This window comes from Microbacterium paludicola (genome assembly GCF_015235415.1).
GTDB classification, from domain to species: Bacteria; Actinomycetota; Actinomycetes; order Actinomycetales; family Microbacteriaceae; genus Microbacterium; species Microbacterium paludicola.
The window spans coordinates 1-54,863 of the sequence record NZ_JADGLL010000007.1; the positions used below are offsets into that span (position 1 = coordinate 1).

The window sequence follows — 54,863 nt, forward strand, 5'->3', positions numbered from 1 at the left end:
CCACTCCGCGATCGGCAACATCAGCCCGAACGCCTACGAGACCGCCTACGCGGTGACCACGTCCGCTACCCTCGCGGAAGCGGCATAACCGAACCGAAACCGTGTCCACGATCAAGGGTCAAGGCCCTTCAATGCACTACCCGCGAAGCGGCAGCAAAAACACGTCGGCCGAGCGATCGATCCGCGCGCGGCCAAACAAGAACTGCGATCGATCAGCGCGCGGCCACGAGAATCAAGCAAACGCCTCGATCGGCGGGCAGGCGCAGACGAGGTTGCGGTCGCCGTAGGCCTGGTCGACGCGGCGCACCGGCGGCCAGTACTTTCCGGCGACTGAGCCGGTCGGGTAGACGGCGAGCTCGCGCGGGTACGGGTGCGCCCAGTCGGTGGCGATCGCGGCCGCCGCGGTGTGCGGGGCGTTGACGAGCGGGTTGTCGTCCGCGGGCCACTCCCCCGCCGCCACGCGCTCGGCCTCGTCGTGGATCGCGATCATCGCGTCGACGAACCGGTCGAGCTCGGCGAGATCCTCCGACTCGGTGGGCTCGACCATGAGCGTTCCCGCGACGGGGAACGACATGGTCGGCGCGTGGAAGCCGTAGTCGATCAGGCGCTTGGCGACGTCGTCGACCGTGATTCCCGTGCGCTCGCGCAGCGGACGCAGATCCAGGATGCACTCGTGCGCGACGAGACCGTCCTCTCCCGCGTACAGCACCGGGTAGTGGTCCTTCAGCCGCGCGGCGACGTAGTTGGCGGCGAGCACGGCGGCGCTCGTCGCCTCGGTGAGCCCTTCGCGCCCCATCATCCGGATGTACGACCACGTGATGGGCAGGATGCCGGCCGATCCGTAGGGCGCGGCCGCCACCGGGCCGATGCCGGTCCTGTGGCGCTCATCCTGCGCGAACGCGTGCGACGGCAGGAACGGCGCGAGGTGCGCCTTCGCCGCGACCGGGCCGACGCCGGGGCCGCCGCCGCCGTGCGGGATCGCGAACGTCTTGTGCAGGTTGAGGTGCGAGACGTCGCCGCCGAGGTCGCCGAAGCGCGCGTGACCGACGAGGGCGTTGAGGTTCGCGCCGTCGATGTACACCTGCCCGCCCGCCTCGTGGACGGCCGCCGTGATGTCCCTCACGTCGTGCTCGTAGACGCCGTGCGTGGACGGGTACGTGATCATCAGCGCCGCGAGGGTGTCGGCATGCGCCGCGATCTTCGCTCGCAGGTCGGCGAGGTCGACGTCGCCGCCCTCGCCGGTCGCGACGACGACGACCTTCATCCCTGCGAGCACCGCGGAGGCGGCGTTCGTGCCGTGCGCGGACGACGGGATGAGGCACACATCGCGCTGGACGTCGCCGCGCGAGCGGTGGTATCCGCGGATCGCAAGGAGCCCGGCGAGTTCACCCTGCGACCCGGCGTTCGGCTGCAGCGAGACGGCGTCGTACCCGGTGACGTCGGCGAGCCACTGCTCGAGCTGACCGATCATCTCGAGGTAGCCAGGCACGTCCTCGCGCGGCGCGAACGGGTGGATCCGTCCGAACTCCGGCCACGTGATCGAGGCCATCGCGGTCGCCGCGTTGAGCTTCATCGTGCACGAGCCGAGCGGGATCATCCCGCGGTCGAGCGCGTAGTCCTTGTCGGCGAGCGACTTCAGGTAGCGCATCATCGCGGTCTCGCTGCGGTGAGTGTGGAAGACGGGGTGCGTGAGGTACTCGTCGTCGCGGACGAGGCCCTCCGGCAGCCCGCGGACGTCGAGCGCGGCGTCGAACTGCTCGGGGGCGGTGCCGCCGAATGCCGCGATGACGAGCTTCAGGTCGTCCGTCGTCGTCGCCTCGGCGATCGAGACGCCGACGGTGTCGGCATCCGCGCGGTGGAGCAGCACGCCGAGTTCGTGTGCCTTCGCCACCACGGCGTCGGCGCGACCCGCGACGCGCACCGAGAGGGTGTCGAAGAAGGCGTCGTGCCGGATCTCCGCGTCCGTCTCGGCGAGCGCGTCGCGCAGCAGTGCCGTCTTGGTGGCGATCTCGGTGGCGATCGTCCGCAGCCCCTCGGGCCCGTGGTAGACCGCGTACATCGAGGCCATGACGGCAAGCAGCACCTGGGCGGTGCAGATGTTGGACGTCGCCTTCTCGCGGCGGATGTGCTGCTCGCGGGTCTGCAGAGCGAGGCGGTAGGCGGGCTTGCCCTCGGCGTCGACCGAGACGCCCACGAGGCGTCCGGGCAGCTGGCGCTCGAGGCCCGTGCGCACGGCCATGTAGCCGGCGTGCGGGCCGCCGAAGCCGAGCGGCACGCCGAAGCGCTGCGTCGATCCGACGACGACATCCGCGCCGAGCGATCCGGGCGACGCGATGAGCGTCAGCGCCATGAGGTCGGCCGCGACGACGACCTGGCCGCCGGCGACGTGGACGGCGTCGACGACACCGGACGGATCCCAGATGCGCCCGGATGCCCCGGGGTACTGGATGAGCGCGCCGAAGATCCCCTCGGGCAGTGCCGCGCCCCCGGCGAGGTCGAGTTCGACGAGCTCGATCCCGAGCGCCTCGGCCCGCACGGCGAGCACTGCCTTCGTCTGCGGCAGCGTGTCGGCGTCGACGACGAACACGTCGCCGCCCCCGCGCACGGCGCGGCGCGCGACGAGCATCCCCTCGACCGCCGCGGTCGCCTCGTCGAGCATGGAGGCGTTCGCGACGGGCAGGCCCGTGAGGTCGCCCACCATCGTCTGGAAGTTCAGGAGGGCCTCGAGGCGGCCCTGCGAGATCTCGGGCTGGTAGGGCGTGTACGCCGTGTACCAGGACGGGTTCTCCAGCACGTTCCGCTGGATCACCGAGGGTGTCAGCGTGTCGCTGTAGCCGAGGCCGATCATCGGCGACAGCACGCGGTTCTTCGCCGCGAGCACGCGCAGCTCGGCGAGGGCCTCGGCCTCGGACACGCCCTCCTGCGGCAGCAGCCCCGCGCCCTTCGGCGATCCGGTGCGGATGACGGCGGGCACCGCGACATCCATGAACCGCTCGACGGCGCGGCGACCGTCGGCGGGCACGCCGATGGCCGCGACCATCGTGTCGTGATCGGCGGCGGAGGTCCCGATGTGCCGGGCGGCGTAGTCGAGGCTCACGCGTCGCCGCCCGTCAGGCCGACGTACGCGTCGCGGTCGAGCAGGCCCGCGGGCTCGCCCGTGATGCGGACGCGGATCAGCCAGGCGGCGAACGCGTCGGAGTTCACGACGGCCGGGTCCGCATCCACGTCGCCGTTGACCTCGATCACCTCGCCGTCGACGGGCGCGTAGAGCTCGGAGACCGACTTGGTCGACTCGATCTCGCCGAACACCTGACCGGCGGTGATGGCCGTGCCGACAGCCGGGAGGTCGACGTACACGACGTCGCCGAGCTGGTCGGCGGCGTAGTCGGTGACGCCCACGGTGGCGACGTCGCCGTCCAGCGCGATCCACTCGTGCTCGGGGGTGTACTTGAGGGCGGTGAGATCGGTCATGAGTTCCTCCGGTAGAAGGGCAGGGCGGTGACGGACGCCGGGATGCGCGTGCCGCGGATGTCGATTGTCAGCTCGGGGGCGTCCTTCGCGGACGGATCCACGAAGGCCATGGCGATGGGGTGCCCGAGGGTCGGGCTGAGCGCGCCGCTCGTGATCTCGCCGACGAGCTCGTCGCCGCTGTAGACGCCGTAGCCGGCGCGTCCGGCGCGGCGCCCCTCGGCGGCGAGGCCGATGAGCACGCGGGCGTCGGGGCGCGGCGTGTGCTCGCCGATGAAGCCGGTCTTCCCCGCGGGGATCACGCGGCCGAGGCCCGCCTGGGCGGGAACGATGTCGCGCGAGAGCTCGTGGCCGTACAGCGGCATCCCCGCCTCGAGGCGCAGCGTGTCGCGCGCGGCCAGCCCCGCGGGCACGAGGCCCTCGGGCTCGCCCGCGGCGAGCACGGCGCGCCACAGTGACACGGCCGCCGAGACGGGGACGAGCAGCTCGAAGCCGTCCTCGCCGGTATATCCCGTGCGGGCGATCAGCAGCGGCTCCCCCGCGAACACGGCCGGACCCCAGGCGTAGTTGCGGATCTCGCCGAGTTCGGGAGTCAGCTCCGCGATCCCCTGCGTCGCGGCGAGGATGCGCTCGGCCGCCGGGCCCTGCACGGCGATCAGCGCGTAGTCGTCGCTCTCGTCCGCCACCGTCGCGTCGAACCCGGCGACGCGATCGGTCAGCGCCCGCGCGACGGTCTCGCGGTTCCCCGCGTTCGCGATGACGAGGAATTCGTCGTCCTGCAGGCGGTAGACGATGAGGTCGTCGAGGATGCCGCCGTCCTCGGCGAGGATCATCGTGTACTTCGCCTTGCCGACGGCAACGGCCGAGATCGCACCGGCGAGCGCGTGGTCGAGGAAGGCTCCGGCGCCGGATCCCTCGACGAGGATCTCGCCCATGTGCGAGATGTCGAACAGGCCGGCGGCCTGGCGCACCGCATGATGCTCGGCGAGGTCCGAGGTGTACCGCACCGGCATCAGCCAGCCGCCGAAGTCGGTGAACGAGGCGCCGAGCTCCTCGTGCTCGCCGCGCAACGGGGTGTCGCGCGGATCCTGCGGCTGCGGATCCTGTGCCTGCGGGCTGTCGAAGGCGTCCATGAGTTCTCCTGTGCCCCGGATCTCGGATGAGACCCGGGAGAACTCCCCCTCTGTCATGGACCTGAGAGTTTCGGCGAACGCCCGAGGACGTGTCGTCTTTCACCGTCGGCGGGAGCGTGGGCTCCGCTTTTCAGAGTGGCCCGAGCCGCACGGTACGTGCACCTGAGAGATTGGCGGGGAGGCTTGCTCCTTCGGTGTCGCGGTCGCGTCCGGATGCTTCGATCCTGACGCCCGACGACTCTCCCGCGCGGTTCATGGGGCCGTATTCGGTTATGCCGCGCCAGAGGATGCGCGCAGTGATGGGGTCAGCATATCGCGCGGTGTCGCGCCGCACCGGCTTCCGGCGCGCCGCGACTATCGGCGGGCCGGCGCGCGCTGGGCGAAGAACGCCAGCTCGTGGCGGCACGACTCCTCGAACGCCGCGCGCATCCGCTGCAGCTTGTGCTCCGGCGCCCGGCGCGCCGCGTCCTGCACCCACGCGATCGCCCGAAGGGTGGCCTCGGCGAACGCGGGCGCGCCGTACATCCCCAACCAGTCGGCGTAGGGGTGGTCCGGATGGTGCGCCGCCGCGAGCCGCTCGCCGACGTCCTGGTAGAGCCAGTAGCAGGGAAGCACGGCCGCGATCAACACGGCGTGGTCGCCGGAGTCGGCGGCCGCTCGCAGGTGCGCGAGGTAGGCCTCGGTCTCCTCCGAGGACTCGGCCGGGGCATCCGCGCCGTGGGAGGTGTGGAGGGTCAGCTCCGACTCGAGGCAGGCGCGGGCCGCGTCGCGCCAGAACGTCCGCTCGTCCTCGGTCGGCGCGGTCTCGCCCGCACGGCTCAGCACCTCGGCGTACTCCCTCAGGTAGATCGCGTCCTGCGTCAGGTAGTGGGTGAACGCCTCGCGCGGCAGAGTGCCGTCGGCGAGCTGCCGCACGAACCACACGTCGTCGATGCGGCCGCGCAGGTCGGCGCAGTCGCGCCACCAGGTGTCGAGCTCGGCCGCGGCGCGCGGCAGCGGATCGGCCCGCCACAGCGCGTGCGCGTGGTGCAGGGGCCCGTGCCCACCCGGGCGGCCGACGTCGAGGTCGCCCGCCGCCGCGATCGCCCCGCGCAGCCAGCCGCGGGCTGCCGCCACCGCGGCGACCCAGTCGCGCTCCCGCGCGTACAGCGTCGCGACGGCGGACGAGAGCGAGCAGCCGGTGCCATGGGTGCTCGTCGTGGCGATCCGCCGCCCCGCGAACTCGGCGAGCGTCCCCTCCGGTCCGACGAGCGCGTCCGGGGTCTCGTCGCCCGGCAGGTGCCCGCCCTTCACGAGGACGCGCAGTCCGTTGCGCCGCGCGAGGCGCGCCGCCTGCGCGAGCGCGTCGGGCCAGGTCACCGCCGCCGGCTCGCCCACCAGCACGGCGAGCTCCGGCAGGTTCGGGGTGACGACGTCGGCGCGGTCGAGCAGTCCCGTGAGCGCGGCTTCGGCGGACGCATCGATCAGGCGGTCGCCGGACGTGGCGACCATCACGGGATCCAGCACCACCGCCGGCCTCGCCGGCAGCCCGTCGATCCATGCGGCGACGGCCTCGATGACCTCGGCCGAGGCCAGCATCCCGATCTTGACGGCGTCGATGCGCACGTCGGCCGCGAGGGTGTCGAGCTGCGCGCGCAGGAACGTCGCCGGCGGCACGTGCACGGCAGTGACGCCCTGCGTGCTCTGCGCGGTGAGCGCCGTGATGGCGGCCATCCCGTAGCCGCCGCACGCGACGATCGACTTCAGGTCGGCCTGGATGCCGGCCCCGCCCGACGGATCGGATCCCGCGATGGTGAGGATGTTCGGGATCATGCGGCGACCTCCGCCCACTCGGCGCGCAGCGCGGCGGCTGCGGCGCGCGGGTCGGGCGCGGCGCAGATCGCCCGCACGACCGCGACCCCGGCGGCGCCCGCGCGCCGCCCGGCCTCGGCGTCGCCCGGACCGACGCCGCCGATGGCGACACAGGGAAGCCCGGCCGCCAGCGCCGCGAAGGCGGCGAACCCCTCCCAGCCGAGCGGCGTGGGGTGATCCTTCTTGGTGGGCGTCGCGCGGATCGCGCCGACGCCGAGATAGTCGACGGTTCCGGCGGGCAACCGCCGCAGCGCCTCGAGCTCGGCTGGCAGGCTCGCGCTCAGGCCGATGACCGCGTCCTCGCCGAGCAGGTCCCGCGCGCGATCCACCGGCAGGTCGCTCTGGCCGAGGTGGACGCCGCCGACCCCGAAGCCCGCGTCCCGCGCGGCGAGCGCCACGTCGAGGCGGTCGTTGACGAGCAGCGTCGCGCGTCCGGCGATCCGCTCGGCGCACCCTTCCACCACGCGCAGCAGCTCGGCCGCGCCGAGCTCCTTTCCGCGCACCTGCACCACCCCGACGCCCGCCGAGACGGCGGCGTCGACGACGTCGGCGACGGGCCGGCCGGTGATGCTGGCGACGTCGGCGACGAGGTAGGTGGACAGGTCGAGGGCGGCCCTCATCGGGCCGCGGCGGCGGCGCCGCCGATCGGCTCGAGGCGCAGCTCGCGCGCGCTGAGCGCCGCCGGTTCGATCGCGGCGAGCGCGTCGAGGAACGCCACGGCGAAGCCGCCGGGTCCACCCCACTCGGCCGCGGCCGTCTCGGAGGCGGCCGCATGCAGCGCGTGCGCGGCGACGGCGCCGTGGAGGGCGGGACGACCCTCGGCGAGGGCCGCCGCGACGCACGCCGCGGCCGTGGCGCCGAGCGAGCAGCCGCCGCCGGTCACGCGCGTCAGCAGCGCGCTGCCGCCGGGCACGCGGACCGTCCACTCGCCGTCGGTGATCAGATCCACCGGGCCGGAGACCGCCACCACCGCGCCGGTCTCGCGGGCGAGCCGCACGGCGACATCCCGGGTGTGCTCGACGTCATCCGCCGCGTCGACGCCGCGCCCGCCGGCTCCCTCTCCCGCCAGGGCAAGGATCTCGGAGGCGTTGCCGCGGATCGCCGCGGGCCGGTGCGCCAGCAGCTCGCGCGCGAACGTGGTGCGGAGCGAGAGCGCCCCGACGCCGACCGGGTCGAGCACCCACGGCGTCCCGGCGTCGCGGGCGGCCTCCACCGCCTCGATCATCGCCTGGCGCTGCTCGCTCGTCGGCGTGCCGAGGTTGACGAGCAGGGCCGACGCGAAGCGCGCGCATTCGCCCGCCTCGCCCGGCACGTCCGCCATCACCGGCGAGGCTCCGGCGGCGAGCAGCACGTTGGCCGTGAAGTTCACCACCACCGAGTTCGTGATGCACTGCACGAGCGGAACCGCCTCGCGCAGCCGGGCGAGGATCTCCCCCGCGTCGATGTGGGCCTCGTGATCGAGTCCCTGGTCCTCCAGTAAACGCGCGCGATTCATCGGCGACATCCCTCCGCTCGTGCTAACGAGATCAGGTGAATACGGGTGTGATCTCAGTCCCGGTATCGGGACACCCCGTGTCACTGCCGCCGAGCCTAGCGTCTCGGAGGGGGATGCCGCCCGCGGCGGCACGGCTCAGTCGAGCCGGTGCAGGGCGCTCTGCGCGAGGCGCCCGAGCAGCTCGGTGAGCTTCTCGACGTCGGCCTCGTCCCACTCGCCGAACACCGCACGGTACTGGGCGCGCGACGCCCTGCGCATCGCCTGATGCCGCGCGATCGCCTCGGGAGTGGGCGTCACCTCGAACACGCGCGCGTCGGCATCCGAGCGGCGGACGCTGACCAGGCCCCACTCCTTCAGATCGCGCAGCTGCCGCGAGACGACCGACTTGTCCATCTGCGTCTCGGCGACGATGTCCGACACCGTCACTGCCTCCCCGTCGGGGCGCTGCGCACCGGTCAGCACGACCCGCAGCACGCCCCACCCGGCGGGCCGGAGGTCGGGGTGTATGGCGGCCGCGATGGCGACCATCCGCGCCTTGACAATCGGCCCGATCGTCGCGAACGCGGCCTCGAGGCCGTCGATCGCGGAGGACTCGGTCATCTCACTCACCGTACCGGGATCCGCGCCGGCGGCCATCCGTCTCGGGAAGGGTGATCTGCCCCGTCTCGACGAGCTCGCGGAAGCCGGCACCGCCCTTCTCGGCGGGCTCCAGCGCCGACAGCTCGGCGCCGAGCTCCTCCTCGATCTGCTGCGCCGCGGTCTTGCGCGACAGCGGCTTGTTCGGCAGGAAGACCGCGCAGATCAGGGAGACGATCGCAAGCGGCACGACGAGCAGGAACAGGAAGGCGATCGAGTCGCCGTAGCTGCTCTCGACGACCATCCGGACGGGCTCGCAGAGCTGGTCGATCGCCGGCACCGCTCCGCTACCGAGCCGCTCGACGCTGTCGGCGCAGTCGGGGTTCTCGACGAGCACGGTCGGCAGGTTCAGCGCCGGGTCGAGCTTGGCCAGCAGCTCGCTCAGCCCGGTCTTGATCTTGTCGCCCACCTGGACGCCGAGCACGGATCCGAGGACGGAGACGCCCACGGTGCCGCCGAGGCTGCGGAAGAACGTCACCGCGCCGCTTCCCGCTCCCAGCTGGGTCGCGGGCAGCGAGTTCTGCGTGACGAGCACGAGGTTCTGCATAAGCACGCCCGAGCCGAGACCGAGCAGCAGCATGTTCAGCCAGACGAACCAGATCGACGTGTCGTAGTGGATCGTCGACATCAGCGCGAGGCCCGCGGTGAGCGCGACGGCGCCGGCGATCACGTACGGCTTCCACATGCCGGTGCGGGAGATCAGCTGGCCGACGACGATGGAACCGACCATGGATCCGATCACCATCGGGATGGTCGCGAGGCCCGAGTCGGTCGGCGTCAGACCGCGCGCGAACTGCAGGTACTGGCTCAGGAACACCGTCGTGCCGAACATCGTCACGCCGACCGCGATCGAAGCGACCGAGGCGAGCGCGAACGTCCGCTGGGCGAACAGGCGCACCGGGATGATGGGCTCCTCGACGAGGAACTCGTTGACGATGGCGCCGATCGTGAGGAGGGCGCCGAGGGCGACGAGCACGATGCTCTCGGTCGAGTCCCACGCGAAGCCGCCCGCCTCCGGGGTCTTGCCGCCGAGGCTGATCCAGACGAGCAGGATGCTGATGCCGGAGACGATCAGGCCCGCGCCGAGGTAGTCGATCTTCATCTTGCGGCGGATGTTCGACACGTGAAGGGTCGACTGGATCATGACGAACGCGATGACCGCGATCGGCACGCACACGAAGAAGCACCACTCCCAGCCCCAGCTGTCGGCGATCACGCCGCCGAGGAGGGGGCCGCCGATCTGGCCGACGGCCATGACGGCGCCCATGATGCCCATGTACTTGCCGCGTTCGCGCGGGCTGATGATGTCGGCGATCACAACCTGGCCGAGGGCCATCAGGCCGCCGGTGCCGATCGCCTGGACGAAGCGCCATCCGATGAGCCACTGCGCGGCGCCCTCGTGCGAGGGGCCGCCGATCTGGCTCGCGAAGCCCGCAGCGACGGTCGCGAGGGTGAAGACCACCAGCGCGAGCTGCAGCAGCATCTTCCGGTTGAAGATGTCGGCGAGCTTTCCCCAGATCGGCGTCGTCACGGTCATCGACAGGAACGCGGCGACAAGCACCCAGGTGTACTCGGTGTTCGTGCCGCCGAGGTCGGACATGATCCGCGGCATGGGCGTCGCGACGACCGTCGAGGACACGAGCACAACGAACATCGCCGCCATCAGGCCGGAGATCGCCTGGAGCACCTGCGCCGGGCGCATCGCGGGGGTCGAGGTCGTTTCTGGGCGCCCGGTATCAGTTGACATTCGTCAACTACATCACAGATGGTTGACATCGGTCAAGTTGTTTCGGATGCCGGTGCCCGGGCAGCCGGGGTCGACCGAAGTAGTCTCGGGGACGTGAGCGAGACGATGGGACGTGCGGGGGACGAGATCCGCGTCGCGGTGTCGACCGTGATCTTCTCGCTGCGACAGGATCCGGATTCGGATCGGCTGATGATCCCGCTCGTGAGGCGCACCCGCGAGCCGTACGAGGGGATGTGGGCCCTCCCCGGTGGCTGGCTCGATGTCGCCGAGGGAGTGCACGAGGCCGCCGCGCGCACGCTCGAGGAGACCACGGCGCTGACCCCCAGCTACCTCGAGCAGCTGTACACGTTCGGCGAGGTCGACCGCTCCCCCACGCGCGTTGTGTCGGTTGTGTACTGGGCCCTGCTGCGCTCCGACCTCGTCGACGCGCAGCGATCCGTCGCCGGCGCCCCCGAGAACGTCGAGTGGTTCGACGTCGACGCGCTTCCGACCCTCGCGTTCGACCACAACCACATCGCCGAGTACGCGCTGTGGCGCCTGCGCAACAAGGTCGGCTACAGCCGCATCGCCGCCGGCCTGCTCCCCGACGAGTTCACCCTCAGCGAGCTGCGGGAGGTGTACGAGTCGGTGCTCGGCCGCCGCCTCGATCCCTCGAACTTCCGTCGGCTGCTCGAGGGCTCGGAGGCCCTCGTCCCCACCGAGTCGTTCCGCACGGGCAAGCACCGCCCCGCGCGGCTCTACCGGTACAACGCCGAGGCGGACGAGGCCCTCTAGCCCGGCTCACGCCCGCGACAACGCGACGCCCGGCGTGGGATGGAGCGCAGCGACAGCCCGCGATCGCGAGTCCCGGCGCGAAGCGTCGGGCGAACGATCACGCACGCACGCTGCACTACCCCGCGAAGCGGGCGGAAATGAAGTGGAAGTTCTGGTCAGAGTGACTTAATGTGGGTTCGACAGTAAGTGTCGAACCGACCAGAAGGCGACGGTGCGCTCGTGACCGCTTCTCCCGTGCAGCTGCTTCCCCGCCCCGTCGACCCGTCGGTCGACCACGGGATCCAGGCCATCGTGGCGGGCGAGGCGTCGGGCAGCACATGCTCCACCGACCTCGCGGCGTCGCCCTGGACGTTCGACACGACCCCCGGCTACGGCCCCGGCGCCTCGATGGGCGACGTGCTGCCGACCGGATCCCCCGCGCAGGGCACCCTTCCCGCGACGTATCGCGAGGCGCCCGAGGAGGAGCTTCACGAGCGGATCCGCGCCGCGAAGGAGACGCTCGGCGACCGCGTCGTCATCCTCGGGCACTTCTACCAGCGCGACGAGGTCGTCCGGCACGCCGACTACGTGGGCGACTCGTTCCAGCTCGCCAAGGCCGCACAGGCGCATCCCGCCGCCGAGGCGATCGTGTTCTGCGGCGTGCACTTCATGGCCGAGACCGCCGACCTGCTGTCCCGGCCCGAGCAGGCGGTCATCCTGCCGAACCTCGCCGCCGGATGCTCGATGGCCGACATGGCCGACATCGACCAGGTCGAGGAGTGCTGGGAGCAGCTGGAGGACGTCTACGGCCCCCTCGACGAGCCGAATGCCGACGGCCTCGTGCCGGTGATCCCGGTCACGTACATGAACTCGTCCGCCGCGATCAAGGGCTTCGTCGGGCGGCACGGCGGCATCGTGTGCACCTCGTCGAACGCGCGCACGGTGCTCGAGTGGGCGTTCGCGCGCGGCCGCCGCGTGCTGTTCTTCCCCGACCAGCACCTCGGCCGCAACACGGCCAAGGCGATGGGGGTACCGCTCGAGGCGATGCCGATGTGGAACCCGCACCGTCCGCTCGGCGGCTCGTCCGAGCAGGACCTGCGCGACGCGCGCGTCATCCTGTGGCACGGCTTCTGCTCGGTTCACCGCCGCTTCACCGTGGACCAGATCGACAAGGCCCGCGCGGAGCACCCCGGCGTGCGGGTGATCGTTCACCCCGAGTGCCCGATGCCCGTCGTCGACGCGGCCGACGAGGCGGGCTCGACGGACGTCATCCGCCGCGCGATCGAGGACGCCACCGAGCCCACCACCTTCGCGATCGGCACCGAGATCAACCTCGTGCAGCGCCTCGCCGCGCAGCACCCGCAGCACACGATCTTCTGCCTCGACCCGGTGGTGTGCCCCTGCTCGACGATGTACCGCATCCACCCCGGCTACCTCGCGTGGACGCTCGAGGAGCTCGTCGCGGGCCGCGTCGTGAACCGGATCACCGTGCCGGGTTCGGTCGCCGACCCTGCCCGCGTCTCACTCGACCGGATGCTCGCCTGCGTGCCGCAGGCGCCGGCCCGGAAGGCCTGACGTGACGACCGCGATCGTCGTCGGCAGCGGCATCGCCGGCCTGACGTTCGCCCTTCACGCCACCCGCCGCGGTGTGGCGGTGACGCTGGTGACGAAGGGCGCGGCGGATCACGGCGCGACCCGGTTCGCGCAGGGCGGCATCGCCGGGGTGGTCTTCCCCGAGGACCGCATCGAGGACCACATCCAGGACACGCTCACCGCGGGCGCGGGCCTGTGCGACGAGGACGCGGTGCGGGTGCTGGTGACGGAGGGGCCGACGCGGATCCGCGAGCTCGTCGCGTGGGGCGTCGCGTTCGACCGCGACCCCGCCGGGCGGCTGCTGCGTGGCCTCGAGGCGGCGCACTCGTTCCCGCGCATCCTGCATGCGGGCGGGGATGCGACGGGGCTCGCGATCGAGATGGCCCTGCTGCGCGCGGCGCGCGAGGCGGGCATCCGGATCGTCGAGCACGCGTTCCTCGCCGACCTCGTCGTGCACGACGGCGCCGTGGGCGGCGTCCGGGTGCGGGTCGACGGGCGAGCGACGGTGCTCACCGCCGACGCGGTCGTGCTCGCGACCGGCGGCGCCGGACAGCTGTACGCGCGCACGACGAATCCCGCCGTCGTGACGGGCGACGGCATCGCCGCGGCGATGCGGGCGGGGGCCGAGGTGCGCGACCTGGAGTTCGTGCAGTTCCACCCCACGGTGCTCGCGGCGGGCGCGCCGTTCCTCGTGTCCGAGGCGGTGCGGGGCGAGGGTGCGCACCTCGTCGACGACGACGGCCGGCGGTTCGCGTTCGACGCGCATCCGGATGGCGAGCTCGCACCGCGGGACGTCGTCGCGCGGGCGATCGCCCGCACGATGACGCGGCAGGGCGGCCGGCCGGTGCGGCTCGACGCGCGGCACGTCCGGGATCTTCCGGGGCGCTTCCCGTCGATCGACGCCGCCGTGCGCGCACGCGGCCTCGACTGGTCGGCCGCACCCATCCCGGTGACCCCCGCGGCGCACTACCTGATGGGCGGCGTCGTGACGGATCTCGACGGGCGCAGCACTCTTCACGGGCTCTACGCCGTCGGCGAGACGGCACGCACCGGCGTCCACGGCGCGAACCGGCTCGCCTCGAACTCGCTGCTCGAGGGAGCCGTGTTCGGCGCGCGGGCCGCGGCGGCGATCGCGGACCCGTCGGGCGCGCCGCGTTTCGACTCGCTTCGCTCGCTCAACGAGCACGAGAGCCGCTTCCGCGATGGAGCGGGCGCACCGCCGTTCACCCGCGCCGCCCTGCAGCGGCTGATGTGGGACCACGCCGGCCTCGTGCGCGACGCCGACGGTCTCTCGCTCGCGGCCGAGACGATCGCCGCGTGGCGCGCCGAGGCCACCGCCCCGGCGACGGTCGCCGAGCACGAGGACGCGAACCTGCTGCTCGTCGCGCAGGGCGTGGTGTCGGCGGCCCTCGCGCGCCGCGAGTCGGCGGGCGCGCACTTCCGATCCGATTCTCCCCGCGCGGACGCGACCACCGAGCGATCCGCGTCCCTCGTCCCGGTAGGAGCCGCATGCTGACCCCGCAGATCATCGACCGCGCCGTTCGTGCGGCTCTCGACGAGGACGCGCCGTGGGGTGACCTGACCAGCCGGGCGTTTCTGCCGCCGGAGGCGACCGCGCGCGCCGAGCTCGTCGCCCGCGAGCCCGGCGTCTTCAGCGGCGGTGAGGTGTTCGCCGCTGCCTTCCGGCTGACGGATCCGGGCGTCGCTATCGACGTGCAGGCCCCCGACGGCACCGCGTTCGAGGCGGGCGCGGTCCTCGCCGCCGTCGAGGGGCCGGCGCAGGCGGTGCTCACCGGCGAGCGCGTCGGCCTGAACTTCGCCCAGCGCATGTCGGGCATCGCCACCCTCACCTCGCGCTACGTCGCCGAGGTCGCGCACACCCCCGCGCGCATCGTCGACACCCGCAAGACCACGCCGGGGCTCCGCGCGTTCGAGCGGCATGCGGTGCGCAGCGGCGGCGGGTTCAACCACCGCTTCTCGCTCTCGGACGCCGTGATGGCGAAGGACAACCACCTCGCGGTGCTCACGGCCGGGTCGGTCGACGACGCCGCCCTCACCGCCGCGCTGCGCGCCGGGATGGCGCAGCTGCCGCACACCACCCACGTCGAGGTGGAGGTCGACCGGATCGCGCAGATCGAGCCCGTGCTCGCCGCGGGCGTGCACACGATCATGCTCGACAACTTCTCGCTCGACGACCTGCGGCGGGGCGTCGAATTGATCGCCGGCCGCGCGATCGTGGAGGCCTCGGGCGGTGTGACCCTCGACACCGTGCGGGCGATCGCCGAGACCGGCGTGGACGTGATCTCGGTGGGCGCGCTCACGCACTCCGCCCCGGCGCTCGATCTCGGGCTCGACATCCGCATCGGATGACGATGCTGTACCTCGACAACGCCGCCACCACTCCCGTGCGCCCGGAGGTGCTCGAGGCGATGGCGCCGTACCTGACCGGCGAGTTCGGCAACCCGTCGAGCCACCACACCTACGGCGAACGGGCCGCCGGCGCTCTGGAGGATGCGCGCGCCCGCATCGCCGCCCTGCTCGGGATGCGCCGCGGCGACATCGTCTTCACCTCGGGCGGTACGGAGGCGAACAACCTCGCCCTCAAGGGGATCGCCGTCGCGGCGCTGCTCGACCGCGGTGCGCGGCACATCGTCACGACGCCGATGGAGCACGAGTCGGTCCTGCGCTCGGCCGAGTATCTCGAGCGCGTGCATGGCTTCGACGTGACGCGGCTGCCGGTCGACGGATCCGGGATCGTGGATCCGGATGACGTCGCCTCGGCCGTCCGCGCCGACACCGCGCTCGTGTCGATCGCCTACGCGAACAACGAGGTCGGCACCGTCCAGGACATCCCGGCGCTGCGTGCCGCAGCCGGGCGGGTCCCGTTCCACACCGACGCGGTGCAGGCCGCGGGCTGGCTGCCGCTGTCGGGCCTCGGCGCCGACGCGCTGACGGTCGCGGGCCACAAGCTCGGTGCTCCGAAGGGCACCGGCCTGCTCGCCGTGCGCGGCCGCGTGCCGCTCGAGCCTCTGCTTCACGGCGGCGGGCAGGAGCGCGGTCGCCGCAGCGGCACCGAGTCGGTCGCCGGCGCGGTCGCCCTCGCCACGGCGCTCGAGCTCGCGGAGGCCGAGCGGGAGTCGAACGCGGCCCGCGTCGCCGCGCTGCGGGACGAACTCATCGCGGGAGTGCTCGCTCGGGTACCGGCAGCCACACTCACGGGACATCCGTCGCGGCGGCTTCCCGGCACCGCCAGCTTCACGTTCGCGGGGACGAGCGGCGAGGCGGTGCTGCTCGAACTCGAGCGGCGCGGCGTCGTCTCGTCGAGCGGCTCGGCGTGCGCCGCGGGCAGCACCGATCCGTCGCACGTCCTGCTCGCCCTGGGCATCGACCCCGAGGTCGCGCAGACCGCGGTGCGCATCACGCTCGCGCACGGCCACGCGACGCCCCTCGGCCCCGTGGTCGACGCGATCGCGGCGTCCGTGGCGGCCGTCCACGGATCCTGACCCCTCCGGGCGGCCATAGGATCTCGGCGTGCCCGCATCCCCGCTCGTGACCGTCATCGTCCCCGGGTGGAACGTGGCCCCCTATGCCGCCGAGGCGCTCGACTCGCTGCGCGCGCAGACGCTCGCCGCGTGGCGTGCCGTCCTCGTCGACGACGGATCCGCCGACGGGACGGGCGACGTGTTCGCCCGGTTCGCCGCGCAGGATGACCGCTTCACCCACGTGACGCATCCGTCGCAGCGCGGTCTCGGCGCCGCCCGCAACACGGGGCTCGAGCTCGTCGACACCCCCTACCTCGGCTTCTTCGACTCGGACGACGTGATGCTCCCGCGCGCCCTCGAGCTGCTTGTCGGCTCGCTCGAGGCCACCGGCAGCGACATCGCTGTCGGCCAGTACACGCGTCTGCGTCCCGTCGACGGCGGGTACGCGCCCTCCCCCGTGCAGCCCTGGGTGGAGGCGTCCACCGCCCCGGCGCGCCACGGCGTCACCCTCGCCGAGCACCCCGAGGTCACCGGCAACATCGTCGCGTGGTCGAAGGTCAGCCGCACCGACCTCTGGCGCGACCATCACGTTAAGTTCCCGCAGGGCCTGTACGAGGATCAGGCGGTCACCGCCCTGCTCTACGCCAGGGCGCGCGCGATCGACACCGTCGCCGAACCCGTTGTGCACTGGCGCGTCCGCGCGGAGGGGACGTCGATCACCCAGCACGAGGCCGACCCGGTCGTGCTCGCCGCCTGCCTCGCCGCGCTGCACGACGGGCTCGACATCCTGCGGCGAGAGGCGCCGGAGGTCGCCGCTCGCGCGCGCATCGGCCAGATCCTGCGCATGGACATCCCCCGTCTGCGAGCGCTCGATCTCGATGCCGTGTCCCGCATCGCGGTGGCTGACTTCGCCGCCGAGCTCACGGAGTGCCTGGACGACTGAGCCGCCGGGCCGGGCGCCTCAGCGCCGGTCGAGCGCGATGTTCGGGTGCGACTCGATGACCTCGACCACACGGTCGAGGTAGGTCATTCCCGTCCCGGCGTCGAGCGCGGCGAGGTCGGCGACGAGGCGGTCCTGGGCGTATCGCTCGTCGCCCAGCCGGCGGCGCAGCCATTCCCTGGTCGTCTCGACGCCGAGTGCCGCGGCGCTCGCGGCGAAGTCGTGCCACACGAGCGTCACGGGCTCGTCGCCCTCGATCGTGCCGAAGCCGCCGTAGAGCGCGTCGTTCAGCGCGTCCAGGCTCTCGCCGAGCCGCCAGTCGACGCCCCGCATGAGCGCCCGGTCGAGCTCGATGTAGAGCGTCGGGATGTCCCGGATCCGGTCGCCCGCGATCTCGATGACCCGCGGCGTCCTGCGGTCGTCGCTCATGCTTCCGGCCCCCCGGAGACAGCGGGCGGCAGGACAACGACCGGTGCGAACGCGACGGGCCGGTCCTCCGCCGGCGGCCTGTCGGCCCGGCGGGTGCGCAGCTCGGGGTCCTCGTCGTCGGGTGCCTCGGCCTCGAGCACCCTGCTGGCGGCGAGCTGCTCCTCCGCGAGCTCGGCGTAGAGGCCGCCCATCGCGACGAGCTCGGCGTGCGTGCCCGACTCCACGATCCGCCCCCCGTCCACGACGTGGATGACGTCGGCGTCGATCACGGTCGACAGCCGGTGCGCGATCGACAGGGTCGTCCGTCCCGCGGCGGCGGTCTCCAGCGCCTCCTGCACGATCCGCTCGGACACGGTGTCGAGCGCGCTCGTCGCCTCGTCGAGCAGCAGGACGGGCGGATCCTTCAGCAGAACACGGGCGATCGCGATCCGCTGCTTCTCGCCTCCCGAGAGGCGGTAGCCGCGCTCGCCGACGACCGTGTCGTAGCCGTCCTCGAAGCCCGCGATGATGTGGTGGATGTTCGCCTTGCGGCACGCCTCCTCGATCTCGGCGTCCGTCGCATCCGGCTTCGCGTAGCGGAGGTTCTCGCGGATCGTCGCGTGGAACAGGTACGTCTCCTGCGACACGATGCCGACGTGGTCGATGATCGACTCCTGCGTGAGGCGGCGCACGTCCTCTCCCGAGAACAGCACCTCGCCCGCCGACGCCTCGTACATGCGCGGCGTCAGGTACAGGATCGTCGTCTTGCCCGCACCGGAGGGTCCGACGAACGCCACCTGTTGCCCCGGCTCCGCGACGAACGAGACCCCGTGCAGGGTGGGCCGCGAATCGGGCGCTGCGTCCGGGTACCGGAACGACACGTCGCGGAACTCGATGCGCCCCACCGGCCCGGGCGCATCCGTCACCGAGACCGCGTCGGGCGCGTCCGTGATCGCGGGCTTCAGGTCGAGGTACTCGAAGATGCGGGCGAACAGCGCCGCCGATGTCTGCACGTCGAGCGCGACGCGCATCAGGCCGATCAGGGGCTGCAGCAGCCGCGCCTGGACCGTGGTGAAGGCGACGACGGTTCCCGCCGTGATGATGCCGGGATCGCCGGCGAGCAGGAATCCGGCGACGAGATAGATCACCGCGGGGACGCTCGCCATCAGCACGTGCACGATGGCGAAGAAGCCCTGGCCGCTCATCGTCTGGCGCACCTGCAGCGAGATCTGGTTGGCGTTCTCCTCCGCGTACCGCGCCGATTCGGTGCGCTGGCGGTTGAACGACTTCGACAGCAGGATGCCCGACACACTCAGGGTCTCCTGCGTGATGGCGGTCAGCTCCGACAGCGACTGCTGCGTCTCGGCGGCGATCCTCGCGCGGATCTGCCCGACGCGGCGCTGCACGAGGACCAGGATCGGCATGAGCACCACCGCGATCAGGGTGAGGCGCCAGTCGATCAGGATCATCGCGATGAGCGACGCGACGACGGTGACGGTGTTGCCCAGGATGCTCGCGACCGTGTTGGTCAGCACACCGGAGACGCCGCCGACGTCGTTCTGCAGGCGCGACTGGATGACGCCGGTCTTCGTGCGCGTGAAGAAGCCGAGCTCCATCGCCTGGAGGTGCTCGAACATCCGCACACGCAGGTCGCCCGTGACCCGGTTGCCCACGTTCGAGGTGAACCAGGCCTGCGCGACGCCGACGAGGGCGCTCACGATGTAGAGGCCGACGATCAGCAGCACGAGGCGCAGGAGCAGGTCGAGCTGCACCGCGCCGACGACGCCCGCCCGCTCGTCCACGGGGAACAGCGCGTCGTCGAAGATGCGCTGGATGATGAGCGGCGGGATCGCGCCGAGCGCGGCCGCGATGACGACGAGCAGCCCGGTGATCGCGATCCGGCCGCGGTAGGGACGGAACAGCGCCACCACGCGGCGACCGAGGTCGGGGATCCGCGGCGCCTCGGCGTTCTGGCGGCGCAGCGCCGCCTCGTCGACCGCGCGGCCGCCGCCCCCTCTGCCCTGACCCATGCTCACTCGGACTCGCCCCATTCGCTTCGTGCACCGCTCGCGGCAAAGCCTACGACGGGCCCGGGCACGCCGTCCGTCTCGGCGACGGCAGGGTGAATCCGGAATGAATCTCCGCTCAGCGGGAATAGCGTGTCGGAAGGCGAGGTTAGGCTCAATCGTCGGCTCGCATTCTGCGCCTCTCGCCGGCCCACCCACTTCGCACGGCATCCTTCCGATGCCGCACCGGGTGCTTCGCCCTTCCCGTCTCGAGGAGAACGATGACAGCCACCGACACCACCCCGCACACCGGGTCCGTGCCCACCCGGCCCGCCGCGCCCGATGTCGACCCCGCCGGCATGCGCGTCATCTGGCTCCTGCTGATCGCCGCCTTCGTCGCGATCCTCAACGAGACGACGATGAGCATCGCGATCCCGCACCTCAACGTCGACCTCGGCGTCCCGCCCGAGCTCGGCCAGTGGCTGACGAGCGCGTTCATGCTGACGATGGCGGTCGTCATCCCGACCACCGGCTTCCTGCTTCAGCGGCTGACGACGCGTCAGGCGTTCCTGCTCGCCATGTCGCTGTTCTCCGCCGGCACGCTTCTGGCGCTCGTGGCGCCCGGCTTCTGGGTGCTGCTGCTCGGCCGCGTCATCCAGGCCGCCGGCACGGCGATCGTCATGCCGCTGCTGATGACGACCGTCATGCGCGTCGTCCCCGCCCACGCCCGCGGGCGCATCATGGGTCGCGTCGGCATCGTCATCTCGCTCGCCCCCGCCATCGGCCCCACGCTCGCCGGCGTGCTGCTCGACATCGCCAACTGGCGCTGGATCTTCGGCGTCGTGCTGCCCATCGCGATCGTCGCGCTCGTCATCGGCGCGAAGCTCCTGACCAACCTCGGCGAGACGACGCGCGCGCCGCTCGACGTCCTGTCGGTCGTGCTGTCGGCACTCGCCTTCGGCGGCATCGTCTTCGGCCTGAGCCAGGCCGGCGGCGGCTCGCACGGCGCCGAGGCCACCGCGGCGATGCCCGCCGGGGTCGCGTTCGCCATCATCGGCGGGGCGGTGGTGATGCTCGGCCTGTTCGTCTGGCGGCAGATCGCCCTCCAGCGGGTGGATGACGCGCTGCTCGACCTGCGGGTCTTCGCGTCGCGCAACTTCACGTTCGCGATCGTCGTGATGGGCATCCTGTCGCTGGCGATGTTCGGCACGTTCACGGCCCTGCCGCTGTACATGCAGGATGTCGCGCAGCTGACCGCGACCGAGGCGGGCCTCGTCGTCCTGCCCGGTGCGATCATGATGGGTCTGCTCGGCCCGGTCATCGGCCGGATCTACGACGCGCGCGGCGCGCGCATCCTGCTGATCCCCGGCACGATCCTCGTCGCCGGCGTGATGATCTTCTACTCCATGCTCACCGAGTTCACCCCGGTGTGGGCGCTCGTCGTGGCCCAGATCACGATGTCGATCGGCATGGCGATGTCGTTCACGCCGCTGTTCTCGGCCTCGCTCGGCTCGCTGCAGCCGCGCCTGTACTCGCACGGCTCGGCGGTGCTCAACACGCTTCAGCAGGTCGCGGGTGCGGCCGGTGTCGCGGTGCTCATCACGACGATGGCCTCGGTCAGCGCCTCGCGCCAGGCCGCCGGTGTCGCCGAGCTCGCCGCCGGAGCAGCGGGCGCGCGTGCCGCGTTCCTGTTCTCGGCCATCGTCGCGGTCATCGCGGTCGCGGCGGCGTTCTTCGTGCGCAAGCCGGAGGACCAGCCCGGCGAGGGGTTCCACGGCGGTCACTGACCCCCGGATACACCGGAAGGCCGTCACGACATCATCGTCGTGACGGCCTTCTCGTGTGTGCGGGCTTTCAGCCCGTCGCGTCAGTTTCCGGTGGATCCGGGCAGGATGCAGACGCCGTCGATGCAGACGGCGGCGTCCTGGGTGCCGAGCGGCGTCAGCGCGATCGGCGCCCCGGTGTCGGCGGTCTCGGTCGCGTGCGCCTGCTGCGGAGGGGTCTGCGAACTCACGCGGGCAATGGTACGCCCGCTCCGGGCATGAGGGGGCCGTCTCGCCGGACTCAGGGCACGGGCAGGTCGCGAGGGACAGGATGGAGGAATGCGCACCCGCAGGATCGTCATCGCCTCGCTCGCGGCTGCCGTGCTCGCCGCGGCCGGCGTGGTCGCCGCGGTGGCGCTCACCCGTGCGGGCGCCGAGCCGCCGGGGTGCGATGACATCCGCGCGTACCAGGAGCGCTACGGCGAGATCGAGACGCTCGGCGACGGTCCCCGCGAGGTCGCCGTCCTCGGCGACTCGTACTCGGCGGGCGACGCGCTGAGCGATCGCGGGCAGCGCTGGACGGACGTGCTGCCCTCGCTCGACCCGGAGCTCACGGTGCGGCTCGACGCCGTCCCCTTCACGGGATTCGTCAACCGCGGCGCCTGCGGGCCGAACGCCTTCACCGACCGGATCGACCGGATCGTCGCCGAAGCCGACGACGCGCTGGTCATCCAGGGCGGGCTCAACGACGTGTTCGCCGAGCCCGCGACGGTCGCCGAATCCGTGCGCGACGTCCTCGACGCCGCTGCGGGAACCGAGCACGTGGTCGTCATCGGCCCGACCGACGCGCCGGCACGCGAGGGCGAGGCAGTGGTCGACGCGGTACTCGAGCGCGAGGCCGCGGACCGCGGAATGACGTATGTCTCCGCGCTCCAGTGGGAGCTGCCGTTCGGGCCCGACCGCCTGCATCTCACCGCAGACGGGCACCGCGCCTATGCCGAGAAGGTGCTCGACGCGCTCACGGAGGCCGGGGTCGGCTGAGCCGCTACATCCAGCGGCGCCACTTGAAGATCCCGTACAGGCCGACGGCGGTGAGCGCCATCAGGGCGAGGGCCATCGGGTAGCCCCACATCCAGTGCAGCTCGGGCATGTTGTGGAAGTTCATACCGTAGATGCCGGCGACCAGGCTCGGGCCGAACAGCACGGCGGCCCATCCGGAGATCGTCTTCACCTGCTCGTTCTGTGCGAGCGCGGTCTCGGTCTGGCGCTGGGTGACGAGCGTCGAGTTCACCGTGAGCGCGTTGTCGAGGATCGCGCGGAACGCGGTGAGGCGCTCGGTGATGCGGATCGAGTGGTCGAGCACGTCGCGCAGCGAGCGCTGCAGCTCGATGTCGACGCCGTAGCGGTCCGCGCCGCGCAGCAGGCCCTCGAGCATCGTGGTCAGCGGCACGGCGGCGCGCTGGAAGCCGAGGACCTCGCGCGAGAGCAGGTAGATGCGCTGGGAGAGCTCGGCGCCCTCCGTGCCGAACAGGGCGTCCTCGATCTCGTCGATGTCGTTCTGCAGGCCGGCGACGACCGGCTCGTACTCGTCGACGACCTCATCCATCACCGCATAGAGCACTGCCTCGGGGCCGAAGCCGAGCAGCTCCTGCTGGCCCTCCATCCGACGGCGAACGCGGGCGAGGTCCGGCGACTCGGCGTGGCGGATGGTGACGACGAAGTCGGGGCCGACGAACACGTGGAGCTCACCGAACTCGACCGTCTCCTCGGTCTCGAGGTAGCGCGCGGGAAGCAGCACCGCGAACAGCGTGTCGCCGTAGCGCTCGAGCTTCGCGCGCTGGTGTCCCTGCAGGGCGTCCTCGACGGCGAGGGGGTGAAGCGAGAACTCGCTCGCGACCTTCTCGATCTCGTCGCGGGTGGGTCGGAAGAGTCCGATCCACGCCATCCCTCCCTGCGCCCGCATGTACTCGAAGGTCTCCTCGAGGCTCGCGGGGTTCTCGATGCGGCGGCCGCCGACGTACACGGCGTTGTCGATGATGGGCACCCGCCCATTGTCGTCGTGGGCGGCCCTCGACACCGGCAGGCGCGTCCGCGAGCCCCGGTGCGTCGGCCGGTAGCGACGGTCGCCGTGGAGCGCAACCCCGCTGACGCGGGCGGGCCACTTTCGTATCGTCGCTCGCGACCCCAGACGAACGACAGAAGGAGGCATCATGGCGGAGCTCACCGGAAAGCGTGTCGCGTTCCTGCTCACGGACGGCTTCGAGGACAGCGAGCTCACCAGCCCGTGGCAGGCGGTGACGGAGGCGGGAGCCGAGGCGGTCCTCGTCTCGCCCGCCGAGGGCGAGATCACGGGGAAGAACGGCCACACGCAGGCGGTCGACCTCGCCGCGTCGTCGGCGTCCAGCGGCGACTTCGACGGGCTCGTGCTTCCCGGCGGTGTGGTGAACGCCGACCACCTGCGCATGGATCAGCCGTCGGTCGAACTCGCGAGGTCGTTCTTCGCCGAGCACAAGCCGGTGTCGGTGATCTGCCACGGCGCCTGGATCCTGATCGAGGCGGATGTCGTGCGCGACCGTCGGCTGACGAGCTATCCGAGCCTCAAGACGGATCTGCGAAACGCCGGGGCCGACTGGGTCGACGAGGAGGTCGTCGTCGACGCGGGGCTCGTGTCGAGCCGCACGCCCGACGATCTGCCGGCGTTCAACGCCAAGACGGTCGATGAGCTGGCCGAGGGCGAGCACGCGGGCCAGCACGCCTGATCCCCGCCCGGGCCGCGGACCGTTTCAGTCGAGGGCGATCCAGTACCGGCGCAGCAGCTGATCGCCGTTGCGCCGGAGGTCCTCGAGGACGCCGCCGTTCTTCTCGATCACGCGCGCGGACGCGGGGTTGTCGTCGTGGCAGACGACAAGGATGCGGTCGCACCCGCGTCCGCGCGCAAGGTCGACGGTGCGGGCAAGCGCCCACGTCGCGAGCCCGCGGCCGCGTGCGGAGGGGCGGATGCCGTAGCCGACGTGGCCGCCGAAGTTGCGGAGGAAGTCGGTCAGCTCGTGGCGGAAGGAGACGGACCCGAGGTACTCGTCGCCCTCCACGATCCAGCGGTAGGTGTCGGTCACGAGCCCCGGGCGGCGGGGCGTGGTCTCGGCCGCGACCAGCGACTCGACGAACTCGGCGAAGCCGTCCGGGCTGCGCACGTCGTCGCCGTCGTGGATGCCCGCGCCGTCCTGCACCGCGCCGTCCCATTCGGCGTGGGACTCGAGGAAGGAGCGGTGGAACCGGGTGTCCGGTGTGACGAGTTCAGTCATTCCCCGATGATGCCAGCCCGTTGCGCGGCGACGCGGACACGGCTAGACACGGCCTATGACTCGAGCACAGGACTGGCTGGACGGGTACCTCCGCGCGTGGAAGTCGTACGCGGAGGACGATGTCCGCGCGATCTTCACCGACGACGCCGAGTACTGGTTCCGGCCGAACGATCCGGAGCCGACGCGCGGCATCGACGCGATCGTCGCGATGTGGGACTCCGACCGGGGCGACGACCCCGAGTTCGACTTCGAGGTGCTGATCGAGGACGATCGGCTCGCGATCATCAAAGGCCACGTGAACTACCCCGAGGGCAAGCACTACTCGAACATCTGGGAGGTCTGGTTCGCGCCCGACGGCCGCGCGCAGAAGTTCGTCGAGTGGTGGATGCTCCCCCGCAAACGCGCGGCCGGCTGATCCCCGCTCACCACGGCGAGGGGCGATCCGGATCCCGCGTCGAGTCGTCGGGCAGGTGCGGCAGCTGCTCGCCGCCCGCGCGGATGCAGAACCAGCGCATCGGCTCGGGGCTGTCCGGCAGCGCACGCCACGTGCGCCACACGCCCTGTCCGACGCGGATCGCGGACCCAGGGCCGACGTCGACCACGTCGTCGTCGAGACCCATCTGGCCGCGACCGGTGAGGAAGACATAGAGCTCCTCGACCTTCGCGTGGGCGTGCCAGTAGCCGGCCTCTTCGCCCGGCTCGAACACGTTGGCGGTCATGCCGATGTACTGCATCGTCAGCTCGTGGTCGACGACGCGCCGCCCTTCGCGTGACGTCTCCGGCCGGAACCCGCCGTAGTGCTCGCGCCAGTCGTCGAACCCACCGAGCTGCGTGACCTCGTAGTCGCTCATGTCGCCAGGCTAGCGATCGGGGCTCGCTCAGAAGGGAGCGTCATCCGCGGCCGGCTCGGGAGGCGGATCCGGATCGGCCGCCTCGAGTTCGGCGACGAAGCGGACCACGGATGCTGGATGGTCGGTGATGACCCGTCCGGTCGGCGTCGTCGCCTCGATGACTCCGCCGCCGAGATGACGGAAGCGCCAGGCAGAGTTGTGCTTGAGCACGTGATGGGCGCGGCACAGGTGGCTCGTGTTCTCGACCGAGGTCGGGCCGCCATCGGAGTACGGGATCGTGTGATCGACGTCGCAGCGCCGGATCGGCTGCCGGCACCCGGGGAACCGGCAGTGCTCGTCCCGCGCAACGAGGAAACGCTTCTGAGCCGCCGTGGGCGTATAGGCGTCGGCCACCGCGAGGCAGCCCGTGTCGGGCTCGATGAACAGGCGGGTCCAGGTGTGCGCACCGCCGGCGAGCCGTCGTGCGACATCCGCCGAGATCGGACCGTGCCCGGCGAGGAACGCCGCATCATCGCCGATGCCCGTGATCGTGTCGGCCGGGATCGTGATCTGCACGGTCGCCTTGATCGACGCGAGGGCGTTTCCTCCAGTGGCATCAGACACCTCCGCCGTCGGGTGGCCGGTCAGCAGGAGGTCGGTGGCGACGTCCGCCCGGATCTGCGCCAGCGTCCGCTCGTCCTTCGGCTCCGGCTCGAGCTCGTCGACGAGCGAACCGAAGGCCGACACCTGCGGCGAGCGCGCCGCCCGCTGGATCGAAGCCGCCATCTGGCTGATGCGATCTTGGGCGCCGTGCACCAAGGCCGACTCGGCGACGAGGTGGAGCTCGCTCATCCCGTCGCCCAGCTCATCCACCCACGTGCTCCGCTGCGCACGCGCGGCCCGGTGCCGTTCGACGAACGACGTCGGCTCGATCCGCTCGGCGACCGCCTGCGCGATCGGGCGCGACAGTGCGGAGGTGGTCTCCGCGGCGCGCGGCAGCACGACGGTCTCGTAGCGCCGGCGGTCTGCCACCCCGGTCAGCCTGATGCCCTCCGCGACGACGACCGCGGCATGGGCGCGCGTGATCACTCCGTCGCAGAGGGCCGTGTACGTCGCGGGGAACTTCTCGATCAGCACGGCCGACTCATCCATTCGACTGCGGACGGTGCCCTCGGAGACGTGGGTCGCGGTCGCGATGTCCGCGGCGATCGCGCGAATCGGCAACTGGTACCGGGACGGGGCGTCCATCTCGGCCATGACCTCGAGCGCGAGCGCCTGCGCCGACCCGAGCAGCGATGCCTTGATCGCCTCGAGCCCGGCGATCATCCGCTCGACGCTGATGACCCCCTCGACGATCGCGCACGCCGCGTCGCGCTGGGCGGGATCGAGTTCCCACCTGTCTCCGAACGACTGCCTGGCCATGGATCCATCATCCCACGAGCCTCGGACAGTTGTTCGAATGTCGGCGGTCCGGTGGATAAGTCAGCCGAGAGCCCGCAGCCGGTTGATCTCCGCGGCGAGAGCCGCGCGCAGCGCGTCGTGCCTCGGGCCCAGCGCCGTCGCCGGATCCGTCCAGCGCTCGCGCGGATACAGCCAGACGGGATAACCGACGATCTCCGGCGGCTCCCAGTCGTACCGCGGCCAGATGTGCGCATGAAGGAAGGCATCGGTGTTGCCGAGGATCTCCACGTTGACGCGCCGGTAGCCGCGATCCCGTGCGGCGCAGACCTTCTCCACGGCGGTCGCGACGAGGTCCACATCGGCGAGGTAGCGGATCCGCTCATGCCGAGGCAGGTCGGACAGTCGGTCGACTCCCGGCACTTTGGTCAGGGCGAGCGAGTACCCGGGCAGGAACTGCACGTCGCCGATCACGGCGAAAGCGGCGTCCAGCTCCGCCAGGACCGTGGGGTTGCGCCCCTCGAGTGCCGCCCCGACCCGATCCGCACGCCAGTCGCTCATGCCACACACGCTAGCGATCGACCCCGGTGTCCGACGCCCGTGCCAGGATGACCAGGTGCGCACGCCTCACTCGCCCCGACGGCCGCTCTCCCTCCCCCGCCTCGGCGCCGGCATCGCCGTCGCGGCGCTGCTGCTGCCGCTGTCCGCGTGCACCGATGCGAGCGAGGAGGCGACCCGCGCGCTTGCCGACGACCTGGCGGCCGCCCTGTCCGGCCACACCCTCGACGGCGTCGCGCTGACGGACCCAGCGGCCGCGGCCACCTTCCAGGAGCAGGTGGAGCCGCTTGCCGACTACGCGGTGAAGGTCTCGGCCGACGAGGTCGAGCGCGAGGGCGGCACCGGGTCCGTCGTGCTCCACTGGTCCTGGGACGTCGAGGGGCACGAATGGGCCTACGACACCACCGCGGCGCTGGTCGAGGGCGACGAGCAGACCTGGGCGGTCGAGTGGTCGCCGGCCACCTTCGTCCCGGACCTCACAGCGGACGAGCGGATCCAGATCCAGCGCGAGTACGGCCCGCGCGCGGACATCCTCGACACGGCGGGAAACCCCATCGTGACGATGCGCCCCGTGGGGCGGTACGGGCTCGACAAGGCGAACACCCCGCCGGACCAGGTGGGCACATCGGCGGAGCGGATCGCCCAGGCGCTCGGGCTGGATCCCGCCGGTTTCCGCGCGACCGCCGAGGCCGCGGGGCCCGAGGCGTTCGTCGAGGCGCTCACGGTGCGCGAGGGCGAGGAGGACCTTCACGTGGCTCCCGAGTTCTCCTCCATCCCGGGCGCGCTGCGGGTGCCGGATGAGCTCGCGCTCGCACCGTCGCGCACGTTCGCCCGTGAGATCCTCGGCTACGTCGGCGAGGCCACCGCGGAGGTGGTCGAGGCGTCCGAGGGGACGATCCGCCCGGGCGATCGCGTGGGCCTCGCGGGCCTGCTCGCCACGTACGACAGCACGCTGCGCGGCACGCCGACCCTGCGGATCGAGGCCGTGGGAGCCGGCGAGGAGCGCCGCGACCTCGCCGAGTTCACCGGCGAGCCCGGCAAGCCCGTCACCCTCACGCTCGACCAGGCGATGCAGACCGAGGCGGAGCGCATCCTGTCGCCGCTTGCCGGCGAGGAGGCGCCCGCGAGCGCGCTGGTCGCGATCCGGCCCTCGACGGGCGAGATCCTGGCGGCGGCGAACGGTCCGGGCAACGCCGGCATGAACGTCGCGACCGCGGGGCAGTATGCGCCGGGCTCCACGTTCAAGCTCGTGACGTCGCTCGCCCTGCTGCGGGCCGGGGTGACGCTCGAGGACACCCTGAGCTGCACCGAGACGCTCGACGTCGACGGATACACCTTCCACAACTTCGGCGACTACCCGGCGAGCGCCCTCGGCGATGTCAGCTTCCGGACCGCCCTCGCCAACTCGTGCAACACCGCTCTCATCGGCGCGCGCGACCGGATCGAGGACGACGCGCTCGTGTCGGCGGCCGAGGCGCTGGGCCTCGGCGAGGCCCCCGACCTCGGCTACCCCGCCGCCCTCGGCACCGTGCCCGCGCCCGCGGGAGAGACCGAGAAGGCCGCCGACCTCATCGGCCAGGGCAAGATCCAGGCCACGCCGCTGGGAATGGCCACGGTCGCCGCCTCGATCCAGGCGGGCCAGACGGTCGTGCCGCACCTGATCGCCGACCGCACCGGCGACGCCGAGCCCGCGCAGCCGCTGACCGCGGACGAGGCGACCTCCCTGCGCGAGCTGATGCGCGCGGTAGTCACGGATGGATCCGCCACCTTCCTCGGCGCGATCCCCCGCGAACCCGTGGGCGCGAAGACGGGCACCGCCGAGTACGGCGAGCCCGCCGCCGACGGCGAGTACCCCAAGCACAGCTGGATGATCGGGACGCATGGCGACCTTGCCGTCGCCGTCTTCGTCGAAACCGGCGAGTCGGGCGCCAAGACCGCGGGACCTCTGCTGCAGGCGTTCTTCGAGAGGTACTGACCGGATGGCGTGGGACTTCGAGGCCGAACTTATCGAGTGGCGCGGGCCCGCGCCGTTCGTCTTCGCTCCCCTGCCGCCCGAGCTGTTCGCCCAGATCAAGGACGCCGCGCGCGGGCTGATGTACTGGGGCCAGATCCCGGTCATCGCGCGGATCGGCGACACCGAGTTCGACACGGCGATGTGGCCGAAGGACGGGCGCTTCCTGCTGCCGATCAAGGTCGCGGTGCAGCGCTCCGAACGCATCGACGTCGGCGATGTCGTGACCGCCGTCGTGCGGCTGCCGGACGAGCGTGGCTGATCCGACGCCGGCGGGTCAGCCGGTGCCGCCGCCGGTGCCGAAGACCGGGTAGGCGACGAGCAGGGCGACGACGACCGCCGCGCTCGCAGCGAGCATCACCGCATCGCTCGGCGCGATCCTGCCACGATGAGCTGTCGTCCGCACCGCCCGCACGATGACGAACGCGCCGACGATCACGGCCCACGCGAGCAGCAGCCATCCGAGGATCATCAGAATCGTGGGCAGCGAATCCGAGTCGGGGATCCCTCGCCAGATCGCGTCTCCGACCATCAGTGACACCGCGGCGCACCCGGCGAGCGCGAGCACCACCGCGGCGGCGATCGGGCGGGCCTCGCGCGTCGTCTCCATGAGGCGAACGCTATCGATGGACGCGCCTCCGGATCAATGGCGGATCCAGCGGACCGCGGTCAGATGCCGTCGAGGAACGCGAGCGCGGCGGGCGAGGGATTGAACGCGCTCCAGGCGAGGCATTCGACGCGGGTCGGACCGTCGACCACGGCGACCGTGCGGAGGTCGCGGCCGTCCGCGACCACTCCCGGCGGAAGGAGCGCGATGCCGAGACCGTGCCGCACGAGGTCGAGCATCAGGTCGATGTCCATCAGCTCGAAGGCGATCTCGCGGCGAAGCCCGAGGGCATCGAACGCTGCGTCTGACTGGGCTCGACCCGGCGTCGCGGCCGGGAAGTCGACGAAGGTCTCCTCCGCCAGCTCCTCGAGCCGCAGCCGCCGGCGTTCCGCGAGCGGATGGCCGCCGGCAACGACGGCGACGTGACGGGTGCGCGCCAGCACCCGGGTCCGCACCCCCGCGTGCGACACCTCCCGCGGCAGGCCGAGAACGGCCACGTCGAGGGCGCCCGCGGCGATCTCGGCGATGAACGTGTCGCTCGAGCCCGCGTGCAGCCGGATCCGGACCGCGGGATGCGTGCGATGGAACACTCCCAGGGCGGCCGGGATGTCGATCGCCGTGACGGTGGGGATGAGCCCGAGGGTCAGCTCACCGCGGATCTCACCCGTCGCGGCCGCAGCGTCGGCGACGGCTCGCGCGGCCGCCTCCAGGCTCGCTCGCGCGGCCGCCACGAACGCCTTGCCGGCCGCGGTCACCTCGACCCGGCGGCTGTTGCGAGCGAACAGCGCGACGCCCAGCTCGCGCTCCAGGGCCTTGATCTGATGACTGAGCGCCGACTGCACCACGTGGCATCGCTCGGCCGCCCGGGTGAAGCTGCGCTCCTCCGCCACCGCGACCGCGTACCTCATCTGCTGCAGTTCCATTGACTCATGATGCCGCCTCATGTCTGTGATGCGAACAATGCGTTGGACTCATGGTCGAGGGGCGGCGACGATTGCTGCATGGCCACCACCGTCGCGAGTCCCATCCACACGTCGTCTTCGGGCGTCGCCGGTCGCACGGCGCTCACCGCGCTCGCTCCGATCGTCTGGGGCTCGACCTACATCGTCACCACGCACCTGCTGCCCGAGGGGCATCCGCTGTTCGCGGCACTGATGCGCTCACTGCCGGCCGGGATCGTCGCGATCCTGCTGGCTCGGCGGCTTCCCCGGGGAGCGTGGTGGTGGAAGAGCCTCGTACTCGGCACGCTCAACATCGGTGCGTTCTTCCCGCTGCTGTTCCTGGCCGCGCAGCTCCTTCCCGGTGGGGTCGCCGCGACCCTCGGTGCCGCGCAGCCGCTCGTCGTGGCGTTCCTCGCGGTGGCGATCCTGCACGAGCGCCTGTCCCGGTGGCGCCTCGGCTGGGGCGTGGTCGGGATGACCGGGGTCGCGCTCGTCGTGCTCGGGCCCGACGCCGCGCTCGATCCGATCGGCCTGCTCGCCGGCATCGGCGGAGCGGTGTCGATGGGCATCGGTGTTGTGCTCACCAAGAAGTGGGGTCGGCCCGACGGCGTTGGCCCGGTCGGGCTCGCCGGATGGCAGCTGGCCGCGGGCGGGCTTGTGCTGCTCCTTCCCGCCCTGCTGATCGACGGCGTCCCGCCCGGGATCGACGGCCAGGCCGTGGCCGGATATATCTGGCTCGGCATCGTCGGCGCGCTCGTCGCCTACACGGTGTGGTTCGCCGGGATCGGCAGGCTCCCGGTGACGGCGACCGCCCTGCTGGGTCTGCTCTCGCCGCTCGTCGCGGCCCTGCTCGGGGCGACGATCGCGGGCGAGGCGCTCAGCGCCGTCCAGCTCCTCGGGTTCGCACTCGCGCTGTGCGCGATGCTCGCCGGCCAGCTGTCCCCCGCGGCTCGCGGCGCGCGCCCGTCCCCCGCGGCGTCCGGGCCTGGTCAGGCGTAGGGCGCGACGTAATGCGCGTAGAGGGTGCTGCCGAGCTGGCGCTGCTCGACGAGACGGAGGTCGAGCCGCACATCGGCCGGCAGCGCCCGCAATCCGCCGCCGATCACCTTCGGGACGACGAAGAACCGGTAGTTGTGCACCATGCCGGCGCGGATCGCCGGCTCCGCGGTCGTGGGACCGAAGATCTCGACCTCGCCCGGCGCGTCGCGGACGATCCGCTCGAGCTCGTCCAGCCCCAGATCCGGCACGAGCCGCGCCCTCTCGGAGGCGACATCCGCCGGCGCGAGGGTCGAGGAGGCCACCACGAGGCCGATCCCTCGCCAGCGCCGGGCGAACTCGTGCTCATCGGCACCCCAGGAGTCGTCCTTGGGATCGGTGTCCCAGTACTGCATAAGTCGGTACGTGCGTCGCCCCAGCACCTCCGTTGAGACCAGACCCATGCGCTCGACGTGGAACCGGAAGACGTCATCGCCCGGGCCCGACCAGTTGAAGTCCCCGTCGGCGTCCGCGACGTATCCGTCCAGCGAGACGGTGGCGGTGAAGCTCAGACTGCCCATGGCACATGGTCGTCCCGGCCGGTGGCCGCGCGCAACGGGTCGCGCGGAGAACCGGATCAGCGTCCATTCGCTCTCGACCGTCTTCCCTGGGCGTTGCGCTCCTGCGGCGACGACGCTATGGTCCGAGTGACTGCCTTACAGCGTAAGGGGACCGGATGCGCGCAGCTGTCGTGACCAGATACGGCGCGCCCGATCGCGTCGTCATCCAGAACGTCTCCGTGCCGAAGCCACGCGCGGGCCACGTACTGGTGCGTGTGCATGCGACCGCGGTGACAGCGGGAAATGCGCGGATCCGGGCCGCCCGCTTCCCGCCCGGTTTCGGTGTGCTCGCTCGCCCCGCGATCGGGTTCCTGGGGCCCCGGGTCCGTACGCTCGGCGGCACACTGTCCGGCGTCGTCGAGCAGGTCGGGCCAGGGGTGATCGACTTCGAGCCCGGCGACGAGGTCGCGGGGATGACGGGGACCCGGATGCGATCCCATGCCGAACTCGCGGTCGCGCCGATCCGGTCGCTCGCGCGCAAGCCACCCGGCGTCACACATGCCGACGCGGCGGGCATCCTCTTCGGCGGGTCGACAGCGCTGTACTTCCTGCGCGACCGAGCAAAGGTCACAGCCGGCGAGTCGGTGCTCGTCAATGGCGCTGCCGGTTCGGTCGGCTCCACGGCGGTCCAGCTCGCACGGCACCTCGGCGCGACCGTGACCGCGGTGACCAGCGACAGCAACCGCGACCTCGTGCTTCGACTGGGCGCGACCTCCGCCATCGACTACCGCACGACCGCGGCGACCGAGATCGGCGCCCGGTTCGATGTCGTCTTCGACGCCGTCGGCAACATCTCGCGCAGCGACGGTCTGCCGTTGCTCAGCGACAGCGGTCGGCTCGTGCTCGCCGTCGCGAGTCTCGCGGGCTCAGTACTGGCACGCGGCCGGGTCATCGTCGGAGTCACGCCGGAGCGTGCCGACGACCTGAGCTTCCTCCTCGGCCTCGTGGCCACCGGCGAGCTGGACGCCGTCACCCGGGTGGTCGGGGGCCTCGAAGACGCCCCCGAGGCTCACCGAGTCGTCGACTCCGGCCGAAAAGTCGGCAACCTGGTCATACTCCCCAACGGCGGGACCGGTTCAGGCGATGGGCGGGACGTCGTGTGAACGCCCGATCAGCGAGCTCGCGGAGCAGACAGCCACGGCCTGGGCGCGCGGCGTGCTGGCGGATGTCGCGCGCGATCCATCCTCCTGACGACGTCGCTGCCGGGACGGGCGGGATCTGCCGCCCAACGTGGCGCGACGGGGTGCGTCGGCGGAGGATCACGGCATCCTACGCATTTCGCTCATCCGCACAGGGCCGCGACGCTCCCGACTGCGCAGATCGCACGGCCTGAGGCACCGATCTGATACTCATGAAGGATGAGCACCACCCAAGCCACGCCGGATATCGCCACCGCCTCCGCCGATCGGGCCGCCCGCCTCGCCGTCACGGTCTTCCCGATCCTCGTGATCGTCGCGGGCGTCATCGGCTTCCTGCTGCCGGGCACGGTCGCGCCGCTCGGTCAGGCGGTGCCATGGCTGCTCGGAGTGGTGATGTTCGGGATGGGCCTGACGCTCACGCTCCCCGACTTCTCGCGCATCCTGAAGCGTCCGTGGATGGTGGCGATCGGCGTTGTGCTGCAGTACCTGATCATGCCGCTCACCGCGTGGCTGATCGCGCTCGCGCTCCAGCTGCCGGCCGAGCTCGCCGCGGGTGTGATCCTCGTCGGCTGCGCGCCGGGCGGCACCGCGTCGAACGTCGTGACGTACCTCTCGCGCGGCGACACCGCGCTGTCGGTGACGGTGACAACGTGCTCGACGCTGCTCGCCCCCGTGCTCACGCCCCTGTTGACACTGTGGCTCGCCGGACAGTTCCTCGAGGTGCCGTTCGCCTCGATGATGATGTCGATCCTGCAGACCGTGCTGCTGCCGGTCGTCGCGGGCCTGATCGTGCGGCTGCTGCTGCGCAGGTGGGTCGAGCGGGTGCAGCCCGCGCTGCCGTGGCTGTCGACCGTGGCGATCGCGCTGATCGTGGCCGCCGTGGTGGCCGGCAGCGCCGACAAGATCGTCGAGGCGGGTCTGCTCGTCTTCCTCGCGGTGTTCCTGCACAACGGCTTCGGTCTGCTGCTCGGCTACCTCGCCGCGTGGGGGATGCGGATGACGCAGCGCGAGCGCCGCGCCATCAGCATCGAGGTCGGCATGCAGAACTCGGGCCTGGCAGCCTCGCTCGCCGCCGCCCACTTCTCGCCGCTCGCGGCGCTGCCCGCCGCGGTGTTCTCGGTCTGGCACAACCTGTCGGGCGCGATCTTCGCCCTCATCATGGGACGCCGCCCGGTCACGGACGAGTGACGACAGGCGCTCCGGCGGGCCGACGCCGGTGAGCAGCCAACGCTGCCGCAGGACGCCTCAGCAGGATCGATAGACGTAGTCCGCGCTGCTCGGACCGAGGAGGTCCCTATCTCGCAGGATGGTCAGGGGCGCGCGATCCGGCAGCCGGCAGACGTCCCCGAACGTGGCGGTTCCTTCGTCGAGCGAATCGGGATACTCGATCTGCAGGACGTGGTCGCCGTACACGTCGGTGTACGCGCCGCACTCATCCCAGACACCGCACTCCTCGGCGACCGCGAAGTCGAACCCGAGCTCGTCGTGAGCGATCCGCGTGATCTCGGCGGCATTCTTCTGGGCAATGGCGAGCCCCGCGGCGTGCGCACGTTCCACATACGCCGTCGCGAGCACATGCGCCCCGCCCCGGTCGACACGGTCGAAGCGCGTCCACGTGTCGAGGTTGTCGATCTCGACGGCGTCGAAGCCGTCCGCCGCGCAGCCATCGATCACGGGGCCGAGCACGTCGACGATGCCGTCCCGCTGGGCCGCGGTCGAGGGATCGAGGATGTACTCGTCGGGCCACTCGGGATCGACCAGGAGCCCGCCGGTCGCATCCCGCAGCAGCAGGTCGTCGCGTTCGAGCCAGAACGCGGCGTCACCGGGCTGCGTCTGGAAGCCGTTCACGTAGCAGACGTTGTAGGCGCCCTCGAGTGGCTCCGCCGTCGAGTCGCGTACGACCACGTCGATGTCCACGGGGCCGGCGCCGCGATCCACGCGTTCGTAGACCTCTCCGAGCTGATAGTCGAAGACGCCGTCGGTCGGCGGCAGCGTCGCCGCGCTGCTCGCGCCGGGCGGCTCAGTCGCGCCCGCCGCGCATGCGGCGAGCGCCGCCGCCGTCACCATGATCGCCGCGACGGACGCCGACTTCCTCACCGCGTCCTCGGGCAGCATCTCGACACCGACCCAGTCTCTCGCAGGCACCCGCGAGGGGCGCGCTGATCGCGGCGCGCCTACCCGGAGGTCCCGCGCTGCGCGACGCGGTAGCTCGACTCCCGCAGACGGCGCACCCACGGGTAGGTCGTGGATCCGGGGAGCGGATGCCGCACCGGATCGAAACGAAGCTCGGCCGAGTCCGCCTCGGCAGCGGGCCGGAGCAGGACGTCCGCGAAGGGGTGCCACTTCTCGGTCGGCGACGCGTGATAGAGCCGGATCCGCCACGGCTGCTCCTGGAGCGACCGCCGCAGGCGCTCCAGGTCCGCGGGGAGCACCCGCGAGGGGACGCTCCGGACGCAGATCAGCACGGGCCGCCGCGGCGAGCGGTACGGCAGGAGACTCCCGAACGTGGCGCCCGTCGCCGCGCGCCGCGGCACGAGTGCGAACCGGGAGGGGAACCCGATGCCGGTCGACGCGAGCAGGACATCCGCGGTCCGCCCCTCGTCGGTGTGGAATCGCAAGGCGAGGCCGAGCACATCCGGCAGTTTGTCGGGCAGCCCGACTCCCCGGGACAGCCTCGCGGTCACCTCGAGCGGCTTTGCCCTGGCCTCGTCGATCCAGGCGATGCCCGACGGCGCCGCACCGGGCAGCCAGGTCGCCTGCCCCGTCAGCACCAGCCCGCGCGAATGGATGGGGCGCGGATGACGGATGCGCCGCAGCAGAGCGAAGAAGCCGCGCAGCACGGCTCCGGCCACCCCTGCGAGTCCCGCGAGCATGCGGCCATTATCCCGGCCGGGCGGTGCCGAGATAAGCCCGGGACCCGACAGGTGGATGCCGTGCGAACTCAGCCGCGCGGCAGCACCCCGAGGAGCGCCGAGGTGACCGCGATCCGCAGCGCGTCGTGCAGGTCGAGCTGCAGCTCGGCGAGCGCCGGCTCGTCCGCGTAGGCGGCGAGAAGGCTCGCCGGCGGCGGGACGTATGCGGACAGTGCGCCGGCCGAGACCAGGCTCATCATGCAGAACGTCTGGGCGCCGTCGCCGAGTTCGGGCAGGTGACGGCGCACGAGCTCCGCCATCGCCGCGAGCTTCCCGAGCGACGAGCGCTTGTGACGCTTCACCACCTCGACCGAGACGTTGTGCTCGAGCACGCCCCCCTGCGCGCCGAACAGGTCGCACAGGGCCCTGCGCTCCGACAGCGTGCGGGTGAGGATGTCGGCCAGCTGTCGCGCCCTCGTCTCCGGCGTCGCCTGCGCGTCGACACCCGCGGCGAGCGCCTGCTCGAGCTCGGCGAGCCACTCGCCCAGGAAGTCGTCCAGCAGCTCCAGCAGCACCGCCTCACGCGACTCGAAGTAGCGCAGCACGTTCGATTTGGCCAGGCCGACCCGGCGGCTGAGCTCGTTCAGGCTGATCTCGGCGACGGACATCTGATCGAGCATCCCCGCGGCCGTGTCGAGGATCGCCTGGCGGCGGATCTCCCGCTGCTCCTCGCTGCGCGCTCGCTGGAATGTCACGGCGTCATGCTAGCAAGAGACCGCCGGTCTATTGACAACGCGACAGGCGGCGCTTACGGTTCCCTTAACAGACCACCGGTACTTAAATGAGATGCACGTGACTGAAGACTGGACCGAAGAGCACATCCCCGACCAGAGCGGTCGCGTCGCGATCGTGACCGGCGCGAACACGGGGCTGGGGTTCGAGACCGCGCGGCTGCTCGCCGAGCACGGAGCACACGTGATCATCGCCGTGCGCGATGTCGAGAAGGGCAGGACTGCGGCAGGCCGGATCGCCGGTGAGGTCACGGTGCAGCGGCTCGACCTCGCATCGCTCGACTCCATCCGCGCCGCCGCCTCGGACATCCGCGCCGATCACCCGCGTATCGACCTGCTCATCAACAACGCGGGCGTCATGTACACGCCGCGGCAGACCACCGCGGACGGCTTCGAGCTGCAGTTCGGCACCAACCACCTCGGGCACTTCGCACTCACGGGCCTGCTGCTCGACCGGATCCTGCCCGTGCCGGGATCCCGCGTGGTGACGGTCAGCAGCACCGGTCACCGCATCCGCGCGGCGATCCACTTCGACGACCTGCAGTGGGAGCGCTCGTACAGCCGCGTGGGCGCATACGGTCAGGCCAAGCTCGCCAACCTGATGTTCACCTACGAGCTGCAGAGGCGCCTCGCCGCGCACGGCACGACCATCGCCGTCGCCGCACACCCCGGCACGTCCAATACAGAGCTCGCCCGCAACACCCCCGCTGCTCTGCGCGTGCCGATCACCCGGCTCGCGCCGCTGATCCTGCAGTCGCCCGCGATGGGTGCCCTGCCCACCGTGCGCGCGGCCACCGATCCTGCGGTGCTCGGCGGCCAGTACTACGGTCCCGGCGGCCGCGCCGAGGCGCGTGGATACCCCCGCGTGGTCACCTCGAGCCCCGCGTCCTACGACTTCGCGACCCAGCAACGACTCTGGCGGGCCTCCGAGGAGCTCAACGGCGTCACCTACGCGCTCGACCGGACCCCGGCGCGCTGACGGGGACCTACGACCCCGTAGCGCCCCTACTCCCTGCCCTCTTCGAGCGGGATGAGCATGGTTCGGAAGGGCCCTCCATCGGCGTGCAGCTCCCAGATCCGGTCGGCCACATCATCGATGCCGTTGGGCAGCTGGAGCTTGGGAATCGCTCCCGGGATCACGAGCTGCGTGACCCGGACACCCTCGTCCTCGAGGGCGTCGTGGAGCATCTCGCCGTACGCGCTCTCCGCCGGGAAGGCGACGGAGGTTCCGGCGAAGCCGGCGCGTGCCTTCACCGAGGTCCCGCCGTTGATCAGGATGATGCTTCCCTCTCCCGCCTGCCGCATCGCGGGCAGCACCGCGCGGGCGGAGTGGATGAGGCCGAGCGCAGAGAACTGCAGAGCCTCCAGTGCGAGTTCAGGCGTCAGCTCGAGGACAGGCTTCAGGTAGTCGCGAGACGGAAGCGGGCTGTACTGGAGGACCGAGATGGCACCGAGGTCTGCTGCGGCACGACCGAGCGCGTCTTCGAGCTCGGCGGGATTGCGCACATCCGCCGAGTAGCCCCTGGCCGTCACCCCCGCCGATCCCAGCTCCGCCGCCATGGCGTCGAGCTTCGACTGGTCGCGCGAGATCAGGGCGACCGAGAAGCCTTCGCGGCCGAAGCGACGCGCGACGGCCGCGCCGAGTCCCGGTCCGGCTCCGATGATGGCGATGACGGGCATGGCTGACTCCTTCGGGCTATGACGTTGCGGCGACTCTACGGACTGCGACCGCGTCAGACGTTGAAGCGGAACTCCACCACGTCGCCGTCGGCCATGACGTAGTCCTTGCCCTCGATGCGGACGCGGCCCTTCGCCTTGGCCTCGGCCATCGAGCCCGCCTCATCCAGATCCGTGAACGCGACGACCTCGGCCTTGATGAAGCCGCGCTCGAAGTCCGAGTGGATGACGCCCGCGGCCTGCGGGGCGGTCCAGCCCTTGCGGATGGTCCAGGCGCGCGACTCCTTGGGGCCCGCGGTCAGGTAGGTCTGCAGCCCGAGGGTCTCGAAGCCGACGCGGGCGAGCTGATCCAGCCCCGACTCCTCCTGGCCGAGCGACTGCAGCAGCTCGAGGGCCTCTTCGGGGTCGAGGTCGATGAGCTCCGACTCGACCTTCGCGTCGAGGAACACGGCCTTGGCCGGGGCGACCAGCGCCGCCAGCTCGCCCATGCGCTCGGGCGAGGTCAGCACTCCCTCGTCGACGTTGAAGACGAACAGCGTGGGCTTGGCCGTCAGCAGACCGAGCTCGCGGATGGGCGATACGTCGAAGCCCGCCTGGAACAGCGTCTTCCCCGAGTCGAGCATGGCCTTCGCGTCCTGCGCGGCGGCGAGCACGGACGGATCCGCCTTCTTTCCCTTGACCTCCTTCTCGAGACGCGGGATCGCCTTCTCGAGGGTCTGCAGGTCGGCGAGGATCAGCTCGGTGTTGATCGTCTCCATGTCGGACGCGGGGTCGACCTTGCCGTCGACGTGGACCACGTCCGAGTCGGCGAAGCCGCGCACCACCTGCGCGATCGCGTCGGCCTCGCGGATGTTCGCCAGGAACTGGTTGCCCAGGCCCTCGCCCTCGCTCGCGCCGCGCACGATGCCGGCGATGTCGACGAAGGAGACGGGAGCCGGCAGGATGCGCGCCGATCCGAAGATCTCGGCGAGGCGGTTCAGCCGGGGGTCGGGCAGCTCCACCACGCCCACGTTCGGCTCGATCGTCGCGAACGGGTAGTTCGCCGCGAGAACCGTGTTCTTGGTCAGGGCGTTGAAGAGGGTCGACTTGCCGACGTTGGGAAGGCCGACGATTCCGATGGTAAGAGCCACGGGAGACCAGTCTACGCGGGCGCCCTCCGCCCACCTGGACGCCGTATTGAGGTTCCGTGGAGGTGCCTGGTGCGAACCTGGAATGATGACCTCCGCCCTCTCCGAGAAGCAGACCGCGTCCCCATCCGCCGATCGGCGGTTCTTCGGTCACCCTCTCGGCCTGCTGACGCTCTTCACGACCGAGATGTGGGAGCGCTTCAGCTTCTACGGCATGCGCGCGATCCTGCTGCTGTTCCTCACGGCGGAGCTGTCGGAGGGCGGGCTGGCTCTCGACGAGACCACCGGCCAGGCCCTCGTCGCGATCTACGGCACGGGCGTGTACCTGCTCACCATCGTCGGCGGCTGGCTCGCCGACCGGATCATCGGCTCGCGCCGCGCCACGCTCTACGGCGGCATCGTGATCGCCGCCGGCCATGTGAGCCTCGCGCTGCCCAGCGGTGCGTTCACGTACCTCGGCATGATCCTCGTCGCCGTCGGCACCGGCCTGCTGAAGTCCAACGTGTCGACGATGGTCGGCGACCTCTACTCCCGTGAGGACCCGCGCCGGCAGTCGGCCTTCTCGATCTTCTACATGGGCATCAACCTCGGCTCGTTCTTCTCGCCGCTGATCATCGCCCCCGTCCGCATGGCGTTCGGCTTCCACGCCGGATTCCTCGTCGCCGCGATCGGAATGGCGCTCGCCGTCGCCTTCTTCATCGGCGGGCGCCGCCTGCTCTCCGCGGAGGGCGACGTGGTGCCGAACCCGATCCCCCGCGCCGAGGTGCCCAAGGTGATCCGGATGATCGCCTTCGTGCTTGCCGGCGTCGCCGTGCTCGCGGTTGTCGCCTCGCTGCTGCAGGGCGGCTGGGGAATGAACGCCATGATCGACACGCTCAGCTACGTCGGGCTGATCGCCCCGATCGTGGCCTTCGTGCTGATGTACCGCTCGCCCAAGGTGACGGCGCCCGAGCGCAGCCGGCTGCTCGCGTACATCCCGCTGTTCATCGCGGCGATGCTGTTCTGGATGATCCTGGATCAGGCGGCGACGACCATGACGACGTTCGCCGACCAGCGCACCGACCTCAGCATCCTCGACCTGCAGATCGGCGCAGAGACCTTCCAGTCGATCAACCCCTTCGTGATCTTCGTGTTCGCGCCGCTGTTCGCGTGGATCTGGGTCAAGACGAACGACCGCCCGGCCGTGCCGTACAAGTTCGCGATCGGGCTCTCGCTCGCCGCCGTGTCTTTCGTGGTCCTCGCGGGCGGCGCGTGGCTCGCGGGCGACGGCAAGGCGCCGGCCATCCTGCTCATCTGTGTCTACGTGATCCAGACTCTCGGCGAGCTGTTCCTCTCCCCCGTCGGCCTCGCGGCGACGACGCTGCTCGCGCCGAAGGCCTTCCGCGGCCAGGCGATGGGCCTCTGGTTCCTCGCCCCGGCGGCGGGGTCCGCCATCACTGCGCAGGTCGTGCAGGCGACGGAGGGCGTCTCGGATGTCGCGTACTTCGGCTGGACCGGCGTGATCGCGGCCGTCTTCGCGGTGGCACTGTTCGCCGTGAGCCCGTGGGTGCGCAAGCTCATCCACGAGGCCGACGAGGCGGAGGGCGTCCACACCTCCGGCGACTGACGCCCCTCGATCGGAGCCCCGGCGGCGCGCCTGCCGGGGCTCCGTCGTGTCGCCGCTCAGACTCGATCCGTGGCCCTGGACTTCACAGCGATCGACTTCGAGACGGCGAACGGATCCAGGGCGAGCGCCTGCCAGGTCGGGCTCACCAAGGTGCGCGACGGCAAGGTCGTCGAGACGGCCGGATGGCTCATCCGCCCGCCCGCCGGCCACGACGAGTTCCACGAGTGGAACACCCGGATCCACGGCATCCGCGAAGAGGATGTCGTCGACGCCCTCGGCTGGGATGAGCAGATCGAGGATCTGATCGGCTTCGCCGGCGACGACGTGCTCGTCGCCCACAACGCGAGCTTCGACATGGGCGTGCTGCGCACCGCCTGCGAGGTCACCCGCTACGACCTGCCCGCCTACCGCTACGCCTGCACGCTGCAGGTGGCGCGCAAGGTCTATCAGCTTCCCTCCTACCGCCTTCCCGTGGCCGCGGAGGCCGCCGGGTTCTCGGGCTTCGCCCATCACGACGCGGTGGCGGATGCCCTCGCGTGCGCGCACATCCTGATCGACGCGGCGCGCCGCTCGGGCGCCGAGGACGTGGACGGCCTCGCGGCGCTGATCGGCACCAGGATCGGGCAGATCCAGCCCGCCGTGCTCGCTGCCTGAGGGCTGCGCGCGCGGCCTCCGGCCGGATGTCGGTGGCCCCGGTCATGCTGGAGCCATGGACGCACTCGCCCTTCTGCTCGTGATCGTCGCCCTCGCCGCGGGCGCGGCGATCGGCTGGTTCGCGCACGCGAGCCGCACGGGCCGCGACGCGGCCGGGGGTCGCGCGACCCTCGCGGCGCGCGACGCCGAGGTGGCGGCGCTGCGCGAGTCGCTCGAGCGAGAACAGGATCTGCGCCACGACGCCGTCGCGCACGCGCAGCGGGAGCGCGCGGAGGCCGAGGAGCGCGCACGCCGCGAGAGCGCCGTGCTCACCGCCCTCTCCCCCGTGCGCGAGAGCCTTCAGCGCATGCAGCAGCGCGTCGACGAGATGGAGCGCGAGCGTCACAGCCAGTTCGGCACGATCGCCGAGCAGCTGCGGCGCGCGCAGGCCTCCGACGAGGCGCTGCGCACAACGACCGAGTCGCTCGCCGGCGCGCTGCGATCGACCACGGCGCGCGGGGTGTGGGGCGAGGCGCAGCTGCGCCGCGTCGTCGAGTCGGCCGGCCTCGTCCGCCACGTCGACTTCGACACGCAGACCGTGGCGACGGGCGACGACGTCTCGGGCCGCCCCGACATGGTGGTGCGCCTGCCGGGCGACAAGGCGATCGCCATCGACGCGAAGGCGCCGCTCGACGCGTTCCTGGACGCGGCGGCGATCCCGGACTCCGCCGTGGGCGAGGACGCGCGCCGCCGCCGGCAGCTGCTCAAGCAGCATGTCAAGGCCGTGCGCGGGCACGTCGACGCCCTCGCCCGCAAGGCGTACTGGGCGGGCCTCACGTCGAGCCCCGAGTTCGTGGTGTGCTTCCTGCCGAGCGAGTCGATCCTGGCCGTCGCGCTCGACGAGGATCCGACCCTCCTCGAATACGCGTTCTCCAAGCGGGTGGCCCTCGCCTCGCCCGTGAACCTCTGGGCGGTGCTCAAGACCGTCGCGTACGCCTGGACGCAGCAGGAGGTCTCGGACGAGGCCCGCACCCTGTTCACGCTGGGCAACCAGCTCTACGAGCGGCTCGGCACCCTGGCCCAGCACGCCGACGGTCTGCGCCGCGCGATCGAACGCACGGTCGACAGCTACAACAAGTTCGCCGGCTCACTCGAGTCGCGCGTGCTCGTCACGGCGCGACAGTTCCCCGGCATCGACGAGACCAAGCTCGCCGCGATGCCCGAGTCGCGCCCGCTTCACGCATCGACGCGCCGGATGGCGGCACCCGATCTCCTGGAAGCGCTGGGCAATGCGCCGCTGGACGAGCCCGCGCTGGACGAGCCCGTGACCGAATCGATCGCCCTGCGACTCGATCAGTCGCGGCTCGCGCCCGCGGAACCGCGGGCCACCGAGGAGAGCGAGCCGATCAGCCGGGGATGAAGCTCAGCAGCGCCGTGACCGCGCCCGAGAAGCCGACGAAGGCGCCGATGAACCACCAGACGCTGGGCTCCTGCCCGGGCGCGCGACGCACGCGCAGGAGAACATCGGGACGGCGAGCGGGGTCAGTGAACACCGGCTGCGCTGCGCCCTGATCGGCCACATGCTGAACCGGCGCGTGCTGAACTGACATACCTTCGCTCCCCCTGCTGTGTCCGAGATCCGCCGGGCCTATTCTCCCACTCCGAACCTCCGAAGTCGGTCACAGCTGAGTCACGCGTGGCGCGACACCCACCAGGCGGGAATCAGAGCCACTTCGACACGAGGTGATCGGACGAGATCCGGCGCATCGTCCCCGAGTGGCTGCGCAGCACGACGCTCTCCGTGTACACGTAGTCGCCCTGGCGGCGCACGCCCGCCACGAGCTGCCCGTCCGTGACACCCGTCGCGACGAAGAGCGTGTTGTTGCCGGCGACGAGGTCGTCGGCCTCGTAGACGTGGTCCATCTTCAGCCCCGCGTCGATGCCCTTCTGACGCTCCTCGTCGTCCCGGGGCCAGAGCCGGCCCTGGATGTGCCCACCGAGGGCCTTGATCGCGCACGCGGTCACGATCCCCTCGGGGCTGCCCCCCACGCCCACGCACATGTCGGTGCGCGCGTCGTGGCGCGCGGCGTTGATCCCGCCCGCGACGTCGCCGTCGCTCATCAGGCGGGTGCCGGCCCCGGCCTCGCGGATCTCCTGGATGAGCTTCTCGTGGCGCGGACGGTTCAGCACCGAGACGACCATCTCGTCGACCGGCTTTCCGAGCGCGTTGGCGAGCAGGCGGATGTTCTCGCCGATGGGCAGGCGGATGTCGACGACCCCGACGCCGGCGGGCCCGGTCACGAGCTTGTCCATGTAGAAGACGCTCGACGCATCGAGCATCGTGCCGCGATCCGACATCGCGATGACCGACAGGGCGTTCTGGCGCCCCGCCGCGGTGAGCGACGTGCCGTCGATCGGATCGACCGCGATGTCGTATGAGCGTCCGCGACCGGTGCCGACGTGCTCGCCGTTGTAGAGCATGGGCGCGTTGTCCTTCTCGCCCTCGCCGATCACGACCACGCCGTCGAAATCGACGGTGGACAGGAAGGCCCGCATGCCGTCGACGGCGGCGCCGTCCGCCGCCTCCTTCGCCCCACGGCCGATGAACGGCACGGCGCGGATCGCCGCCGCCTCCGTGGCGCGCACCAGCTCCAGCGCGATGTTCCGGTCGGGGTGGAGCGGGGCCATGTCCGTCGTCTGCATGCCCCGAGCGTATTGCGATCCGCGCCCGGATTTCCGGGACCGCGCACGGCAGGAATCCGCATTCTTGCCGATACCGCAAAGGGGCGCCCTCCGCGGCCCCCGGCGACGGCATGAACGGCCGACTTTCCCTAGACTGGGCGGCGAATCATCGCCCACTTCCAAGGAGCACACATGGCCTTCGCCACCCCGGATCAGTACGCAGAGATGCTCGACCGCGCGAAGGCCGGCGGCTTCGCGTACCCCGCGTTCAACGTCTCGAGCTCGCAGACGATCAACGCGGTCCTGCAGGGTCTGCAGGAGGCCGGCAGCGACGGCATCCTCCAGGTCACGACCGGCGGCGCCGACTACTTCGCCGGCCACACGGTCAAGAACCGCGCCGTCGGTGCGATCGCGATGGCCGAGTACGTCAAGCGCGTCGCCGCCTCCTACGACATCACCGTCGCCGTGCACACCGACCACTGCCCCAAGGACGCGCTCGACAGCTTCCTGCTGCCGATCCTGGCGGCCTCGGAGGAGCAGGTGAAGGCCGGCGGCGCGCCGATCTTCCACTCGCACATGTGGGACGGCTCGGCCGTGCCCCTCGCCGAGAACATCGACATCGCCAAGGAGCTGCTCCCCCGCACCAAGAACATCGGCGCGATCCTCGAGATCGAGGTCGGCGTGGTCGGCGGCGAGGAGGACGGCGTCGTGCACGAGGGCTCGAACGAGGCCCTGTACACGACGGTCGGCGACGTCACCCAGGCCGTCGAGGCGCTCGGCCTCGGCGAGAACGGCCGCTACATCTCGGCCCTCACCTTCGGCAACGTCCACGGCGTCTACAAGCCGGGCGGCGTCAAGCTCCGCCCCGAGCTGCTCGGCGAGATCCAGGAGGGCATCGCCGCCAAGTTCGGCACCGGCGCGAAGCCGCTCGACCTCGTCTTCCACGGCGGCAGCGGTTCGACCGACGCGGAGATCGCGACCGCGGTGTCCAACGGCGTCATCAAGATGAACATCGACACCGACACGCAGTACGCCTTCACCCGTGCGGTCGCCGGGTACATGCTCTCGAACTACGAGGGCGTGCTGAAGGTCGACGGCGAGGTCGGCAACAAGAAGCAGTACGACCCGCGCGCCTGGGGCAAGGTCGCCGAGACGGCGATGGCCGCTCGCGTCGTCGAGGCAACCAAGCAGCTCGGCTCGGCGGGTCAGTCGCAGCGCTGACCCCCTCGCACGAACGCCCCGGAGCCTCGCGGCCCCGGGGCGTTCGTCGTCTGAGCGCGCGGATCAGCGCAGGGCGCCGATGCGGATCTCCGCTCCCGCGAGCCGCTCCAGCTGCGCCCAGACGGCATCCGCGACCCCGGGTGCCGGATCCGCGGTGCGCGCGAGCGGCGTTATCCGCGCGGGAAGGCCGCGCATCCCTTCGGCGGGACCGAAGTACTCACCCCCGGAGGCCCCGGGGTCGGTCAGAGCGCGCACACCCGACCACGCCGCCGCATCCTTTCCCCGCGCCCACGGCGTGAACGGGTTGCGCTGAGAGGGCGTCGTCGCGTCGCGGATCCCCGGTCGCTGCGGAGTGCGCGCGTCCACGCCCACGCCCGGATGCGCCACGAGCGACGCCACGGGCAGTCCGTTCGCGCGCAGCCGTCGGTCGAGCTCGTACGCGAAGATCTCGGTCGCCTTCTTCGCCTGCGTGTAGGCGAGCACGCCCACGCGCGACGGCCGCGTCAGATCGTCGACCGACACGTTCCACCGCCGCACGAAGCCGGTCGACGCGTGAACGATGCGGGAGTGCTTGCCGCTCTCGCGGCCCGTCGCGACGAGACGATCCAGGATCCCCTCCACCAGCGCGACATTCGCGACCGCGTGCGTACCCACGAGCAGGGGAAGGCCGTCGGCGGTCAGTGCGCGACCGAACGCCATCGCGCCGCCGTTCAGGAAGACGCCATGCAGCGCCGGAAGCGCCGCCAGCGCCGAGGCGGCTGTCCGCACGGAATCGAGCGAGGCGAGGTCCACCACGACCGAGTCGAGCGCCGCGCTCGGCACGCGGCCGCGGATCGCCGCCTCGGCGACGGCCAGCTTGGCGGCGGAGCGCGATGCGAGCACGACGTGCGCGCCGGCCGCGGCCAGTTGCTCGGCCGCGAAGTAGCCGATGCCGGCGGTCGCGCCGGTCACGGCGAAGGTGCGGCCGGTCATGTCGGGCAGGTGTTCAGGGTCCCAGGTCATCGTCTCTCCTCCGAGACCGAGCCCGACCCCGCTGCCGCCCTCGAGCGGCTGCTGTCGGCGGCGCTGGAGCTGCAGCTGGAGGAGAGCGGCCTGCAGAGCGTGCTGCTGTCGAACCAGGACGAAACCGATGAGGTGCGCGAGGCGAAGCGCGAGATCCTGACCACCTGGCAGGGCGTTCTCGCCCGCGCACGCGAGACCGGCGTCGTGCGGGCCGACATCGACGCGCCGCGCCTGCAGCGCCTCGTCTGCGGCGTCGAGCACGCGGCGCGGCTCGGACCCCGCGACGACCGCGACGTCCTGCTTGCCGTGCTGCTGCGGGGCATCCGCGCCTGACGCCCGCCGTTGCCGCGGGAATCGCGGCGCTGCCGGCGCCCGTCCCCCGTCAGCCGGCGGCGGTGAGCTCCGCCTCGACCGCGGCGTAGAGCGCGCGCGACTCGACGAACCGGGCCTCGTCGTCCGCCTGCGAGAGCACGACGGTGTACACCCGCACCGTGCGGTCGCCGACCACGACGTCCTTTGCCGACAGCAGGTTGCTGCCGTCGAGCGTTCCCGTCTTGATCCCGACGACGCCCGGATCCGCCAGGAGGTCGTTCGTGTTCTCCACGAGGCCTGCGCCGGGCAGCTCGACTTGCGCGGTCGCGACGATCTCGGCGATGACCGGATCAGCGAGCGCGAGCCGGCCGAGATCGATCAGGTCCGACGGGGATGCCGTGTTCGCCGGATCGATGCCCGTGGGCTCGGTCACGGTGATGTCGGCGAGGTCGTGCGCGGCGAGGAACTCGGCGGCGGCGGCCGCGAACGCCGCGTCATCGCCCCAGATGTCCTCGACGAGGATGTCGGCGTAGTTGCATGCGGATCCGAGCAGCATCCCCTGCAGCAGCTGGTGCTGCGTGAGCGTGCCGCCCGCGGGAACCGGCAGCGCCGACTCGTCGCGGGCGAGGTACTCCTCGTACGAGTTGTTCCACTTCTCGACGAAGAAGAACTCCGGGCCCGACTCGCCGACCGCGAGCGGCCGCGCATCCTGCACCATCAGCGCCGTGATCAGCTTGGTGATGCTCGCCATCGGCCGCGGGGCGTCGGAGGGCGTCAGCACCTCCCCGTCCCCGATCGCGACCGCGGCGGCTCCCTCTCTCGGCCACGGGAGGTCGGCCGCCTCGAGTTCGGGAAGCGGCGCCTCCGAAGCCGCGGGCTCCTCGGCGACCGCCCTGGGCCCGTCGGGCGGACCGACGGCGGAGTTCGCGAAGGTCGTGATCCCGGCACCGAGCCCGACGGCGAGCGCGACGAACAGCCCGAACCGCGCAAGGCGGAGACGACGGCGGCGACTCAAGGGACTCATCACCCTCAGTCTCACCCGTCCGGGCGCGTCTTCCACGCCGACCCGCCCCGGATTCGTCCCTCAGCCGACCCTGATCCGCCCCCGATCGGGGCGGGATCCGTCAGCCGCCGATCTGATTCAGGATGGCGTCGCGCACCGCGGGATCCGCCAGCAGCGGCGTCGAGACCAGGATCGCCGCGAGCGTGTTGAACACGAATCCGCCGACGATGGGGATCCAGAAGACGATCCAGCCGCGCTTGTGCGCGGCCCACGTCGCCCAGGCGGTGAGCGCCCAGCCGAGGCCGAGCGAGATCGCCGCGGCGATCCCCCAGACCCCGGTGGTGGTCATGGCGAAGTCGTCGGGATCCAGCCCCAGCGCGGGAAGCAGCGCCGCCGGATCCAGGATCGCGGGGATCGCGCTGAGGAGGCTCAGCAGGCCGTACGCGAGCATGGCGATCGCGACCGCGCGGTCGACGATCCGGCCGGGCGTGCTCGGCGCCCGCTTGGCCGGTGCCGCCTCGGGCCAGCCGGCCGGAGCCGCGGGTGTGGCTGCGGGCGCGGGCGTCGGCGCGGGAAGCGGCTGGCGGATGCGCGCCGCCTGCTCCTCGGGCGTCGCGTACTCGCCGTACTGCGGGCGAGGGCGGTCGCCGAAGGGAAGGCCGGAGGTCGAGTCAGACACGGGATGCTCCTGCTCGGTGCGACCGCGGAGGACGACGCCTCACGCGCGGCTCCGGCCGCCGAGCGCGCGCTCGTCGCGGCGGCCCGTGGGGTCCTGGCGCAGCTCCTTGGGCAGCGAGAACATCAGGTCCTCCTCCGCGGTGCGCACCTCCTCGACGTCGCGGTAGCCCGCGCCCGACAAGTCGGCGAGGACCTCCTGCACGAGCACCTCGGGCACCGAGGCGCCGCTGGTGACGCCCACGGTCTCGACGCCGTCGAGCCACTCCTGGCGCACCTCGTCGGCGTAGTCGACGCGGTAGGCGGCCTTGGCGCCGTGCTCCAGCGCGACCTCGACGAGGCGCACGCTGTTCGACGAGTTCGCCGAGCCCACCACGATCACCAGATCCGCCTCGCGCGCGACCTTCTTGATCGCGACCTGACGGTTCTGGGTGGCGTAGCAGATGTCGTCCGACGGCGGATCCTGCAGCTGCGGGAAGCGCTCCCGCAGGCGCCGCACCGTCTCCATGGTCTCGTCGACCGAGAGCGTCGTCTGCGACAGCCACACGACCTTGTTCGGGTCGGCGACCTCGACGGTGTCGGCCTCCTCGGGCGAGTTCACGATGGTGACGTGGTCGGGCGCCTCTCCGGCGGTCCCCTCGACCTCCTCGTGCCCCGTGTGGCCGATCAGCAGGATCTGGAAGTCGTCGCGCGCGAAGCGGACCGCCTCGCGGTGCACCTTCGTCACCAGCGGGCACGTGGCGTCGATCGCCTGCAGGCCGCGATCGGATGCCGCGTTCACCACGGCGGGCGAGACGCCGTGCGCGCTGAAGACGACATGCGCGCCGGAGGGGACCTCGTCGACCTCCTCGACGAAGATCGCCCCCTTCGCCTCGAGCTCGGTGACGACGTGGATGTTGTGGACGATCTGCTTGCGCACGTACACGGGCGCGCCGTAGCGCTCGAGCGCCTTCTCGACCGCGACGACGGCGCGATCGACGCCCGCACAGTATCCACGGGGGGCTGCGAGCAGCACCCGCTTGTGTCCGGGCACGGGGATATCCTGAAGGGGCTCGCGACGAACCTGTGCACGACGTGCCGGGATGGCGGGCACGGGCAGCGAGATGGCGGTGGCGCTCACATCTCGATTCTACGGTCGGCCCCCTGTACGGGGCCCGAGCGGGCCCGGGACGCACGCCACGCGCGGAAGCCGGGGCGTCATGCGCCCGTACCGAGCGACCGAAGGGACCCGAAGTGACGTCGTTCCAGCCTGTGGCGGTGCCCGGCGAGGCACCGCCACCCGACAGCGTCGCACCACGCGACTCCACCCCCGACGCGCCGACCTCGATCGGCCGGCTGAACCAGACGATCAAGGGCTTCATCGAGCGGTGGGGCTCGGTCTGGGTCGAGGGCGAGATCACCTCGTGGAACGTGCGCGCCGGAGCGGTGTACGCGCGGCTGAAGGACGCGCACGGAGACGCACAGATCTCCATCCGGATCTGGTCGAGCGCACGCAACCGGATGCCCGCCGACCTCAAGATCGGCGACCACGTCGTCGCCTGCGTGAAGGCCGACTTCTACCCCCGCGGCGGCGACTTCTCGTTCCAGGTGTCCGCGATGCGGCACGTCGGCCTCGGCGAGCAGCTCGAGCGCCTCGAGAAGCTGCGCGCCCAGCTGCGGGCCGAGGGCCTGTTCGACGCCGCGCGCAAGAAGCCGCTCCCCTTCCTGCCGCACTGCATCGGCCTCATCACGGGCGAGCGCAGCGACGCCGAGAAGGACGTCCACCGCAACGCCGAGCTGCGCTGGCCGCAGGTGCGCTTCCGCACCGAGTACGCGGCCGTGCAGGGCGACCGGTGCGTCCCCGAGACGCTGGCGGCCCTCAAGCGCCTCGACGCGGCCCCCGAGGTCGACGTGATCGTGATCGCGCGCGGCGGGGGCGATCCGCAGACCCTGCTCGGCTTCAGCGACGAGCGCCTGCTGCGCGCGGTCGCGGCCGCCACGAAGCCGGTGGTCAGCGCGATCGGGCACGAGAACGACCATCCCCTGCTCGACGACGTCGCCGACCTCCGCGCGTCCACTCCCACCGACGCGGCGAAGCGCGTCGTGCCCGACGTCGGCGAGCAGCGCGCGATCGTCGCGCAGCTGCGCTCGCGGATGACGATGCGGCTCACCCAGCGGATCTCGCACGACATCGCGCAGCTCGAGCAGCTGCGCTCGCGACCCGCCCTGCGCTCTCCCGACCACCTCATCCGCACCCGCACGCAGGACGTCTGGCAGCTCGTCAGCCGAGGTCGCGACCTCGCTCAGCGCCGCGTCGAGCAGGGGCTGCTGCGCACCGCCGAGCTTCGCGCGTCGCTGCGCGCCCTGTCCCCTGCCGCCACGCTCGCGCGCGGCTACGCGATCGCGCACACCGACGGCGGCGTCATCCTGCGCGACGCGCAGCAGGCGCCCGCCGGCACCCCGATCGTCGTGACGCTCGATCGCGGATCCATCGGCGCCACGTCGACCGGAGAGCTCGCGGAGGGCCCGACCACCGCGACCGGGACGTCGGATGCCGGAAAGTAGGATGGAGGACGTGACCTCGGACACCTCCCTCCCGGACGTCGCCACGCTCTCGTTCGAGCAGGCGCGCGACGAGCTCGTGCGTGTCGTCGGCGAGCTCGAGCAGGGAGCGCCGTCCCTCGAGCAGTCGCTCGCCCTGTGGGAGCGCGGCGAGGCTCTCGCCGCCCGCTGCGATGAGTGGCTGCGGGGCGCCAAGCGCCGCCTCGAGGCCGCGCAGGCCGCGGGCGAGGCCGGAGACGACGCCTGATGGCCCGCGAGCCGCGCGTCGTCGCCGAGCTCGGCCGTCCGGAGACGCCCGAGGAGACCGCAGTCCGCAAGGCCGCGAACTCCAAGGCCTACCGCGAGAGCCAGAACTTCCGGAACCTCATCTTCGCGCTGCTGGTGACACTCGCGATCGTCGTCGTCATCGTCCTGGTCGTCCCCCGCGGCGGCCCCGGCGAGCACCGCAGCGTCGATCCCGCGCCGGCGGCCGACGCCGCGAGCACCGCCTACGAGCGCACGGTGATCCTGCCGGACCTGCCCGCCCCCACGAAGGAGAACGGCTGGTTCGTCAACGAGGCGAAGGTCGTCCCCGGTGACACGCCGCGCTGGGAGGTGCTCTACGTCCCCGGCGACGAGAGCTTCCTGCGCTTCGTGCAGGGGTTCGACGCGGATGCGACCTGGGCCGCACAGCAGCTCGGCGGCACGGCACCCGCCGGCGAGGTCGTCGCGGGAGGCATCACCTGGCAGACGTACGAGGTCGATCCGACGCGCAACAAGAACGTGACGTACGCGCTCGGCACCCAGGCCGGCACCGACCACATCCTGCTGTACGGCACCTCGACCCCGAAGAAGACGGCGGAGATCGCCGAGATGATCGCGCCGCAGGTGCGCGCCCTGACCGAGGAGAGTGAATGACGCACGTGACCCCCGACGAGGCCTGGGAGAGCATGCTGGCCGGGAACGCGCGCTTCGTCGCGGGCGCCCCGGAGCACCCCCACCAGGACGTCGAGCGCCGCCACACGATCGCCGCCGCGCAGACGCCCCGGGCGGCGCTGTTCGGCTGCTCGGACTCGCGCCTGTCGGCCGAGATCATCTTCGACATGGGCCTCGGCGACCTGTTCGTCGTGCGCAACGCCGGCCAGGTCGCCGGCGACTCGATCGTCGGCAGCCTCGAGTACGCGGTCGAGGTGCTGAAGGTGCCGCTGATCGTCGTCCTCGGGCATGACGCGTGCGGAGCCGTCCGCGCGGCGATCGAGAGCACCCACGCGGATGCGCCGGTGCTGCCGCCGTCGATCTGGCGCCTGATCGCGCCGATCGTCCCCGCCGTGCGTCGCGTGCTCCGCGCGGGCGCGGCCGACGGAGTGACCCCCGAGACCGTCGACGCCGACCTCGTCGGCCGCGAGCACCTGCGCGACACGGTCACGGCCCTGCTGCAGCGCTCCGAGCTGATCAGCACCGCGGTCGCCGAGCGCCGCCTTGCCATCGTCGGCGCGAACTACCGCCTCGCCGAGGGCACCGTCGTGCCCGACGTCGTCCTGGGCACCCAGCACAGCGACGCCGCCTGACGCGCGGCCCGAACCCCGAGCCCGATCCAAACCGGAGGAACGACGAAGTGACCGAGATCGAGTACCGCATCGAACACGACACCATGGGCGAGGTGCGCGTACCCGCGTCCGCGCTCTACCGCGCGCAGACCCAGCGCGCCGTCGAGAACTTCCCGATCTCGGGCAAGGGCCTCGAGTCGACGCAGATCGCCGCCCTCGCGCGCATCAAGAAGGCCGCGGCGCTCGCCAACAAGGAGCTCGGCACCCTCGACGGCGCGATCGCCGACGCGATCGCCGCCGCGGCCGACGAGGTCGTCACCGGCCAGCACGACGCGCACTTCCCGGTCGACACCTACCAGACCGGATCCGGCACGTCCTCGAACATGAACATGAACGAGGTGCTCGCCACCCTCGCCACGCAGAAGCTCGGCGCGGATGTGCACCCGAACGACCATGTGAACGCGTCGCAGTCGTCGAACGATGTCTTCCCCACGTCGGTTCACGTGGCCGTGACCCAGGCGCTCATCGAAGACCTCGTCCCGGCGCTCGACCACCTCGCCACGGCCTTCGAGGAGAAGGCCGTGCTCTGGAAGGACGCGGTCAAGTCGGGCCGCACACACCTGATGGACGCCACCCCCGTCACGCTCGGCCAGGAGTTCGGCGGCTACGCGCGCCAGATGCGCCTCGGCATCGAGCGCGTCGAGGCGGCACTCCCCCGCGTGGCCGAGGTGCCGCTCGGCGGCACCGCCGTCGGCACCGGCATCAACACGCCCCTCGGCTTCCCGCAGAAGGTCATCGAGCTGCTCGCGGCCGAGACCGGCCTGCCGATCACCGAGGCGAAGGACCACTTCGAGGCCCAGGCGAACCGCGACGGTCTCGTCGAGGCGTCGGGTGCCCTCCGCACCATCGCGGTGTCGCTCACCAAGATCAACAACGATCTGCGCTGGATGGGCTCCGGCCCGAACACCGGCCTCGGCGAGCTCCACATCCCCGACCTGCAGCCCGGGTCCTCGATCATGCCGGGCAAGGTCAACCCCGTCGTCCCCGAGGCCGTCCTCATGGTCGCCGCCCGCGTAATCGGAAACGACGCGACGGTCGCCTGGGCGGGCGCATCCGGCTCGTTCGAGCTCAACGTCGCCATCCCCGTGATGGGCACGGCGCTGCTCGAGTCCATCCGCCTGCTCGCGAACGCCTCGCGCGTGCTCGCGGACAAGACGGTGAAGGGCCTCGAGGCGAACCTCGAGCGCGCCGCCGCCTTCGCCGGCATGAGCCCCTCGATCGTGACGCCGCTGAACAAGCTCATCGGCTACGAGGCGGCCGCCAAGATCGCCAAGCACGCGGTCGCCAAGGGCATCACGGTGCGCGAGGCGGTCATCGACCTCGGCTACGTCGAGCGCGGCGAGCTCACCGAGGCGCAGCTCGGCGAGAAGCTCGACCTGCTCTCGATGACGCACGCGGGCTGATCCGCTCCTGATCGACGGAAGGGCCGGAGGACATCGTCCTCCGGCCCTTCCGTCGCGTGAGCGGTCGTCAGCGGTCGATCGCTCGCTCCACCTCGG

The 54,863-nt window shown here is 71.5% G+C and carries 57 protein-coding genes and 3 riboswitches (1 of these 60 running past the window's edge); of the genes, 26 read left to right on the plus strand and 31 right to left on the minus strand.

The window, feature by feature from the left end:
* Positions 1 to 232: 232 nt before the first annotated feature.
* From gcvP to IR155_RS04740, 8 genes are all read right to left on the minus strand, one after another.
* The gene (gene gcvP, locus IR155_RS04705; protein ID WP_228066669.1) at positions 233 to 3,040 is read right to left on the minus strand and encodes an aminomethyl-transferring glycine dehydrogenase; all 2,808 of its coding nucleotides are present in this window, start codon (positions 3,038 to 3,040) and stop codon (positions 233 to 235) included.
* A gap of 53 nt (positions 3,041 to 3,093) precedes the next feature.
* Positions 3,094 to 3,471, minus strand: a complete 378-nt coding sequence (gene gcvH / locus IR155_RS04710; RefSeq protein ID WP_135113672.1) for a glycine cleavage system protein GcvH — start codon at positions 3,469 to 3,471, stop codon at positions 3,094 to 3,096.
* Positions 3,468 to 4,601 carry a glycine cleavage system aminomethyltransferase GcvT gene (gcvT, locus tag IR155_RS04715; protein WP_135113674.1) on the minus strand — a complete coding sequence of 378 codons (1,134 nt, stop codon included), beginning with the start codon at positions 4,599 to 4,601 and terminating at the stop codon, positions 3,468 to 3,470. The genes gcvH and gcvT overlap by 4 nt, the downstream gene beginning before the upstream one ends.
* Positions 4,602 to 4,641: 40 nt before the next feature.
* Positions 4,642 to 4,741: riboswitch (glycine riboswitch) on the minus strand.
* Positions 4,742 to 4,857: riboswitch (glycine riboswitch) on the minus strand. It abuts the riboswitch before it with no gap.
* 98 nt (positions 4,858 to 4,955) lie between these two features.
* Complete coding sequence (thiD, locus tag IR155_RS04720) at positions 4,956 to 6,413, minus strand: bifunctional hydroxymethylpyrimidine kinase/phosphomethylpyrimidine kinase (RefSeq protein ID WP_135113676.1); 1,458 nt, start codon at positions 6,411 to 6,413, stop codon at positions 4,956 to 4,958.
* Positions 6,410 to 7,072, minus strand: coding sequence for a thiamine phosphate synthase (thiE, locus tag IR155_RS04725; protein WP_135113678.1), 663 nt, complete (start codon positions 7,070 to 7,072; stop codon positions 6,410 to 6,412). The genes thiD and thiE overlap by 4 nt, the downstream gene beginning before the upstream one ends.
* Positions 7,069 to 7,947 carry a hydroxyethylthiazole kinase gene (gene thiM, locus IR155_RS04730; RefSeq protein ID WP_135113679.1) on the minus strand — a complete coding sequence of 293 codons (879 nt, stop codon included), beginning with the start codon at positions 7,945 to 7,947 and terminating at the stop codon, positions 7,069 to 7,071. The genes thiE and thiM overlap by 4 nt, the downstream gene beginning before the upstream one ends.
* Positions 7,939 to 8,035, minus strand: a riboswitch (TPP riboswitch). Its footprint overlaps the gene before it by 9 nt.
* Positions 8,036 to 8,082: 47 nt before the next feature.
* Positions 8,083 to 8,547, minus strand: coding sequence for a MarR family winged helix-turn-helix transcriptional regulator (locus IR155_RS04735; protein WP_167760704.1), 465 nt, complete (start codon positions 8,545 to 8,547; stop codon positions 8,083 to 8,085).
* Position 8,548: 1 nt separating this feature from the next.
* Positions 8,549 to 10,285, minus strand: coding sequence for an MDR family MFS transporter (locus IR155_RS04740; RefSeq protein ID WP_135113681.1), 1,737 nt, complete (start codon positions 10,283 to 10,285; stop codon positions 8,549 to 8,551).
* A gap of 150 nt (positions 10,286 to 10,435) precedes the next feature.
* Here IR155_RS04740 and IR155_RS04745 point away from each other — a divergent pair, with 150 nt between their 5' ends.
* The 6 genes from IR155_RS04745 (at position 10,436) to IR155_RS04770 (ending at position 17,101) form a co-directional block, all read left to right on the plus strand.
* Positions 10,436 to 11,104, plus strand: coding sequence for an NUDIX hydrolase (locus IR155_RS04745; protein ID WP_135113763.1), 669 nt, complete (start codon positions 10,436 to 10,438; stop codon positions 11,102 to 11,104).
* 219 nt (positions 11,105 to 11,323) lie between these two features.
* Positions 11,324 to 12,658: a quinolinate synthase NadA gene (nadA, locus tag IR155_RS04750; RefSeq protein ID WP_135113682.1), complete on the plus strand. Its 1,335-nt coding sequence runs from the start codon at positions 11,324 to 11,326 to the stop codon at positions 12,656 to 12,658.
* Between the two features lies 1 nt (position 12,659).
* Entirely contained in the window at positions 12,660 to 14,192 is a 1,533-nt protein-coding gene (nadB, locus tag IR155_RS04755) for an L-aspartate oxidase (RefSeq protein ID WP_135113683.1), read from the plus strand.
* Positions 14,186 to 15,046 (plus strand): carboxylating nicotinate-nucleotide diphosphorylase, encoded by an 861-nt coding sequence (gene nadC / locus IR155_RS04760; RefSeq protein WP_135113684.1) that lies wholly within the window; start codon positions 14,186 to 14,188, stop codon positions 15,044 to 15,046. The genes nadB and nadC overlap by 7 nt, the downstream gene beginning before the upstream one ends.
* A 2-nt stretch (positions 15,047 to 15,048) precedes the next feature.
* Positions 15,049 to 16,179, plus strand: coding sequence for a cysteine desulfurase family protein (locus tag IR155_RS04765; RefSeq protein WP_135113764.1), 1,131 nt, complete (start codon positions 15,049 to 15,051; stop codon positions 16,177 to 16,179).
* Positions 16,180 to 16,207: 28 nt separating this feature from the next.
* Positions 16,208 to 17,101, plus strand: coding sequence for a glycosyltransferase family 2 protein (locus IR155_RS04770; protein WP_135113685.1), 894 nt, complete (start codon positions 16,208 to 16,210; stop codon positions 17,099 to 17,101).
* Positions 17,102 to 17,119: 18 nt separating this feature from the next.
* On the opposite strand, the gene IR155_RS04775 is transcribed toward IR155_RS04770, so the two are convergent.
* The gene (locus tag IR155_RS04775; RefSeq protein WP_135113686.1) at positions 17,120 to 17,527 is read right to left on the minus strand and encodes a barstar family protein; all 408 of its coding nucleotides are present in this window, start codon (positions 17,525 to 17,527) and stop codon (positions 17,120 to 17,122) included.
* The gene (locus IR155_RS04780; RefSeq protein ID WP_135113687.1) at positions 17,524 to 19,536 is read right to left on the minus strand and encodes an ABC transporter ATP-binding protein; all 2,013 of its coding nucleotides are present in this window, start codon (positions 19,534 to 19,536) and stop codon (positions 17,524 to 17,526) included. The genes IR155_RS04775 and IR155_RS04780 overlap by 4 nt, the downstream gene beginning before the upstream one ends.
* 257 nt (positions 19,537 to 19,793) lie before the next feature.
* Between IR155_RS04780 and IR155_RS04785 the strand changes: the two genes are divergently transcribed.
* A complete protein-coding gene (locus IR155_RS04785) occupies positions 19,794 to 21,299 on the plus strand; it encodes a DHA2 family efflux MFS transporter permease subunit (protein WP_135113688.1) in 1,506 nt (501 codons plus the stop codon).
* 80 nt (positions 21,300 to 21,379) lie between these two features.
* Here IR155_RS04785 and IR155_RS04790 read toward each other — a convergent pair whose 3' ends face one another.
* Entirely contained in the window at positions 21,380 to 21,526 is a 147-nt protein-coding gene (locus tag IR155_RS04790; protein WP_167760705.1) for a hypothetical protein, read from the minus strand.
* An 88-nt stretch (positions 21,527 to 21,614) separates the two neighbouring features.
* On the opposite strand from IR155_RS04790, the gene IR155_RS04795 reads away from it, so the two are divergent.
* Positions 21,615 to 22,316: an SGNH/GDSL hydrolase family protein gene (locus tag IR155_RS04795; RefSeq protein ID WP_135113689.1), complete on the plus strand. Its 702-nt coding sequence runs from the start codon at positions 21,615 to 21,617 to the stop codon at positions 22,314 to 22,316.
* 4 nt (positions 22,317 to 22,320) lie between these two features.
* Here IR155_RS04795 and IR155_RS04800 read toward each other — a convergent pair whose 3' ends face one another.
* Positions 22,321 to 23,319, minus strand: a complete 999-nt coding sequence (locus tag IR155_RS04800; protein WP_135113690.1) for a magnesium and cobalt transport protein CorA — start codon at positions 23,317 to 23,319, stop codon at positions 22,321 to 22,323.
* Between the two features lie 166 nt (positions 23,320 to 23,485).
* Here IR155_RS04800 and IR155_RS04805 point away from each other — a divergent pair, with 166 nt between their 5' ends.
* Positions 23,486 to 24,034, plus strand: a complete 549-nt coding sequence (locus IR155_RS04805; protein WP_135113691.1) for a type 1 glutamine amidotransferase domain-containing protein — start codon at positions 23,486 to 23,488, stop codon at positions 24,032 to 24,034.
* A 24-nt stretch (positions 24,035 to 24,058) separates the two neighbouring features.
* On the opposite strand, the gene IR155_RS04810 is transcribed toward IR155_RS04805, so the two are convergent.
* Positions 24,059 to 24,577 carry a GNAT family N-acetyltransferase gene (locus IR155_RS04810; RefSeq protein ID WP_135113692.1) on the minus strand — a complete coding sequence of 173 codons (519 nt, stop codon included), beginning with the start codon at positions 24,575 to 24,577 and terminating at the stop codon, positions 24,059 to 24,061.
* Between the two features lie 55 nt (positions 24,578 to 24,632).
* Between IR155_RS04810 and IR155_RS04815 the strand changes: the two genes are divergently transcribed.
* Positions 24,633 to 24,992, plus strand: a complete 360-nt coding sequence (locus tag IR155_RS04815) for a nuclear transport factor 2 family protein (protein ID WP_135113693.1) — start codon at positions 24,633 to 24,635, stop codon at positions 24,990 to 24,992.
* Between the two features lie 7 nt (positions 24,993 to 24,999).
* On the opposite strand, the gene IR155_RS04820 is transcribed toward IR155_RS04815, so the two are convergent.
* From IR155_RS04820 to IR155_RS04830, 3 genes are read right to left on the minus strand one after another with little or no spacing between them, the layout of a single operon-like run.
* Positions 25,000 to 25,428: a cupin domain-containing protein gene (locus tag IR155_RS04820; protein WP_135113694.1), complete on the minus strand. Its 429-nt coding sequence runs from the start codon at positions 25,426 to 25,428 to the stop codon at positions 25,000 to 25,002.
* Positions 25,429 to 25,455: 27 nt separating this feature from the next.
* A complete protein-coding gene (locus IR155_RS04825; protein ID WP_135113695.1) occupies positions 25,456 to 26,829 on the minus strand; it encodes an HNH endonuclease signature motif containing protein in 1,374 nt (457 codons plus the stop codon).
* Between the two features lie 60 nt (positions 26,830 to 26,889).
* A complete protein-coding gene (locus IR155_RS04830) occupies positions 26,890 to 27,366 on the minus strand; it encodes an HIT family protein (protein ID WP_135113696.1) in 477 nt (158 codons plus the stop codon).
* A 55-nt stretch (positions 27,367 to 27,421) separates the two neighbouring features.
* Between IR155_RS04830 and IR155_RS04835 the strand changes: the two genes are divergently transcribed.
* Entirely contained in the window at positions 27,422 to 29,338 is a 1,917-nt protein-coding gene (locus IR155_RS04835; RefSeq protein WP_233441102.1) for a penicillin-binding transpeptidase domain-containing protein, read from the plus strand.
* A gap of 4 nt (positions 29,339 to 29,342) precedes the next feature.
* A complete protein-coding gene (locus IR155_RS04840) occupies positions 29,343 to 29,636 on the plus strand; it encodes a DUF1905 domain-containing protein (protein ID WP_135113698.1) in 294 nt (97 codons plus the stop codon).
* Between the two features lie 15 nt (positions 29,637 to 29,651).
* On the opposite strand, the gene IR155_RS04845 is transcribed toward IR155_RS04840, so the two are convergent.
* Entirely contained in the window at positions 29,652 to 29,984 is a 333-nt protein-coding gene (locus tag IR155_RS04845) for a hypothetical protein (protein WP_135113699.1), read from the minus strand.
* Between the two features lie 59 nt (positions 29,985 to 30,043).
* Entirely contained in the window at positions 30,044 to 30,904 is an 861-nt protein-coding gene (locus IR155_RS04850; RefSeq protein ID WP_135113700.1) for a LysR substrate-binding domain-containing protein, read from the minus strand.
* Positions 30,905 to 30,982: 78 nt separating this feature from the next.
* Between IR155_RS04850 and IR155_RS04855 the strand changes: the two genes are divergently transcribed.
* Positions 30,983 to 31,921: an EamA family transporter gene (locus tag IR155_RS04855; RefSeq protein WP_135113701.1), complete on the plus strand. Its 939-nt coding sequence runs from the start codon at positions 30,983 to 30,985 to the stop codon at positions 31,919 to 31,921.
* Here the strand turns inward: IR155_RS04855 and IR155_RS04860 are convergent.
* Positions 31,912 to 32,478: a dihydrofolate reductase family protein gene (locus IR155_RS04860; protein WP_135113702.1), complete on the minus strand. Its 567-nt coding sequence runs from the start codon at positions 32,476 to 32,478 to the stop codon at positions 31,912 to 31,914. The two genes, IR155_RS04855 and IR155_RS04860, sit on opposite strands and share 10 nt — an antisense overlap.
* A gap of 155 nt (positions 32,479 to 32,633) precedes the next feature.
* On the opposite strand from IR155_RS04860, the gene IR155_RS04865 reads away from it, so the two are divergent.
* Both IR155_RS04865 and IR155_RS04870 read left to right on the plus strand, forming a co-directional pair.
* The gene (locus tag IR155_RS04865; RefSeq protein ID WP_135113703.1) at positions 32,634 to 33,620 is read left to right on the plus strand and encodes an NAD(P)-dependent alcohol dehydrogenase; all 987 of its coding nucleotides are present in this window, start codon (positions 32,634 to 32,636) and stop codon (positions 33,618 to 33,620) included.
* A gap of 255 nt (positions 33,621 to 33,875) precedes the next feature.
* Entirely contained in the window at positions 33,876 to 34,844 is a 969-nt protein-coding gene (locus IR155_RS04870; RefSeq protein ID WP_135113704.1) for a bile acid:sodium symporter family protein, read from the plus strand.
* 57 nt (positions 34,845 to 34,901) lie between these two features.
* Here the strand turns inward: IR155_RS04870 and IR155_RS04875 are convergent, their stop codons facing one another.
* The 3 genes from IR155_RS04875 to IR155_RS04885 all read right to left on the minus strand — a co-directional run bounded on the left by IR155_RS04875 (position 34,902) and on the right by IR155_RS04885 (position 37,263).
* The gene (locus tag IR155_RS04875) at positions 34,902 to 35,771 is read right to left on the minus strand and encodes an endo alpha-1,4 polygalactosaminidase (protein WP_209306736.1); all 870 of its coding nucleotides are present in this window, start codon (positions 35,769 to 35,771) and stop codon (positions 34,902 to 34,904) included.
* A 59-nt stretch (positions 35,772 to 35,830) separates the two neighbouring features.
* Complete coding sequence (locus IR155_RS04880) at positions 35,831 to 36,529, minus strand: catalase family protein (protein WP_135113705.1); 699 nt, start codon at positions 36,527 to 36,529, stop codon at positions 35,831 to 35,833.
* Positions 36,530 to 36,597: 68 nt separating this feature from the next.
* On the minus strand, positions 36,598 to 37,263 hold the full coding sequence (locus IR155_RS04885; protein WP_135113706.1) for a TetR/AcrR family transcriptional regulator: 666 nt from the start codon (positions 37,261 to 37,263) through the stop codon (positions 36,598 to 36,600).
* 91 nt (positions 37,264 to 37,354) lie between these two features.
* Between IR155_RS04885 and IR155_RS04890 the strand changes: the two genes are divergently transcribed.
* Entirely contained in the window at positions 37,355 to 38,278 is a 924-nt protein-coding gene (locus tag IR155_RS04890; RefSeq protein ID WP_209306735.1) for an SDR family NAD(P)-dependent oxidoreductase, read from the plus strand.
* A 26-nt stretch (positions 38,279 to 38,304) separates the two neighbouring features.
* Here the strand turns inward: IR155_RS04890 and IR155_RS04895 are convergent, their stop codons facing one another.
* Both IR155_RS04895 and ychF read right to left on the minus strand, forming a co-directional pair.
* Complete coding sequence (locus IR155_RS04895) at positions 38,305 to 38,979, minus strand: SDR family NAD(P)-dependent oxidoreductase (RefSeq protein ID WP_135113708.1); 675 nt, start codon at positions 38,977 to 38,979, stop codon at positions 38,305 to 38,307.
* A gap of 53 nt (positions 38,980 to 39,032) precedes the next feature.
* The gene (ychF, locus tag IR155_RS04900) at positions 39,033 to 40,106 is read right to left on the minus strand and encodes a redox-regulated ATPase YchF (protein ID WP_135113709.1); all 1,074 of its coding nucleotides are present in this window, start codon (positions 40,104 to 40,106) and stop codon (positions 39,033 to 39,035) included.
* An 85-nt stretch (positions 40,107 to 40,191) separates the two neighbouring features.
* On the opposite strand from ychF, the gene IR155_RS04905 reads away from it, so the two are divergent.
* The 3 genes from IR155_RS04905 (at position 40,192) to IR155_RS04915 (ending at position 43,762) form a co-directional block, all read left to right on the plus strand.
* Positions 40,192 to 41,709, plus strand: coding sequence for a peptide MFS transporter (locus tag IR155_RS04905; RefSeq protein ID WP_228066662.1), 1,518 nt, complete (start codon positions 40,192 to 40,194; stop codon positions 41,707 to 41,709).
* 69 nt (positions 41,710 to 41,778) lie between these two features.
* Positions 41,779 to 42,363: a 3'-5' exonuclease gene (locus IR155_RS04910; protein ID WP_135113711.1), complete on the plus strand. Its 585-nt coding sequence runs from the start codon at positions 41,779 to 41,781 to the stop codon at positions 42,361 to 42,363.
* A gap of 55 nt (positions 42,364 to 42,418) precedes the next feature.
* Positions 42,419 to 43,762 carry a DNA recombination protein RmuC gene (locus IR155_RS04915; RefSeq protein WP_135113712.1) on the plus strand — a complete coding sequence of 448 codons (1,344 nt, stop codon included), beginning with the start codon at positions 42,419 to 42,421 and terminating at the stop codon, positions 43,760 to 43,762.
* Here the strand turns inward: IR155_RS04915 and IR155_RS04920 are convergent.
* Complete coding sequence (locus tag IR155_RS04920; protein ID WP_228066663.1) at positions 43,749 to 43,952, minus strand: UDP-N-acetylmuramyl pentapeptide phosphotransferase; 204 nt, start codon at positions 43,950 to 43,952, stop codon at positions 43,749 to 43,751. The two genes, IR155_RS04915 and IR155_RS04920, sit on opposite strands and share 14 nt — an antisense overlap.
* Positions 43,953 to 44,064: 112 nt before the next feature.
* Complete coding sequence (gene glpX, locus IR155_RS04925) at positions 44,065 to 45,045, minus strand: class II fructose-bisphosphatase (protein ID WP_135113713.1); 981 nt, start codon at positions 45,043 to 45,045, stop codon at positions 44,065 to 44,067.
* Between the two features lie 171 nt (positions 45,046 to 45,216).
* Between glpX and fbaA the strand changes: the two genes are divergently transcribed.
* The gene (gene fbaA / locus IR155_RS04930) at positions 45,217 to 46,245 is read left to right on the plus strand and encodes a class II fructose-bisphosphate aldolase (protein ID WP_135113714.1); all 1,029 of its coding nucleotides are present in this window, start codon (positions 45,217 to 45,219) and stop codon (positions 46,243 to 46,245) included.
* A gap of 63 nt (positions 46,246 to 46,308) precedes the next feature.
* On the opposite strand, the gene IR155_RS04935 is transcribed toward fbaA, so the two are convergent.
* Positions 46,309 to 47,247: an SDR family NAD(P)-dependent oxidoreductase gene (locus IR155_RS04935; protein ID WP_135113715.1), complete on the minus strand. Its 939-nt coding sequence runs from the start codon at positions 47,245 to 47,247 to the stop codon at positions 46,309 to 46,311.
* Between IR155_RS04935 and IR155_RS04940 the strand changes: the two genes are divergently transcribed.
* Positions 47,227 to 47,580 carry an SbtR family transcriptional regulator gene (locus tag IR155_RS04940; protein ID WP_135113716.1) on the plus strand — a complete coding sequence of 118 codons (354 nt, stop codon included), beginning with the start codon at positions 47,227 to 47,229 and terminating at the stop codon, positions 47,578 to 47,580. The two genes, IR155_RS04935 and IR155_RS04940, sit on opposite strands and share 21 nt — an antisense overlap.
* Positions 47,581 to 47,629: 49 nt before the next feature.
* Here IR155_RS04940 and IR155_RS04945 read toward each other — a convergent pair whose 3' ends face one another.
* The 3 genes from IR155_RS04945 to IR155_RS04955 form a co-directional block, all read right to left on the minus strand.
* Entirely contained in the window at positions 47,630 to 48,583 is a 954-nt protein-coding gene (locus IR155_RS04945; RefSeq protein ID WP_135113717.1) for a D-alanyl-D-alanine carboxypeptidase family protein, read from the minus strand.
* A gap of 100 nt (positions 48,584 to 48,683) precedes the next feature.
* A complete protein-coding gene (locus IR155_RS04950) occupies positions 48,684 to 49,241 on the minus strand; it encodes a DUF6264 family protein (protein WP_135113718.1) in 558 nt (185 codons plus the stop codon).
* Positions 49,242 to 49,280: 39 nt separating this feature from the next.
* Positions 49,281 to 50,330, minus strand: coding sequence for a 4-hydroxy-3-methylbut-2-enyl diphosphate reductase (locus tag IR155_RS04955; RefSeq protein WP_406917956.1), 1,050 nt, complete (start codon positions 50,328 to 50,330; stop codon positions 49,281 to 49,283).
* Between the two features lie 140 nt (positions 50,331 to 50,470).
* On the opposite strand from IR155_RS04955, the gene xseA reads away from it, so the two are divergent.
* From xseA to IR155_RS04980, 5 genes are read left to right on the plus strand one after another with little or no spacing between them, the layout of a single operon-like run.
* A complete protein-coding gene (gene xseA / locus IR155_RS04960) occupies positions 50,471 to 51,781 on the plus strand; it encodes an exodeoxyribonuclease VII large subunit (RefSeq protein WP_135113719.1) in 1,311 nt (436 codons plus the stop codon).
* Between the two features lies 1 nt (position 51,782).
* Positions 51,783 to 52,025: an exodeoxyribonuclease VII small subunit gene (locus IR155_RS04965; protein WP_135113720.1), complete on the plus strand. Its 243-nt coding sequence runs from the start codon at positions 51,783 to 51,785 to the stop codon at positions 52,023 to 52,025.
* On the plus strand, positions 52,025 to 52,675 hold the full coding sequence (locus tag IR155_RS04970) for a DUF4245 family protein (RefSeq protein WP_135113721.1): 651 nt from the start codon (positions 52,025 to 52,027) through the stop codon (positions 52,673 to 52,675). The genes IR155_RS04965 and IR155_RS04970 overlap by 1 nt, the downstream gene beginning before the upstream one ends.
* Positions 52,672 to 53,325 carry a carbonic anhydrase gene (locus IR155_RS04975; RefSeq protein ID WP_135113722.1) on the plus strand — a complete coding sequence of 218 codons (654 nt, stop codon included), beginning with the start codon at positions 52,672 to 52,674 and terminating at the stop codon, positions 53,323 to 53,325. Before IR155_RS04970 ends, IR155_RS04975 begins: the two co-directional genes overlap by 4 nt.
* Positions 53,326 to 53,372: 47 nt before the next feature.
* Positions 53,373 to 54,767: a class II fumarate hydratase gene (locus tag IR155_RS04980; RefSeq protein WP_135113723.1), complete on the plus strand. Its 1,395-nt coding sequence runs from the start codon at positions 53,373 to 53,375 to the stop codon at positions 54,765 to 54,767.
* Between the two features lie 67 nt (positions 54,768 to 54,834).
* Here IR155_RS04980 and IR155_RS16145 read toward each other — a convergent pair whose 3' ends face one another.
* Positions 54,835 to 54,863: the 3' end of a hypothetical protein gene (locus tag IR155_RS16145; protein WP_265589612.1), read on the minus strand. The gene runs 106 nt beyond the window's last position; only the last 29 of its 135 coding nucleotides appear in the window; its start codon lies off the right edge, out of view; the stop codon is at positions 54,835 to 54,837.

Excerpts from the sequence above, each read along its gene's own strand:
- gcvP (WP_228066669.1), bottom strand. The coding sequence starts at position 3,040 with ATGGTCGCGGCCATCGGCGTGCCCGCCGACGGTCGCCGCGCCGTCGAG.
- gcvH (WP_135113672.1), bottom strand. The coding sequence starts at position 3,471 with ATGACCGATCTCACCGCCCTCAAGTACACCCCCGAGCACGAGTGGATC.
- gcvT (WP_135113674.1), bottom strand. The coding sequence starts at position 4,601 with ATGGACGCCTTCGACAGCCCGCAGGCACAGGATCCGCAGCCGCAGGAT.
- thiD (WP_135113676.1), bottom strand. The coding sequence starts at position 6,413 with ATGATCCCGAACATCCTCACCATCGCGGGATCCGATCCGTCGGGCGGG.
- thiE (WP_135113678.1), bottom strand. The coding sequence starts at position 7,072 with ATGAGGGCCGCCCTCGACCTGTCCACCTACCTCGTCGCCGACGTCGCC.
- thiM (WP_135113679.1), bottom strand. The coding sequence starts at position 7,947 with ATGAATCGCGCGCGTTTACTGGAGGACCAGGGACTCGATCACGAGGCC.
- IR155_RS04735 (WP_167760704.1), bottom strand. The coding sequence starts at position 8,547 with ATGACCGAGTCCTCCGCGATCGACGGCCTCGAGGCCGCGTTCGCGACG.
- IR155_RS04740 (WP_135113681.1), bottom strand. The coding sequence starts at position 10,285 with ATGCGCCCGGCGCAGGTGCTCCAGGCGATCTCCGGCCTGATGGCGGCG.
- IR155_RS04745 (WP_135113763.1), top strand. The coding sequence starts at position 10,436 with ATGGGACGTGCGGGGGACGAGATCCGCGTCGCGGTGTCGACCGTGATC.
- nadC (WP_135113684.1), top strand. The coding sequence starts at position 14,186 with ATGCTGACCCCGCAGATCATCGACCGCGCCGTTCGTGCGGCTCTCGAC.
- IR155_RS04765 (WP_135113764.1), top strand. The coding sequence starts at position 15,049 with ATGCTGTACCTCGACAACGCCGCCACCACTCCCGTGCGCCCGGAGGTG.
- IR155_RS04775 (WP_135113686.1), bottom strand. The coding sequence starts at position 17,527 with ATGAGCGACGACCGCAGGACGCCGCGGGTCATCGAGATCGCGGGCGAC.
- IR155_RS04780 (WP_135113687.1), bottom strand. The coding sequence starts at position 19,536 with ATGGGTCAGGGCAGAGGGGGCGGCGGCCGCGCGGTCGACGAGGCGGCG.
- IR155_RS04785 (WP_135113688.1), top strand. The coding sequence starts at position 19,794 with ATGACAGCCACCGACACCACCCCGCACACCGGGTCCGTGCCCACCCGG.
- IR155_RS04795 (WP_135113689.1), top strand. The coding sequence starts at position 21,615 with ATGCGCACCCGCAGGATCGTCATCGCCTCGCTCGCGGCTGCCGTGCTC.
- IR155_RS04805 (WP_135113691.1), top strand. The coding sequence starts at position 23,486 with ATGGCGGAGCTCACCGGAAAGCGTGTCGCGTTCCTGCTCACGGACGGC.
- IR155_RS04810 (WP_135113692.1), bottom strand. The coding sequence starts at position 24,577 with ATGACTGAACTCGTCACACCGGACACCCGGTTCCACCGCTCCTTCCTC.
- IR155_RS04815 (WP_135113693.1), top strand. The coding sequence starts at position 24,633 with ATGACTCGAGCACAGGACTGGCTGGACGGGTACCTCCGCGCGTGGAAG.
- IR155_RS04820 (WP_135113694.1), bottom strand. The coding sequence starts at position 25,428 with ATGAGCGACTACGAGGTCACGCAGCTCGGTGGGTTCGACGACTGGCGC.
- IR155_RS04825 (WP_135113695.1), bottom strand. The coding sequence starts at position 26,829 with ATGGCCAGGCAGTCGTTCGGAGACAGGTGGGAACTCGATCCCGCCCAG.
- IR155_RS04830 (WP_135113696.1), bottom strand. The coding sequence starts at position 27,366 with ATGAGCGACTGGCGTGCGGATCGGGTCGGGGCGGCACTCGAGGGGCGC.
- IR155_RS04840 (WP_135113698.1), top strand. The coding sequence starts at position 29,343 with ATGGCGTGGGACTTCGAGGCCGAACTTATCGAGTGGCGCGGGCCCGCG.
- IR155_RS04845 (WP_135113699.1), bottom strand. The coding sequence starts at position 29,984 with ATGGAGACGACGCGCGAGGCCCGCCCGATCGCCGCCGCGGTGGTGCTC.
- IR155_RS04850 (WP_135113700.1), bottom strand. The coding sequence starts at position 30,904 with ATGGAACTGCAGCAGATGAGGTACGCGGTCGCGGTGGCGGAGGAGCGC.
- IR155_RS04855 (WP_135113701.1), top strand. The coding sequence starts at position 30,983 with ATGGCCACCACCGTCGCGAGTCCCATCCACACGTCGTCTTCGGGCGTC.
- IR155_RS04860 (WP_135113702.1), bottom strand. The coding sequence starts at position 32,478 with ATGGGCAGTCTGAGCTTCACCGCCACCGTCTCGCTGGACGGATACGTC.
- IR155_RS04865 (WP_135113703.1), top strand. The coding sequence starts at position 32,634 with ATGCGCGCAGCTGTCGTGACCAGATACGGCGCGCCCGATCGCGTCGTC.
- IR155_RS04870 (WP_135113704.1), top strand. The coding sequence starts at position 33,876 with ATGAGCACCACCCAAGCCACGCCGGATATCGCCACCGCCTCCGCCGAT.
- IR155_RS04875 (WP_209306736.1), bottom strand. The coding sequence starts at position 35,771 with ATGCTGCCCGAGGACGCGGTGAGGAAGTCGGCGTCCGTCGCGGCGATC.
- IR155_RS04880 (WP_135113705.1), bottom strand. The coding sequence starts at position 36,529 with ATGCTCGCGGGACTCGCAGGGGTGGCCGGAGCCGTGCTGCGCGGCTTC.
- IR155_RS04890 (WP_209306735.1), top strand. The coding sequence starts at position 37,355 with ATGCACGTGACTGAAGACTGGACCGAAGAGCACATCCCCGACCAGAGC.
- IR155_RS04895 (WP_135113708.1), bottom strand. The coding sequence starts at position 38,979 with ATGCCCGTCATCGCCATCATCGGAGCCGGACCGGGACTCGGCGCGGCC.
- IR155_RS04905 (WP_228066662.1), top strand. The coding sequence starts at position 40,192 with ATGACCTCCGCCCTCTCCGAGAAGCAGACCGCGTCCCCATCCGCCGAT.
- IR155_RS04915 (WP_135113712.1), top strand. The coding sequence starts at position 42,419 with ATGGACGCACTCGCCCTTCTGCTCGTGATCGTCGCCCTCGCCGCGGGC.
- IR155_RS04920 (WP_228066663.1), bottom strand. The coding sequence starts at position 43,952 with ATGTCAGTTCAGCACGCGCCGGTTCAGCATGTGGCCGATCAGGGCGCA.
- glpX (WP_135113713.1), bottom strand. The coding sequence starts at position 45,045 with ATGCAGACGACGGACATGGCCCCGCTCCACCCCGACCGGAACATCGCG.
- fbaA (WP_135113714.1), top strand. The coding sequence starts at position 45,217 with ATGGCCTTCGCCACCCCGGATCAGTACGCAGAGATGCTCGACCGCGCG.
- IR155_RS04935 (WP_135113715.1), bottom strand. The coding sequence starts at position 47,247 with ATGACCTGGGACCCTGAACACCTGCCCGACATGACCGGCCGCACCTTC.
- IR155_RS04945 (WP_135113717.1), bottom strand. The coding sequence starts at position 48,583 with ATGAGTCCCTTGAGTCGCCGCCGTCGTCTCCGCCTTGCGCGGTTCGGG.
- IR155_RS04965 (WP_135113720.1), top strand. The coding sequence starts at position 51,783 with ATGGAGGACGTGACCTCGGACACCTCCCTCCCGGACGTCGCCACGCTC.
- IR155_RS04970 (WP_135113721.1), top strand. The coding sequence starts at position 52,025 with ATGGCCCGCGAGCCGCGCGTCGTCGCCGAGCTCGGCCGTCCGGAGACG.
- IR155_RS04975 (WP_135113722.1), top strand. The coding sequence starts at position 52,672 with ATGACGCACGTGACCCCCGACGAGGCCTGGGAGAGCATGCTGGCCGGG.